Genomic DNA, 50061 nt, shown 5'->3' on the forward strand with positions numbered 1-50061 from the left:
ACGAGGTCGCGTGCCTGCCCGGCGGAGGCCAGCTGCAGGCCCATCAATTGATCGAGGCTTGCCATTTCGCCGAACGCCGGGCCACTCGATCGACCCGACATGCGGCCATTGAGGCCGGAGCGGAAGCGCTGGGCACCGCGCAGACCGATCTGTTGAACATGCGTGTGTTCGACGCCGGACAGGTCATCCAGCGCGGCGCGTGCTTGATCTTCGTCCATCGACAAGATCGCGCTGGTGATGGTGTTGGCGCCCTGATCTTTGACTTGCGTATCCAGGGCAGTGCCGACCGCCCGCTGGTTGGGCGTGCGGGCGACGTCCCCAAGATCGGCCACCTGGGTGAGGGTGAGGAATACCGCGTCCTCGCCGTATTCCAGGGAAGGGGACAGGAAGGCGAAATCGTCGGTCACTTCGGAGAACTCGCCCTGCACCTCCTGTTCCGCGCTCAGGATGTTGTAGGTGGTCTCCGGTGCATAGGTCGATCCGTCATCGGTGCCGCTCTCCGACGTCACGTGGAGGGAAGCATCCTCGGAAATGACAATGTTTCCCTCGACCGTGACGAAGTCGTTGTTCACACCGGCCTCGTCACCACCGTCATTGACCTCTACCCGGTAGACCGATCCCCCGGCAAATTCAAGATCACCGTTGCCCATGGCGAGGCTTCCGATCGAATTACCCGGGGCCAGCATGCCCTCGACCACGGTGTCCCCGCTGACCACACCGTCGCCTCGCAGCACCCCGCCGGTGCCGACACGGATAACGTCATCGCTGGACATGAAGCCATTGACAACCGCTTCTGCAGAAGACCCCTCGTTCCGTGCAATCCAGATTCCGCTGCCGGCCTGGACTTCTGCGTCGTCGCCCACATGCAGCAGGGCATCGCCATTCAAGCCTACGGTCAGTTCGTTCGATACTGACCAACTGCTGTTTCCCCCTGACAGGCGTACCTCGCCTACGCCCCCTTCGTTGAAGCCAATCCAGCCTGAATTACTGTTAACGGCGCCACCATCCTGGATATCCAGCTCGGCCTCGCCCTCGCTTCCGATGCGGATGCTGCTAGCGGCGCTCCATCTGGAGCCAGTTCCGGCCACACTCACTGAGGCCGAGGATCCGGACTGAACGCCGGCAAAGCTTAGGCCATCGCTCTCGACGCTTCCCCCTTCTGTAATTTGGAGTTCGGCTTTGCCGGAGCGGCCGATTCGGAGGGTGTCGGTGTTCCACGACGAGCCTTCTCCGCTGACCGTTACCGAACCTGAGGAGCCATCTTTCCGTGCTACGTGACTTTCTTCCTGCACGGTTACGCTGCCGCCAGACTCGATGACCATCGAGCCTACGCCTTCCTGGCTGACGGCAAGCATATCGGTTTCCATCTCTGAATCATCTCCCGTCACGATGATCGTGCCGGTACCCGTCTCTTGAGTCCCAATGATCGTGGTGGCTTCGCCGTCATCGTCGTTTACTTCTACGGTGGCGCCGTCCTCTATGCGCATTTCTGCGCTGCCAAGCTGTCCTACTGACAGTGCTTCAGTTTCCCAGCGGGCGCCATCTTTAACCGTCACTTCGGCGCTCCCCGCTTGGCCTAAAAATGAGGAGGCGAAAACACTCTCCTCCGCGGTTACCTCGCCGTCACCCTGTACCGTCACGGTGGCTTCGCCTTGCCTCCCGACTGTCAGCTCTCCTGCGTTGGTCCACTCCCCTTCAACAGTGACCTCTGCTTCGGAGCCGTCCTCCAGGGCAAGGATGGCGAAGCCGTCATTCGTGAACGTGGCGCCACTTTCGACCTCCAGGCGCGCCAGTTTTCCTTCGCCGAATCCTGCCCCGAGGCCATCGACGTTTAGCTCGCCTTCGCTTTCAATCGTCACCGTTCCGTAGCCCTGGGTTTCTTCGAACACCGAAGTCCCGATCCGCAAGGCTTGTTCGGTTTCCAGCGTGCCTTCAACCTGGAGAGTCGTGTCCTCGTGGCCGGCAACGCCAACGGTGTCGGCCACCGCATTTTCTCCAGAGTCGGGTATGTGAACCTCGTCGGCATCGGTCAGGAGGTCAACATAGGTCTCGTTGTCCGGAACAGCCTCCGGATCCCAGTTTTCCTCAGTAAACCAATCATCATCGGTTGCTCCGGTCCAGACGGTGGTTTCCTCGTTTGCCCAAACGCCGCCGCTACCGATCACCAGGACCGCTGGTGCAATTACGCCTGCTGCGAACGACTGCCGAGGCAATGGGTTCGACCGCTGCACAGCAGTTTGAATGGCACGATGTACGGGATTACGGCGGAAAGAGGGCATCAGGGTTCTCCTTGCGAAAGCGATGGCTTGGGCAATGGTTCCGGGACCCCTCGCGGGGCGTTGCGCCTCAAGATGCCAATGGCACTGGCAGCATGCCCCCTTCAAATAGACGGGGAACACGAAAGATTCGGTGTGGAGAGCGGGGGCTAGCGGCTGTAGGACGTTGAGTAGCGATCGGTGAAGTCGCAGCGGCCTTCGGGGAGCCAGGCGGGGATAGCGTAGTAGTCGGCCAGGACCTCGCTCAGCACCTGCTCGTGGTAGGCGTCATAGCGAAATCCGCGGCCCTCGGCGATCTCCCAGTCGATCCCGCGGATCGCCTGGCGGCGGACCACGACCTCGTCGAAGAAGGGTTCCAGGTCGTCGGGGTCGACCTCGCCGCGGGTCGCAACGTAGAGCAGGTTGGCGCCGTCGAGGGCGCGGAAGTCGGTCAGCAGGTCGTCCTGGCGGCCGTAGTGCGAGCCGGAGCCGAACACCCCGACGTCGCGTCCGGCGTAGTAGGCGAGTACTGCGGAGCGTGAATAGCTGCGCGTGAACACGTGCCAGTCCGGCTCGTATTCGTTCACGGCCGCGGCCACGGATTCCGGGGCGAGGTAGTAGACCGCATCGGCGTAACGGTCGTGGTTCTCGAGCCATTCCACGGGCATCAGCGCGATCATCAGGAGCACCACCGCATGTACGCCGGCCAGGAGGGCCGAGAGCCAGGCGCTGACGTTGAGCGCGCGGGTGCTCAGGAACAGGGCGGGCAGCAGCAGGAAGGGCACGAACACCGCCAGCCAGTGCAGGCCGATGCTCTTGAACGGCGCCAGCAGGGCGAACACCGCGAGCGGGATCAGCCCGGCGCTCAGGAAGACCCCGAAGCGATGTTCACGGATGCCGGGCCCCAGTACGCGGAACTCGCGGGCGATGAACCACAGCAGCCAGGGGGTGAACACATAGACCAGCATCGCCGCGTAGGCGAGCAGGTTGGTCAGGTCGATCCCGTCGCCGCCATGCCGGTTCACGATGTTGAACATCACGTTGTACCAGCAGTTGTCCCAGTTCCAGTACAGGTTCAGGGCCACCGCCGGCACCACGCCGAGGATGATCAACAGCAGTCCGCGCCAGTGGCGCGGCGCGAACAGCAGGATGTGCAGCCCCAGCGCGATCCCGAGCAGCACCGCGAAGTACTTCGACAGGAAGGCCAGCCCCAGCGCGATCCCGGCCAGCAGGAACCAGCCCGGACGCCCGGTGCGCAGCGCGTGCCAGGTCAGGCCGGTGGCCAGCAGGCCGAACAGGAGCAGCGGCGTGTCCGTGGCGGTCAGCACCGCGATGAACAGCAGCGGCATGAACAGGGCGATCAGCGAGACCAGACGCGCCCGGACCGGGTCCTGCCGGTGCCACAGTGCAAGGATCAGCAGGGCGGGGGCCATGGATACGGCGATCCCCAGTGACCGGATCGCGAGCGGGTGGTCCGAGATCGCGAGCACCAGGCTCAGCCACCAGCCGACCATCGGGGGGTGGTCGTAGTAGCCGAGATCGGGATTCTGCCCCCAGATCAGGAAGTACGCCTCGTCGCCCGTGATCGGCAGGGTCCAGGCGATCAGGATCTTGGCGGCCAGGGCGGTCAGCAGCGCCGCACCGTAGTGGCGCGCGAGCCAGGGCGCGCCGGGAGGCAGCCGATCTGCACTCATGCCGACGACGTGCCCGTCTGGACCGGCTCGAACCGGCCGCCCCGCAGCCGATAACCCGTGGTCACCATCTGCAGCATGGGCTCGTCCCCCGCGGTGTCGCCATAGGCGGCGTAGAGATCCACAGGGGTATCCGGATCGAAGCGCCCCAGCCAGCTGGCGATCGCGGCGGGCTTGGCCGCGCCCTGGCAGTTGGTTCCGTCCAGATGCCCGCTGACGCGGCCGTGCTCGTCGACCGCCAGGCGCGAGCAGATCACGTCGGCCAGGCCATGGCGCTCGGCCCAGGGCTGCAGCCACAGATCCAGCGAGGCCGAGACCAGCACGCAGGTGTCGCCGGCCGCCTGATGGTGTTGCAGGCGTTCCATGCCGGCCGGTCGCAGCAGGCGGTCCAGCACGCGATCCGCGAAGGCATGGCCCCGGGCCTGCAGATCGTCCAGGGATGCGCCGCCGATCATCCGCTGGAGCACGGCCTCCTTGGCGACCTGGTTGGCGATGCGGCCGCGCGCGAAGCCCGCCAGTGTCGGCAGGCAGCCGGGCAGGGCCGCGAGAAAGCGCGGCGTACCCAGCGCGAAGCGCAGGAACGGGAACAGGCTGTCGCGTCGGGTCAGGGTCCCGTCGAAGTCGAACAGCACGATGCGTTGCGGCGCCGTCATTACAGCTTCAGGCGTTTGAACAGGTACTCGGGGATCAGGCGGATCACGGTCATGATGCCCCACCAGATCCAGGGCAGGTAGGCGACATCGCGGCCGCGGCGCATGGCCTTGACGATCCCGCGCGCGACCGTCTCGGGCTCTGCCCACAGCGCGCCGGCGCGGTTGAAGCCCTCGGTCATCGGGGTGCGCACGAAGCCCGGCTTGATCGTGACCACATCCACGCTGCTGAAGAACAGCCGGTTGCGCAGCCCCTGGAGATAGGTGGCCAGCATGCCCTTGGCGGTGCCGTAGACGTAGTTGCTCTGACGCCCGCGGTCGCCGGCGACCGACCCGATGGCGGCGATCACGCCACGGCCGCGCTGTTCGAAGTCGGGCGCTATATGGGCCAGGAAGGCGATGGCGCTGGTGCCGTTCACATGGATTGCCTCCAGCGTGGTCGCGACCGACGCGTTGCACGCGTCCTGATCCGGCAGCGTGCCCCAGGCCAGCAGCACCGCATCGATGTTGTCGCCCAGCGCCTCCTGGGCCTGTGTCCACACGTCCGCGTGGGCGTCGACGTCCGCCAGGTCGGCCGTCGTGCCGAGGATGCGCGTGGCGGAGGCATCGTCGCCGCGTACGCGCAGGTCCTGCAGCAGGGGCTCCAGCCGCTCGCCGTCGCGCGCGACCAGGAACAGTCGGGCGCCGTGTTCGGCGAGTTCGCGCGCGACGGCGGTGGCGATCGCCGAGGTGGCGCCGAGGATCACGACGGATTGCAAACGGTTCATTTGGTTACCCTGCGCCAGAAGCCGGAGGAGAATTCGGGGTCGACAAAGCTAGCGAACTCCTCCCAGCGGGGAAAGCCGCTGCGGAACAGGTCGGGTGACATGCGCGCATCCTTGGCCGGGTACAGCGCGCCGCCGGCCTCCTGCACGATGTGGTCCAGGCGCCGGAACAGGTGCTCGGTCTCGTTGCCGCGTTCGGGGAAGTCCAGCGCCAGGGTCGCCCCAGGACGGGGGAATGACAGCATGCCCGGCCCCGCGCGATCCCCGAAGCGCTTGAGCACGGCGAGGAACGAGCCCTGGCCGCTGGCGGCCACGCCGTCGAGCAACGCCTGCATGCCGTCCTTTTGCGCATGCGGGGGCAACACGCACTGGTACTGGTAAAAGCCCTTGTACCCGTAGATGCGGTTCCAGTGGCGGATCGCGTCCAGCGGAAAAAGCCAGGGCAGGTGATGGACGGCGCGGGCGGTCGGGTGTACGGATTGGCGGTAATAGAGCTGGTTGAACAGCCGCAGGGTCACCCGGTTCACCAGTGAAACCGGCGGGTCCAGCGGTATGGCACGGCGGGGCTCCCGGTATTGGCTGCGCGCCGGTGCGGTGGTGGCGTGGCGCGCCCCGCTGTAGATGCCGCGCCCGACCTCGCCGCGCGGGCCCGGGTTCAGGCAGTCGATCCAGGCGACGGTGTAGGGCCATTCGCGCTCGGCCCGGGCGTCCAGCTCCCAGAACTCGTCCAGGCTGTCGAAGCGCTGCGACCACGCGCGCATCCAGGGCGTGCGTACGGGCACGAGCTGCAGCGTGACCGTCTCGATCAGGCCCGTCAGCCCGAGCCCGCCGACGGTCGCGGCGAACCAGTCCGGGGTGTCGTCGGGGGTCACCTCGAGGCATTCGCCGTTCGAGCGGCGCAGGGTCATGGCGCGGACGTGCTCGCCGAAGCTGCCGGCATGGTGGTGGTTCTTGCCGTGCACGTCGTTGGCCACCGCGCCCCCGAGCGTTACAAAGCGCGTGCCGGGTACCACCGGCACGAACCAGCCGCGCGGGACCGCGAAGCGCAGCAAGTCGTCCAGGGTCAGGCCGGCCTCGGCGGTAATGCGGCCCGTGTCCGGGTCGAAGGCGATGAAGCGGTCGAGGTCGCGGGTATGCAGCAGGCTCCCGCCGGGATTCAGGCAGACGTCGCCGTAGCTGCGGCCGAGGCCGTAGGCCAGCAGTGGGTGTGAAGCCCCGGGCAGGGGCTGGCCGCGCCGGTTCAGCGTGACCTCGGCGGCGTGCGCGACACGCGGGATGCGGTTCCAGCTCGTGGTCATGCCGTGGCCTCCGGTTGTTTGCGGCCGCGAGCCTCGGGGTTGGTGCCCAGGGCCATCAGGCCCAGGATGACCGCGAACCACAGGGTGGTGAAGCGGATCAGCATGGTGGCGGCGACCGCATCGGCCGCGGGCATGTCGTGCAGCAGCAACAGGCCGACCATCACGGCCTCGGTCCCGCCGAGCCCGCCGGGCAGGAAGCTCAGCGCGCCGGCCAGCATCGCCAGCGCAAACACGAATGCGGCGAAGGCAAAGCTGGCCTCGAAGCCCATTGCGTTGAGGATCCACCAGAAGGCGAGCGCCTCCGCGCTCCAGGCGACCACACTCAGAATGGTCGCCCCGGCCAGCAGGGTGGGGCGGTGGCAGCGCCGGGCCTGCAGCAGGATAGTCGCCAGGTGATGAACGGTCCGCCACAGGCGCTGGCCGGGCCGGTCCGTCCACGTCTGCAGTCGTGCGAGTGGTCGGCGCCACGACAGGATGACCAGCGCGAGCGCCACCGCACTGGCCCCGGCGAGGATCAGCCAGCCACCCTGGGCCACCAGGGTGAAGCCCAGCATCGACAGCAGCACGACCGCGATCAGATCGGACAGACGCTCGCTGACGAAGGCCGCGAAGCTGTCGGTATAGGGAACATGGCGTCGCTTCAGCAATACGCCGCGCAGGGCCTCGCCGGCCTTTCCGGGTGTGGTGGTCAGGGCAAAGCCCGCCAGGTAGATGTGGGCGCTCCTGCGCAGGGGCACGTGGTGACCCAGCCGGCGCAGATAGAGCTGCCAGCGTGTGAAACGCAGCGAGTAGTTCACCAATGAGAGCGACAGGGCCAGCAGCAGGCCCCCGATCCCCACCAGCGCGAGGGCATGCCAGACCTCGGCGGCCCCCGCCCACAGCGCAACCCCGAGATACAGCACAACGGCCGCGATGACGGATAGCATCACGGCCCGCATGCGCCAGCCGGACAGCAGGACCGCACTCATGCGAGTACGGCGATGGTGACGCCCAGCCAGACGGCAACCGTTGCGAGCAGGTGCGGGTCGGTGACCAGGTCGCGCGAGGTGTCGTTGCCGCCACCACGGGCGTGCAGCAGGAACAGGTAGCGGAAGATGCCGTAGATCACGAACGGCAGCGTGTAGATCAGTCCATCCGTGCCGTGCAGGTCGATCGTCTGGGCACTGACCGTGTAGAGCCCGTACGACAGGACTGTGCAGGCCGCGCTGATCGCGATGAACTGGTCCACCAGGCCCACGCTGTAGTCATTGAGTACGCGGCGCGGGCCTTCCCGTTCGGGAGAGCGCTCGATTGCGGTATCCGCCAGTTCCGCGCGGCGCTTGGCGAAGCCGAGAAACAGTGTGAGCATCAGGCCGCACAGCAGCAGCCACTGCGAGGGCTCGATCCCGAGCCCGAGCGTGCCGGCCAGGATGCGCAGCATGAAGCCCGCCGAGATGCTGAACACATCCAGGATGACGACATGCTTCAGCCACCAGGAGTAGGCGACGTTCAGCACCAGGTAGGCAAGCACTAGGGCGGTCACGCCGGTGCTGACCATGGCCGCCAGTATGAGGGCGACCACCACCAGTGTGGCGAAGATCGCCCAGGCCGTCCCGACCGGGATTGCCCCGCTGGCGATGGGCCGGTTGCACTTGACCGGGTGTTGGCGGTCGGCCTCGACATCGACGATGTCGTTCAGCACATACACCGCACTCGCAATCGCACAGAAGGCGATAAAGGCGACCCCCGCGGCCAGCAGCATCGCCGGTTCCCACTCGTGGGCGAATACGACGCCCAGCAGGACAAACCCGTTCTTGATGTACTGGTGCGGCCGCAGCAGTTTGATCAGTGGCTGAAGCATCGAGGGGTTCCGGGGCATTTGCTCTGGGAAACACGGACCAACGCGAGTGGGTACATGGGTCGGCGAGTCCGTGAAGTCTACTGGGGCCAGGGATGCGTTACCATCGGCGGCGTTTGCCGCGAACGACCGACCGTTCACGGCGCGCATTGTTTCACAGCCCTGGAGGAACCCCCATGAACCGACTGTCCGCACTCCTGCTCGCCGCGCTAGTGGCGACTTCCACCCTGTTCCTCGCGGCTTGCGATGGCGGTGCCAACGCCTCGGCCGACGAAGTGGCCGAAGGCGAGGCCTTCCCCGAGCGCACGCTGAATGACCAGCACGGCAACCCGCTGCAGATCCCGGGTGATGCGCGCGTGATCCTCAAGACGGTGGAGATGGCCCCGGCCGATATCGCCAACGCCGTGCTCGGCGAGATGACCGAGGAAGAGCGCAACGAGATCGGTGTGATCTACATCGCGGATATCCACCAGATGCCGCCGCACGTGATGGAGAACGTCGTGCTGCCGCGCATGCAGGCACGTGAATACCCGACGGTGGTGACCCAGTCCGAACAGGACGCGGGCTTCATGCCGCACACACCGGAAGAGGTCACCGTGATCCTGCTGGACGGTGACGGCACCGTTACCGGTATTCATAGCGCCGCGAACGAGGACCGGCTGAAGGAGTTGCTCGAACAGGCGGGTGAATAAGCCCCTGAAGCGGCGAGCGCCGGTTTCGCGGCGGCGTCGCTGATGGCCTTTTTCCTCGGACTCCTGACGGCGCTCGGGTTTGGCGCTGGGGATTTCTTTGGTGGCCTGGCCTCGCGCCGAATCCCCGCGCTCGTGGTGGCCTGCTATTCGCAGTTCCTGGCCACCGGCGCGCTGCTGCTGATCGCCGTTCCGCTTGCGGGGCTGCCGGGCCCGCAGGCGTTGATCTGGGGGGGTGCCTCCGGGCTGGCGCTGGCGCTGGGCCTTCTCGCCTATTATCGCGGGCTGGCCGAGGGCTCGATGGGCCTGGTGGCGGCGATTACTGGTGTGATCTCCGCTCTGGTGCCGCTGGGGGTGGGCCTGGCCCTTGGTGAGCGGCCGGGTGTGCTGGCGCTGGTCGGCATTGCCGCCATCGTGGTGGCCATCGGCATGATCTCGGGCGGGGCGCGCAAGGCCAGCCCGCGGCGTCTGGATCAACCCGTTCGTGGCCTGATTGCGCTGGCGCGGGGTGAGCATCCGGTCAAGGGGCTGCTGGACGCCGTGATCGCCGGGGTCTGCTTCGGCCTGGTCTTCGTGTTTCTCGATCAGGCCCAGGCCGGATCACCGTTGTGGCCCGTGGTGGCCACCTCGGCGGTCGGGGCCCTGACGCTTGCCCTTGTCATGCTGGTCTTGCGGCCCGAACGCGGGATGAGCCGCTCCACCTTCGTGCTGCTGGCGCTGGCGGGGCTGTTCCAGGCGGCAGCGACCCTGGCCTTTGTCGTGGCCGTACGCATGGGACTGCTGTCGATCATTGCGGTGGCCGGGGCGCTGTCGCCCGCGCCGACCGCGCTGATGGCCCGCCTGTTTCAGGCCGAGCGTATGTCGCGTGTGCAACTGGCAGGCTTCGTGTTCGCCCTGCTCGGGATCGTGCTGATCGTCTGGGCGGGTCCAGCGTAGGGGGGCTTGCGCCTGTCACTGGGTCAGTAGCAGAAGTGCTAGTCTCGGCGAACAGGCTCGCAATGAGCATGACCATGCCGACAGGAGGTGCAAGGTGAGCGAAGGAACACGACCGGAAGTCGAACCGAGCGATGTGAGCCGCCCCGTGCCGGGTCCGCGCAAGGAGCGCACGATGGTGACTGTGGTGTACGTACTGTATCTGGTCAGCTTTCTGACCGCGCTCACCGCGATCGCCGGTTTGATTATTGCTTACATCAAGCGCAACGACGGGGACGCGGTCAGCGACACGCATTTTACCTACCAGATTCGTACATTCTGGATTGGCTTGCTCGGCGTGATCGTAGGGGCTGTTTTGACCCCGATCGGTATTGGATTCCTGGTCTTGCTGTTCATGATCGTCTGGCTTTTGGTGCGTTGCATCAAGGGTCTGCTGGCGAATAACGAAGACCGGTCGATCGAGCAGCCGGAGACCTGGCTGTGGTGACATTGGTTAGTGATACTCAGGAATTGTCTCGTGTTTGAGACGTAGTGTCCCCGTATCATACGGTCGGGGATTTTAAATGCATCACAAAAAGGGCCGCTCTCGAGCGGCCCTTTTTATTTTCGGGCGAATCTGGCTTCGGGAATATTAATGCCCTTCATTAAAATAAATTGTAAGTCTTTTTGGTGGTTAATTTCGCGCTCCTTGTTTAATGTTGCGATCGTTCTTTTCCCCTATATTCCGGCAGAGACAACGCTGAACTTCCAGCGATGGGTCGGTTGCGTCGAACCGGCAAGTAAAGCTGGATCTGAACAATAGGGACGGGCATGGCCGGATCGCGAAGGTTGAATGGTTCCTTTTTGCGGTCGGTGGATGGCGGGACTTTCCTGCCCCGGGGGGATTCCGACGAATCGCGTTATGCACTGCAGCGCGCCTGTGCGACTGCGATGGTGCGCGAGGTGGCATGGGTAGACGGTGGCGGCGGCGCGGGGGAATCGATGCCGAGCTTCTCCGATGCCTGGACGCTGTGGCGCGTCCCGGGGCCGGGTGGGGTAACGGAGGGGACACTCAGCAAGGTGCGTGTTGGGCTTGTCGACCTGGGCAGCCCCATCCCGAACTGGGTGACCGAGTTTGTACACACTCATCAGCATGTGAAGTGGATCGCGCTCGTTCACCCGGATCTATTACTGCGCGACGACGTTCGCGAGCTGATCCGGGAGTCCTGTTACGACTTTCATACCCTGCCATTCGACCAGGCGCGCCTTGAAATCACGCTGGGACGGGCATGCGGCATGGCGGCGCTGGAAGCCCGGCCCACTCGTCCCAATCAGGATGCCGAGTCCGACCATATTCCCATCGTTGGGCATAGCCCGGCGATGCAGGGACTGGCCCGCCAGATCGAGCGCGTCGCGGGCTCCGAGGCACCGGTGCTCTTTCAGGGCGAGAGCGGCACCGGCAAGGAACTGGCTGCGCTGGCGGTGCACCGACATTCACGAAGGGCGAACGGGCCTTTTGTGGCAGTGAACTGCGGGGCATTGCCGGCGCAGCTGATCCAGTCGGAACTGTTTGGCCACGAGGCAGGCGCCTTTACCGGGGCGGGTCGACGCAAGATCGGGCAGTTCGAGCTGGCGCATGGCGGCACGCTGCTGCTGGACGAGATTGGCGATCTCAGCCTGGAGCTACAGGTCAATCTGCTGCGTTTCCTGCAAGAGGGAACGCTGGTGCGGCTCGGCGGGTTGCAGCCCATCAAGGTGGATGTGCGCGTGCTCGCGGCGACCCATGTCGCGCTGGACGAAGCCGTCGAGCGCGGTCGTTTCCGCGAGGACCTCTACTACCGCCTGAATGTCATCCAGCTGGATGTGCCCCCGTTGCGAGAGCGGGGCACGGATCTGAAAGAACTCGCGCGCTTCTATTTCGAGCAGTTCCGCAGCCAGAACCCTCGGCTGCGCGGCTTTACCCAGGCCGCGTGGCAGGCGATGTATGCCCATGCCTGGCCCGGAAACGTACGCGAGCTGGTGAACCGGGTGCGGCGGGCGGTGACGATGGCGGAGGGACGCCTGATTCGGCCGGAGGATCTGGGACTGGCCGCTTCGGGCAATGCCGAGAAGCCGCAAACGCTGGCCCAGGCGCGCTCGACCGCCGAACGGGAATTGCTGATCAAGGTGCTGGGCCAGTGCGACAACAATGTCTCGCGGGCCGCGCGCCAGTTGGGGGTGGGCCGGATGACGCTCTACCGCCTGCTCGACAAGTACGGGCTGCGTTCCAATGCGCCCTGAATCTTGTGACGGGGAAGAGAGTGGCCCTTGCGTAACAGTTCGGCCCCTGGGGCCATGGAGAACGACGGTGGACAAGCGATGGGTCAGGAGAAGTGGGTTGGGGATCGTACCGTTTTGTATCGGGTTGGCCGGGCCGGCCGTGGGCCAGGAGGCTCGCGAGGCGGTCGGGGACGCCCCGGTGGATTCGGGCCCCGAGGTGACGGTCTTCGAGGAACGTGGTGTGCTCACACCGAAGGGGCAGTGGGTAGTGGAGCCGTCGTTGTCGTACGTGCACAGCAGTTCGCTGGATGTGTCGATCGAGGGGTTCACCATCATCCCGGCCCTGGCGATCGGGCTGATTGATGTCAGCGAGACGGAGCGCGACACGCTGACCGCGGCGGTGAGCTTTCGCTATGGCCTGACCGAGCGGCTGGAGGTCGGGATGAAGATCCCGTATGTCTACCGCGAGCAGCAGGTGCGCCGGCGCGACATCCTCGAGGCGACCGCGCTGGAGCGTGTGACGGGCTCCACCGGGCAGGGACTGGGCGATATCGAGTTCGGCGTGTCTTACCAGTTCAACATGGCGGATCGAGGTCGGCCGTTCTTTATCGGCAACCTCAAGGCGAAGAGCACGACTGGTAAGGGGCCCTTCGATGTCGCCCGCCGCGAGATCCTGGACGATGAGAACAATCGCCTGGGCGAGATCTTCCTCGAGCAGCCCACCGGCTCCGGGTTCTGGAGCATCCAGCCCAGCGTGACGATGATCTATCCGACCGACCCGGCCGTGATCTTTGCGAACGTCAGCTATCTCTGGAACATCGAGCGCGATGTGGGCGATGGCTATGGCAAGGTCAATCCCGGCGACGCGGTCGGCATGAGCCTGGGGATGGCCATCAGCCTGAACGACCGCACCTCGATGAGCTTTGGCTACGACCACAGCACGGTATTCCGCACGCGGGTGGAGAACGAAAGCGGGCTGGAGCCCGTGTTCGGGCGGCGCCAGGTGGGGACCGTACTGTGGGGGATCTCGCACCGGCTGACGGACCGCACCAGTGTGAATTTCTCGCTCGGTGTCGGGGCGACCGAGGCCGCACCGGATGTGCAGGCCACCCTGCGGGTGCCGATCCGTTTTTGAGGGGCGCGTTGCCGTGGCGGAGGGTTCAGAAGCCTCCGCCACGCTCGAGCATGTGCTGTTCCAGTGCCCGGCCCAGGTCCCCGCGCGGCATCTGCAGATTGCCAAGCTCCAGTTGCAGGATGGTCTGGTGGCGGATGTCCTGTCCGTCGAGTTCGTTCTGGATCGCAGTGACCCAGCCCATGCCCGAGGTCCAGCTTTCCGCCGGCATCGCGCCCCCGGTCTGGATGACGACCGAACGCAGGTCGGTGCCGGGCCAGTGGGAGCCGCTGGTGATATCGCTCAGGGGGCGCAGGGTGGAGTGGTTGATCACCTCGCCATTGAGTGACGTGATCTGTTCCAGCCCGATCGAGATCTCCAGACCATCGCGCCCGAAGAAGCCGCCGCGCTGGGCCTCCAGTACCGAATCCGGTACTACGCGCTCGTCGCCGAGGGGGGGCAGGACATCCAGGGCATGAGCCGTTGTAGCCCATGTCGCGCTGGCCAGGATGACGCCCAGGATGCAGCAGGGCAGGCGTTTCATCATGGCGCTCACCAGTCGCTCGCGCGGGGCAGATGCAGGGTGAAGCTCGCCAGGTCGCTGCGCACGACACCCGACTCGATCGGCGCGCGGGTCACGGCGGCCCAGGTTTCGGAGGCATTGAAGCGATGCCGGGCGAGGTCCACGTCCTCGCGAATGATGAACAGGATGTCGTTGACCCAGATCTGCTGGAACTCGTTACGGGTGTAGCTGTTGACCCCGAGAGCCGGATCTCCCACCAGTACCCGTCCGCCTTCTAGCCCCTTGATTACCACGAAGTGGCGATAGCCCCGAGTCTCGATCATCGCGATCGCCGGCACCCCGAGATTGTCGAGGTCATCCAGCCCGATGCGAAAGCCGTCGGCGGGCAGGCCCTGTTCGGCCTCCAGGTAGTGCTTCATGTCGAGCATGGAGAAGCCCTGTTCGCGGATCAGGTCCTGGTCGCCGCGTCGGAACATGCTGTCGAAGGTCTCGACCTCTGTGGTGGGGCGGTCGTAGTGGTACGTGAGCAGCGTAGCCAGGGCGGCGGAGCCGCAGCTGAAGTCGTATCGCTGCGGGACGATGGAGCGAAAGCGCAGGTCTTTCAGGCTCTCCACCGGCACGTTCATGCTGCCGATCATGCCCGGGAACTGGGCCCCGCCGGCCCATGCGGACAGGGCAGGCGAAAGCATCAGCGCGGTGGTGATGACTACGCAGAGGAACCAACGGCGGATGGGCATTGGTGATTCCTCAGGGGTTGATCGTGATGTTCACGATCATCGATTCCTGTATGGCGACGTTGTTGCCGCTGTTCTGAATGACCGTGGAGATCCCGCGGGCATTGTCGAAGGCCCCGGCCGCCACGAAGTTCTTGCCGGTGGTGGAGTTCACGGCGTGGTTGTTCGCGAGGTCAATGCGCGAGTGGATCTGACCGAGCTGAATATTGGTCACGCCCTGGCGTGCCCGTTGCGCGTCCAGTGTGGCCAGATCGACCACCTCATAGGCGTCGGGAGCCGAGCCGAACAGCAGTGCATCGCCGGCCGACGGGACTTCGGCATGGGCGATGGCTGTCACCAGCAGCATGCCGGCGGACAGAAAGGCAGCAGAACCGATGCCGCCCCGGTGGGCTGACGGATTACACATGACCGGACCCTCTTGCATGGCAGGGAGAATGCGGCGGGGATGGCCCCCGCCGCACACCGTTCCGACAGCGCGTGTCGGTTAGTTGCCCAGGTTCAGGTGCGCCTGCACCGAGACCTGCTGCTGGGTCAGGCTGTTTGCGCCGCTGTTCTGCGACACCTGGGTAATCCCCGCCGGGGCTACGAAGGAATCCGAGCCGATGTAGTTGTGGCTCTCCTGGTTGGCACGACCGGCGATGTCGACGTAGTTCCCGGTCACAGTACCCGACAGTTCGTTCTGGCTGACCACGGCGTTCACCTGCAGCGACGTGTTGAAGCTGTCAGTTGCGGTGTAGTTGCCGGAATCCATGATGGCCGAGCTGTTGTCGGAGTTGTCGCTCTGATCACGGGTCACCGAGGCAGTGGAACCGTTGTTGGCGGCTGCACTGTTGTCGTCCGCGTGGGCCATGCTGTTGTCGGAGTTGTCGTTGCCCGAGTCGGAGATGTTCAGGCTGTTGTCGGAGCTGTCATTCCCGGAGTCGGAGACATTCGTGCTGTTATCGGAGCTGTCATTGCCCGAATCCGAGACATTCAGGCTGTTGTCCGAATTGTCGTTCCCCGAATCCGAGACTGTGGTGTTGCCGGAGTCGGAGATCGCGGTGCTGTTGTCGGAGCTGTCGTTGCCCGAGTCGGAGATGCTCGTGCTGTTGTCGGAGTTGTCATTGCCCGAATCCGAAATGCTCGTGCTGTTGTCGGAGCTGTCATTGCCCGAGTCCGAGATCGCGGTGCTGTTGTCCGAGCTGTTCGACAGGTCGGAGTCATTGATTGCGAACGCCTGGGAATACTCGTTCGCCGAGGCGCCGCCGCCATCGGCCGAGGAGGTGGCGGTGGCGGTCTGATCACCGACTTCGCCTTCGGCGGTATTGGTCGGGTTGGCCAGGGCCAGGCCCGAGCTCAGGCCGAAGGCCAGGGCGATAGCGGAAGCAATCAGGGTCTTTTTGAAGTTCATGGCTTTGTCTCCATTGGCTAGCCAGCAATAGACGGTTGTCGTAGCCCCGGTGCACGTGGCCCGTGCTACGCAACAACCCAACTAGCAGGACTTGGGCCAGCGGACGGTTTGTCCGGGAGAACAATGACTTATAGAGTCAAGGGGTATCGCGATCGGACCCAATCTGCGCCATCCGCGATACAGTGCGTGCGCTCGGGCGCGGCCATTCGAGGTTGAACCTATTGAAATCACGAGGGAATCGGGTTTCGCGTGAGTGACTCAACGAGGAGACACCGGGTACCCCAGCTACGGTTGCCGCGGGCTGACTTGCAGGGACGAGGAGGGTGGGTGGTGGTCGGGAAGAAGGCCGTTGCAGCGCATCGGGAGATGCAGAGGGGGGCGCCTGGCCAGGCGGATGCAGCGAGATTGTGGGGCTGCCTGGCAGCCCCATTGATGCGGACTTAGCGTTCCAGATGCTTCAGCTTGCCCTCGACGCCGTCCCACTCCTCGGCGTCTTCCGGCGGATCCTTGCGCGCGGTGATCACCGGCCAGGTGCGCGAGAGCTCGGCGTTCAGCTCGATAAACTGGAGCTGGTCTTCCGGGACATCATCCTCCGGCACAATCGCCTCGGCCGGGCACTCCGGCTCGCAGAGCGTGCAGTCGATGCACTCGTCAGGGTCGATCGCGAGGAAGTTGGGGCCTTCGTGGAAGCAGTCGACCGGGCAGACCTCGACGCAATCGGTGTACTTGCACTTGATGCAGTTCTCGAGAACGATGAACGCCATTGGTTTCTCCCTGAAATCAGTTAATTGCGGTCCCGCCTTCCGGTGGTCTGGCGAGCGCCGCCGCGCGTGCCCCCGGGGCCTGCGCATGGGCTGCAGCGCGCATTGTAACGTCAGGCGAGGGGCGAGACACGTGAATCCCTGCACCCTGCGGGATTACCCTTTGCGGCTGCCATGGGTCACGACGGACTCGATGCGCTGGGCGCGTTCCAGGTCCATGCCATCGACCTCGGCCAGTTGCTCGGCATCCGTGTTCAGCACGTCGCGCACGCTGCCGAACTGGCGCAGCAGGTCGCGGGCCAGATCGGGTTCCACACCGGGCAGGCCGCTGACAATGAACTCCGCCGCTGCACGGCGCTTTTCGGGCTTGGCGGGGCGTGCGATTGGGTCGGGGTCCACCTGGGCGTTCATGCCTAGCAGGTAGATCAGCATGCCGCTGGTGTCTTCGTCATTGGAGGGCAGCACACTGATCCCGAGCGCGATCGTCAGATGCGTCAGGGCGCGGTGGATGTCCAGCGCCTGCTGGTGGAAGCGTGGTTCGTAGAGGTCCCCCTCGACTACGTAGATCACCTTGTCGTGCGTCGCCTTAAGCTTGGCGGCGTTCTCCCACAGGGTCTGGTCCACGACGCTCAGCACCATGTCGGTGGCGGACTTGCGCTCCACGACGACCCCACCGGGGAGTTCATAGTCGCCGACATCGAGATCGACGAACTCCAATTCCACGCCCTCCAGGCGCTCGAGGCGCTGGATGATCTTGCCCTGCTCGCGGCGATCCACGCGGATCGGGAGATGCAACTGACTCATGCGGTGTACTCCATTGCAGTGAATGCGCCGAGTGTAGGGGGCTCGGGGCCGGCGCCCAAAAGGCCCGATCTTCCCCATGTCTCCGCAAACATCGTTCAGGCGTGCGAAAGCGAGCATGTCCCCTATACTCGGATGGGCATGCCGAACGATGCATGCCGGATATAACGAAAACCAAGGAGGGAGTGATGGCGATTCAGATCGCGATTGTTGGGCTGGGCCGTGTGGGGGGCCGTTTTCTGGAACTGCTGCTGGACAGCGATACGCCGGGAATGGAGATTTGCGCGGTATCGGAGCAGGGCGAAACGGAGGGCTGCAAACTGGCGCAGGCGCGCGGGATTCCGCTGGAATCGGTCGAGGACATCCTGGCCCGTGGCGATCAGGTGGATGTGATCTACGACCTCACGGGGCAGGCCGAGGTTCGCCAGCGCCTGCGCGAGGGGATGCAGCACGGGGGCAATCGCCACACCGTGGTGGCGCCCGAGGTCATGGCGCATCTGACCTGGTCGCTGCTAACGCACGAGGCCCCGCCGGATGTCCACGCGAACATGGGCTACTGACCGGGGGTTAACCAGGCGGTCGGGATTCGTTCCCGGCCGCACCGGTCTTTCCCGGTATTCAGCCGGCGACCGACCCGGAACGTCGCTTTTCCGCTACCGGAACAGGGCATGGTTCCAGGGGCTTCGGCACATGGATTCCATCAGGCTCTCGTGCGAGACGCGCTCCGCGACCGTCTTGACCCCGATCACGCGGCCAATGTGGTGGATGCTCTCGACCATCGCGCGGCTGACCCGATCCTCCGCCATGTCGCGCACAAAGCTGCCATCGATCTTCAGTGTCTTTTGAGGTAGCCGGTGGGACACGCTTGCGAGGGGCTGGTTGTAGGCGGACGCCTGGTTCCATCCCGTCAGGTGCTCGGCGACCGGGTTGAGGTAGTTGAGCCGCCCCTCGAGGTCCGTGGTGATCACGCCATCGCCAATGGCATGCGCAGCCAGCAGGGCGAGCCTCAGGCATCCAGTTGAGAGTGGACGGTGGCACGGAATTCTTCCACCGACAGCGCGGGCGAGTAGAACCATCCCTGGTACAGGTCGCAGCCTTCTCGGCGCAGGAAGGCGAGTTGCTCGGCGGTCTCCACGCCTTCGGCCACCAGCTTCAGGTGCAGGCTGTGGCCGAGGCCCATCACCGAGCGCAGGATCATCTCGGCGTCGCGGTCGTGGCCGATCCCCGCGATGAACGAGCGGTCAATCTTGATCTTGTCGATCGGCAGCGACTTCAGATAGGCGAGCGAGGAATACCCAGTACCGAAATCATCCAGCGATACGCGCACACCGAGCGCCTTGAGCCCGGAGAGGTGCTCGCGCGTCAGGGCGACATCGGCCATGGCCACGGTCTCGGTCACCTCGATCTCGAGGCGTTCGGGCGAAGCACCGGCCTCCTTCAGTGCCGCTTCGAGTCGGGAGACGAGATCCGGCTGGCGGAACTGAAGCGCCGAGACGTTGATGCAAATGGACGTGTCGACACCCTGTTGTGCCCAGTCGGCCAGTTGCTGGCAGGCGCGACGGATCACCCAGTCACCGAGTGGCAGGATCAACCCGTTGGCCTCGGCGCTGGGGATAAAGCGCGATGGTGGTACGGCACCCAGTTCCCGATCGTTCCAGCGAAGCAGGGCCTCGGCGGCGGTCACGGCCCCGGTGCGGGCATCGATCAACGGCTGGAAATGAAGTGCCAGCTGGTCATGTTCCAGCGCGTGTTTCAGGCGCTCCTGGAGCTGCTGTTCCGCCCGTACCTGGGCATCCAGGTGTTCGGAATAGAACGCGTAGGTATTGCGCCCGGAGCGCTTGGCCTCGTACATCGCCATGTCGGCATAGCGCACCAGCGTGTTCGCGTCCCGCGCATCCTGCGGGAACAGCGCGATCCCGAGACTGGCACTGGAGCTGAACTGGCGCGTGGGGCCGGTCTGAAACGGCCGGTCAAACTGCGCCAGAATCTCCTGGGCCAGCTCCCCGATCTGCAGCTCATCCGTAATCTCGGGGACCAGGATCATGAACTCGTCGCCGCCAAAACGCCCGATCGTGGCGTCGTTGCCCGCTGCGTCCTTCAGGCGTTGAGCGACTTCGCGCAGCAGTTCGTCACCCTCGTGGTGGCCGAAGGTGTCGTTGATCATCTTGAAGTGGTCGAGATCGAGCAGCATCACCGCGATGCGATGATCGTGACGGCTGGCGTGGGCAATGCTCTGGGCAAGCCGGTCGTGCAGGAGCCAGCGGTTGGGCAGGCCGGTCAGGCTGTCGTGGGTCGCCTGGTGCTGAATGCGGGCCTCGCGGCGCTGGCGGTCGGAAATGTCCCGGATAAAGGCGGTGATGCGCCGCCCGCCCTGGTCCTCGAAGGCATTCAGGCTGATGTCGACCGGAAACTCGGTGCCGTCGAGCCGGCGTCCCCGCAGGTCGGGGGCCTGGCCCATGGTCCGTTCCGAGATGTCGTCGCTCTGCTGCTCGCGGACCGATTGGTGGTGTTCGCGCAGGCGCTCGGGGATCAGGGTCTCCACGGGCTGGCCAATCAGATGCCGTCGCGGGTAACCAAACAGGCGTTCGAGGTTGCGATTGGCCATCAGGATGGTGCCGTCGCCGTCGGTCACCAGTACCCCGTCCGGCGCCGTGTCGATCAGTTGCTCGTAGCGCTGCTGGCGGAGCTCGACATCCCGGTGGGCGGCCCGGAGTTGTGCCATGGGCGCGCGTACGCTTTCGATGAAAACCGCCCAGTAAATCAGCGCATAGGCCGCCACCTTGTAGATGTGGCCGAGCACAAAGAAGCCGTCGGACAGGTTGTCGTACAGGGTAAAAAATACCTCGCTGGCCATCAGGACCATCAGCGCGGCGGCCACCAGCGGCATACCGGGGCGCTGCATGAGCTGAGGGCGCAGCAGCAGGACCAGGAGGGTGGCGGCGTGCAGCACCACCACCACGCCCTCCAGCGCGATCTTGAACGGCGTCAGTCCCTCGCCCGGGACGAACAGTGCCGGAATGCGCTGTTCGTGCCATAGCCCCACCCAGGCAAGCACTGCGACTAGCGCCAAAGCACCCACCAGCATGCCCCTGGGAACGGGTTCCTGGCTTCTTGGCATCAAGGGGAGTGCCACATACAGGAGGAGCGCCGTTGCGGCGACGAGCCGCGCGGCCAGCCAGAAGAAGATGGTCTGTTGCGAGGAATTGGGCGTGATGAAATCCGGCATCTGCGGATAGGTCATCAGGTGCAGGAAATCCAGCAGGCCTACGGCGAGAAACCCAGTGGCGAGGACCAGTGTGGCCATTACCCGACGGCGGTCGCGCACATGATAGGCGACTGCGAACACCCCGATCGCCACGACCACCGCGAACAGTTCGGTCGCGGTGTGGAATGCGGTCATATGCTCCAGCGGCACCAGCGGCGGGACCGGGATGCCGACCATCCAGAGCAGTACAGGCAGCATGAACAGTGCCAGCAGTACCAGCCACATCAGGGGCACATAGCGTGAAGCCGGGGAGCGGGGAAGGGCGTTCATCGGGGCCCCTGAGCGAAATCAGTCATGTGCACGCTCGGGATCGGAAATGGCGACCCATTGCTCGGGCGGCTGCCCCGGACGTACTCATCATCGTGCTCCTCCACAGTCGGCAACGGACGATCGAACTACCAGATGTATGCCGTAACCGTGAGGCACGCGCGTCTGACCCTGGGTGCCACACGGATCCGCATCGCTGGACCTGCGTCACCCGGCCATCCCTGGCGCGTTTATTCTTATAATCCGTGCATTATACGAGCGTTTGTGGAATCGGCCCAGAGTCTTTACCGCGTGAATCAGGTATTAAGCGAAAAAACCGCGGAGAATCACTTGCTTTCACCTTCCGACCCGGTATAGTGGCCTCACCGAACGCCCCGCCCGTCAGCGTCCGTTCACTGATCCGGAACCTTCTCGGTTCCCGTCCCCCCGATTTCGTCATACCCCGATGGGTGCCCCTCGATTGCGAGCGGCGGGTAGCCGTTGGAGTATTGCATGTCTTCTGTTTCTTCCTTTGCCGACCTTGGGTTGGCCGAATCCCTTTTGCGTGCGCTGGACCAGGCCGGCTACAAAACGCCGACCCCGATCCAGACCCAGGCGATCCCCGAAGTCCTGAAAGGCGGTGACCTGCTGGCCGCCGCCCAGACTGGGACGGGCAAGACCGCCGGTTTTACCCTGCCGATCCTGCAGCGACTGACCGATGGCCCGGCGCCCGAGCGCAAGCCGGGGCGTCCGCGGGCGCTGATCCTGACGCCGACCCGCGAGCTGGCCGCTCAGGTCCATGATTCCGTCCGTACCTACGGCCGCCACCTGTCGCTGAAGTCGATGACCATCTTTGGCGGCGTGAACATGAACCCACAGATCAAGGCGCTGCGGGGCCCGATGGATATCGTCGTGGCTACGCCGGGTCGCCTGCTGGACCATGCCAACCAGAAGACGATTGACCTCTCCGGTATCGAGATCCTGGTGCTGGACGAGGCCGATCGCATGCTGGACATGGGCTTCATCCGCGATATTCGCCGCCTGATTGGCCTGATGCCGAAAAAGCGCCAGAACCTGATGTTCTCGGCGACCTTCTCCGGCGAGATCCGCACGCTGGCGTCGAGCCTGCTGAACAAGCCGGCCGAGGTCGACGTGGCCCCGCGCAATACGGCTGCCGAGACCGTGCAGCAGACGGTACACCTGGTGGAAACCAGCCGGAAGCGTGAGCTGCTCAGTCATCTGATTCGTACCAACGACTGGGGGCAGGTGCTGGTATTTACCCGCACCAAGCACGGCGCCAACCGTCTCGCGCAGAAGTTGACGCAGGACGGCGTGCCCTCCGAGGCGATTCACGGCAACAAGAGCCAGGCGGCGCGTACCAAGGCGCTCAAGCAGTTCAAGACCGGGTCCGTGCCGGTGCTCGTTGCGACCGATATTGCGGCTCGAGGCCTGGATATCGACCAGCTGCCGCAGGTCGTCAACTTCGAGCTGCCGAACGTGCCGGAAGACTACGTGCACCGCATTGGTCGAACCGGTCGCGCCGGAGCTGCGGGTGCCGCGCTGTCGCTGGTCGATGGCGAAGAGTTGAAGCTCCTGAAGGGTATCGAGCGCCTGATCCAGCGCCCGATCGAGCGGATCGAGACCGAAGGGTTCGACGCGCCGAAGCCGGCGGCGAACGATGGCAACGGCCATCGCCGTGGCGCCAAGCCGGGCAGTGGTGCGCGTAATGGCAAGCCGCGCCAGGGTCGTGGCGGCAAGCCTGGCGGTAACCGCGGGGCTGGACAGGGTCGTGCGGCCCAGGGCAATCGGGCTGCGCGCAGCCGCTAGATTCCCGGCCGTCCTGACCGCATCCGCCCGCGTCCTCCATTGGGACGCGGGCTTTTTTGTGTCCGCGAACCCGCGTTCGACTTGATCCGGATCACCTGCTCTTGGTGACCCCTGCGCGAAGATGGGCCCGCTATCAAGAAGCGGCCACCCTGGCCGTTATAGCGGGGAAAGGAGGGACCCCATGAACCGGCTTCTGAAGATCGGCGGACTGCGCCTCAAGCTTGTGATCCTTGTGATTCTCGTCAGTACCATCCCCCTCTCGATCATGGGTGGGGTGACCTTCCACACGATGAAGGGTGACCTGGCGGCGAATGTCGACGCGGCGCTGGTCGATCAGTTGTGGTGGCTCCTTTGGGGGCTTTGGGTGGTGGCCTTTCTGGTCGCGCTGGCCATCGGCTGGTTTGCGGCCAACATGCTGGTGCGCCCGCTGGAGCGGCTGGCCTCGGGGCTGGAAGCGATCGCCTCCGGTCAGGCGGACCTTGGCCATCGGGTCGAGGTCACCACTGACGATGAGATTGGCCGCACCAGTAACGCATTCAACGCGGTCATGGACCGTCTCTCGGGCCTGATTGCACAGGTCGCGGACGCGGCCGACGGGATCGCCGCTTCCGCGCGCCAGCTGGAGGGCCGCAGCAACGAGTTGAGTCGCGAGACCGATGACCAGCGCTCGGATGTCGAGCAGGTGGTCACCGCCATGAACCAGATGTCCGCGACCGTGCAGGAGGTCGCCAACAACACCCAGAGCACGGCGGAGAGCGCCGGGCAGGCCACCCGCGCGGCCGAGGGTGGGCGTAATGTGGTCCAGGCGACCCAGGGGTCGATCAACGCCCTGGCCAGCGAGATTCGCAAGGCCAGCACGGTGATCGACGAGCTCAAGGGTGACTCCGACAATATCGGGTCCATCCTCGAGGTGATCGAGGAGATCGCCGAGAAGACCAACCTGCTGGCGCTTAATGCCGCGATCGAGGCCGCCCGGGCGGGCGAGGCGGGGCGCGGCTTTGCCGTGGTCGCCGACGAGGTGCGCCACCTGGCGCAGCGTACCAATGACTCGACCGGCGAGATCCGCGAGATCATCCAGCGCCTGCAGGGTGCGGCCGGCAAGGCCGTGCAGGCAATGGAGGTCAGTCAGCAGCAGGCCGAGTCCTCGGTCAGCAAGGCCGGCGAGGCCGAAGAGACGCTGGAGTACATCCACGACTCCGTGACCACCATCGACGACATGACGCGCCAGGTCGCCTCGGCGACCGAGCAGCAGAGCCAGGTCGCCGAGGAGATCAACCGCAACGTACACCACATCAACGACATCGCGGTACGCAGCGCCGACGGCGCCCGCGAGATGCAGGAGGCCGTCGAGGCCCTGGAAGGCCTGGCCGAACGTCTGCAGGCCGAGGTAGCCGGCTTCCGCCAGCAACCCGCCTGACACCCGGGGCCTGCCCTCTACTAGCGTCCTTGAGGCTGGCCCTGGTTCGGCATCCGGTGTTTACGGTGGCTTCGGCCGGCCGCCTGCCTGCGCTCACTCGCGAGCGCGCCGCGAGGTACTTTCTTGCTTGCCCAAGAAAGTACCCAAAGAAGGGCACCCGGATTCCGCCCGGGGACCTTGCTCCAGGGCCCTCGGGCCGGCGGCGCTGAAACTCGCTACGCCTTTGGCTTCACTCAGACAGTCAGCGCCTCTCTTCCGTCCCGAGGACCCTTCCGCAAGGGGCTTCATACGGGGGGATGGAGGTCAAAACAGAAGGTATCCCCGCGCCTGTTTCCAACTCCAGCGCCGTAGGGTGCGGTTGAGCGAAGCGAAACGCACCGTTCCGACGTCGGGGCAACCCCTGATGCGATTCGCGGCGCTCATCACATCCTACGATGGGGTCTGGCGCCCGCCAGCGGGCGCGGCACGCAGGGCCGAAGGCCGAGCGTGCCCAGGATGTCGGAATACCTAGCCTCCATCCGTGAGCACAATCGTCGGGACAGCTGTTGTCTTGACCTTCTCCCCCGTTGTCGTCGCGCCGAGTGGAGAGGGTTTTCGCGGGACGATTCAAAATAGAAACGGGGGCGCTGACTGTCTGAGCGAAGCCGAAGGCGCAGCGAGTTTCAGCGCCGCCCGCGAAAACCCTCGGAGCGAGGGAAACCCCGGCCCGCCCAGCGGGCCGGGGTCGCGGCAGTCGGGCGTGTTTCTTGGGTACTTCTTTGCACGAGCAAAGAAGTCAGTTGTTGATCAAAAACGGGCGCGGCGCGCTGGCGAGACAGCGCATGGCAGGCGGCCGGCCGAAGGCACCGTAAACTCCAGATGCCGAACGAGGCCCAGCCAAAACGAAACGGGCGAGAGCCACGAGCGCCGGAGCCCGCTAGAAACGGTTAGCCAGCCCCAAGCTCACGCGCGGTCGCCGCAGTCCAGCCAACGTAGACGTCGTCGCCACGCTCGACGACCGGGCGCTTGATCAGCGTCGGATGTTCGAGCATCAGGGCGATTGCACGCTCCTGGTCGATGGCCTCACGCGTATCCTCGGGGAGCTGGCGCCAGGTAGTACCGCGCCGGTTCACCAGGGTCTCCCAGCCAACGGCATCCACCCAGCGGCGCAACTGCGCCTCCTCGAGCCCGTCCTTGCGAAAGTCCACAAAGCGGAAGTCCACGCCGGCCGCATTCAGCGCCCGGCGTGCCTTGCGCACGGTGTCGCAGTTGGCGATCCCGTAGAGGACGAGATCAGACATCGCGCAGCAGGGCGTTCAGCCCGACCTTGGCCTTGGTCTTCTCGTCTACGCGCTTCACGATCACCGCGCAGTACAGCGAGTACTTGCCATCCTTCGAGGGCAGGTTGCCCGGCACCACTACCGCGCCTGCCGGCACGCGGCCGTACAGGATCTCGTCGTTTTCGCGGTCGTAGATGCGGGTCGACTGGCCGAGGTACACGCCCATCGAGATCACGGCACCTTCCTCGACGATCACGCCCTCGACCACCTCGGAGCGCGCACCGATAAAGCAGTTGTCTTCGATGATGGTCGGGGCGGCCTGCAGTGGCTCCAGCACGCCACCGATGCCGACGCCGCCGGACAGATGCACGTTCTTGCCGATCTGCGCGCAGGAGCCGACGGTGGCCCAGGTATCGACCATCGTGCCTTCGTCGACGTAGGCGCCGATGTTCACGTAGGAGGGCATCAGCACCACGTTGGGAGCGATGTAGCTGCCGCGACGGGCGGTGGCCGGCGGCACGACGCGCACGCCGCCCTCGCGGAAGTCGCGGCTGGAGGTGTCGGCGTACTTGGACGGTACCTTGTCGTAGTAGTTGGTGAAGCCGCCCTTGATGAACTCGTTCTCGGCAATGCGGAACGACAGCAGCACGGCCTTCTTCAGCCACTCGTTGACGACCCAGTCGCCACCCTTTTTCTCGGCAACGCGGGCCTGGCCGCTGTCCAGCATCTCCATGGCCTCGTTCACGGCGTCACGCACGTTGGTTTCCACGTTGCGCGGATTGATCTCGGCGCGGCTTTCGAAGGCGGTCTCGATGATGCTCTTGATGTCCGACATGAAACAGTCCTTTTAAGTGTTTAACAATTCGTTATTTGTATAGTTCGGCGATGCGTTCGGCCGCCTCGATGCAGGCCGCCGGTTCGGCGACCAGCGCCATGCGCACGTGTCCGGCCCCGGGATTGTGCCCGGTCTCGGGGTCGCTGCGGGAGAGGTAACGTCCGGCCAGCACCGTGACGCCGGCTTCGGCATACAGGCGACGGGCGAAGGCCTCGTCGTCGCCATCCGGCACGCGTGGCCAGAGATAGAAGCCCGCGGCGGGCGGTTCCACGTCCAGGACCTCCTGCAGGATCGGCACGACCGCGGCGAATTTTTCGGCGTACAGCGCGCGATTATCGGCGACATGGGCCTCGTCCGCCCAGGCCGCCCGACTGACCGCCTGCGTGGGCGGCGGCAGGGTGCAGCCGTGATAGGTGCGGTACAGCGCGAAGCGGTCGAGCAGCTCGGCATCGCCGGCGACGAACCCCGAGCGCAGGCCCGGCAGGTTGGAGCGCTTGGACAGGCTGTGGAACACGATACAGCGCTCGAAGCCGGTACGGCCCATGCGGGCCGCCGCGCCGAGCAGTCCGCCCGGGGGTTCGGCATCCGGGTGGTAGATCTCGGAGTAGCACTCGTCCGCCGCAATCACGAAGTCGTGCCGGTCGGCGAGGCCGATCAGCTCCTGCATTGCCGACTCGGACATGCAGGCCCCGGCCGGATTGCCCGGGTTGCAGATATAGACCAGTTGCACCGCATCCCAGGTCGCGGCATCGACCGCGGAGAAATCGGGCAGATAGCCGTTCTCCGGCGCCAGGTCGTAGAAGGCCGGCTCCGCCCCGGCCAGCAGGGCCGCACCTTCGTAGATCTGATAGAAGGGGTTCGGCATCAGCACGCGCGCCCTGGGCTTCTCTGCGACGACGGCCTGGGCGATCGCGAACAGGGCCTCGCGGGTACCGCTGACGGGTAGTACCTGCCGGTTGGCGTCCACTCCGTCCAGCTGGAACCGCCGTTGCAGCCACGCGGCGATGGTCTCGCGCAGCGCGGGCTCGCCGCGGGTGGTGGGGTAGTGGTTGTAGCCCTGGAGGGTGTCGCGCAGCACCGGTTCGACAAACCCCGGCAGCGCATGACGCGGCTCGCCGATCGACAGGGCGATCGGCTCCCGGTCGGCGGGTTGTTGCAGATCCGCGAACAGCCGGCGCAGGCGTTCAAACGGATAGGGCTGTAGCCGGTCCAGGCGCGGGTTCATGGCGGCTCGGGCGTCGTGTTCGAGGGAAACGAAAGACCGCGCAGTATACCGGAGCCAAACACCAATGGGAGATCCACTCGCTTCCTGTGCGGCCAGTGTGGATGCACTGGTTTTGCTCTCGCGCTGGCCATGCGGCAGGCTTGGCCGTTTCCGATCGGGAGCGATGCATGGCGTGCAGCCACGACCACACGACGCAGGGGAAGCGGGGCCCAAGTGCCTACCGTAAGGGATTGCATGACTTGGGGAACGGCGCCTGGGCCTATCTGCAACCCGATGGCGGCTGGGGCTGGAGCAATGCCGGGTTGATCCGCGATGGCGAAGAGGCGCTGCTGGTCGACACCTTGTTCGACGAGCGCCTGACGGCCGAGATGCTCGCGCAAATGGATGCCGCGACCGGGATCGCCGCGGGGGATATCAATCTCCTGGTCAATACGCATGCCAATGGTGACCACACCTTTGGCAACCGCCTGGTGCACCAGGCCGAGATCATTGCTTCACAGGCCAGTGCCGACGAGATGCCGGAGCTGCCGCCGGCGATGCTGGCCGGCCTGATGGCGCAAAGCGGCGCGATGGGCGAGGTAGGGCAGTACCTGCAGCGCTCGTTCGGTGCGTTCGATTTCGGTGGAGTGGAGTTGACACTCCCGACCCGCACCTTTTCCGGGCGGCTCGATCTGACGGTAGGCGACAAGGCCGTGGAGCTGATCGAGGTGGGTCCCGCTCACACCCAGGGGGATGTGCTGGTGCATGTGCCGGCTGACCGGGTCGTCTACACCGGCGATATCCTGTTCATCGAAGGGACACCCATCATGTGGGCTGGCCCGGTGGGCAACTGGATCGCCGCGATCGACCGGATCCTGGCGATGGATGTCGAGCTGATTGTGCCCGGCCACGGGCCCATCACCGACAAGGCCGGTGCCCGGCGCGTGCGTGACTATCTGGTGTACATCGATGCGCAGGCGCGGGCGCGTTTCGAAGCCGGAATGCCGGCGGAGGAGGCCGCGTTCGACATCGCGCTGGGCGACTACGCCAACTGGGGGGATGCCGAGCGGATCGCGGTCAACGTGGACACGCTGTACCGCGAGTATCGCGGCGATACCGCACCGCCGGACATCATGCGCCTGCTCACGTTAATGGCGCGTCTCGACGCCGCCCGTCGCCAGTAGCGCTCAACGGGCGCTCATCATCCCTTCGGGCGCGTGTACCAGAACCAGGCCAGCCGGCGCGAGCGCAGGCTCCAGGGCAGTAGCAGGGCCTGCAGCACCACCAGGATGTGCTGGGCGGGGCTGAACCAGTCCGCCTTGCGTCCCGAGGTCAACACGGGTGTCTCCAGCATCCGGAACCGCTGCCCGTGGTGGCGGCCCCAGCGCGCCATCGCGCGCGACAGGAACACCTCCTCGCCCGCATAAACCCGCTCGCTGAACCCCCCGACTGCCTCGAAGGCCTCGCGGGTGCAGAAGACGTAGCAGCCGGCGGCGAGTCCCAGCCGCGCCGACAGGGTGTTCCAGGCCGCCGCACCCCAGCGGTAGATGCGATGGGTCAGGTGATCGAACGCGACGCGTGCGCCGCCGCCGCAGACCTTGCCGCTGTCCAGGGCGTCGAGTGTCGTGCGGATCAGATCGGCGTCCGGCCAGGTATCGGCATCAACGAACAGCAGGTAATCGCCGCAGGCGGCCCGGGCACCCGCGTTGCGGGCGCGGCTTATGCGCCGCTCCGGCTCGAACACGACGCGACAGCCGGCTTGCTGTGCGATCTGCGGGGTGGAATCCGTGGAGGCGTTGTCGACTACGATGATCTCGGTTCGTCGATCCACGTCCGCGAGGGCTTGCTGCAGGGCTGCCAGGGTGTGCGGAAGCCACTGTGCCTCGTTCCAGGCCGGGACGATGACCGACAGCGCCGGGAGCCCGCGCACGGGGTATCAGTAGGTCGCCATATGCGGGTCGACGTCACGCGCCCAGGCGTCGATGCCGCCGGACAGATTGATCACCTTGCTGAAGCCGGCCCGCTGAAGAAACCAGCACACCTGCTGGCTGCGAACTCCGTGGTGACAGATCACCACGATCTCGTCGTCCGGGTTCAGCTCCTGGTACGCCGCCGGAATCTCGCCCATCGGGAGCAGCTTCGAGCCGTCGATGCGACAGCGCTGGTATTCCCAGGGCTCGCGTACATCCAGCAGGACCGGCGGCTGGTCCGTCTCGGCAAGGTGATCCTGCAATTCCCGGGGGGACATCTGGCGCATACGATTGACCGTCTAGTGTGTTGCGTGTGACATGAAAAGCCCCGCCCCGGACGATCGGGGCGGTCGGTTCGGGACCCAGACCAGGTCCGGCGGCTCGATCAGATTGTGGCTAGGTCATATTGTAACGATGCATCTTGCGCCAGAGTGTGGTGCGGTCGATCCCCAGGGCGCGAGCGGCCCGGGTGCGGTTTCCGGAATTCGCAACCAGGGCTTCGCGCAGCCGTCGCGCTTCGGGGTGTTCCATCCGGGACGAGGGGGCAGGGGCATAGTCCTGTGCCGCTGCGTTCAGGTTGGAGGTGGCCTCCCGCATTCCGGCCAGGCCGGGGGCCAGAGGGTCGGAGAGCGGGAAGTCATGTATGACCCCATTTTTGGCGCGCAAGCACATGCACTGGAAGACATTTTCCATCTCGCGGAAGTTGCCGGGCCAGGAATAGTTCAGCAGCTTGTTGCGCAACGCGTCGGCCACAACCACCTGGTGCCTCTGCTCGAACTGGGAAATGGCTTCGGCGAGATCGAGCGGGCGTTCCCGTAGTGGCGGCAGGTACACACTGGCCACCGCCAGGCGATAGAACAGGTCGGTGCGGAACTGGTTGTTCGCGGCCATGGCCGTCAGGTCGCGATTGGATGCGGATATGACCCTGACGTTTACCGAACGCGGCTGATTCTCCCCCACACGTTCGAACGTACCGTCCTGCACCGCGCGCAGAAGCTTGGCTTGCAGCTTCGGGCTCATCTCGCCGATTTCGTCGAGAAAAAGCGTGCCCCCGTCTGCGGCTTCGAAACGCCCCACCCGGTCGCTGATGGCGCCGGAGAATGCCCCCCGAATGTGACCGAAGAGCTCGGACTCCAGGAGTTCCTCGGGGATGGCCGCACAGTTCACCTCGATGAACGGTTCGGATGCCCTCGGGCTGTGGGCATGCATCGCCCGCGCGACGTGCGTCTTGCCCGTACCCGATTCGCCCAGCAACACGACCCGCACGTCACTCGACGCCACCTTGCGGGCGAAGTGCAGGGCTTTGCGGCATTCGGGGTCCCGGGAAACCAGCGGATGCACTGGATCCACAACCGCCGACGCAGCCTCCGGGGCCTCCTCTCTGGAGGTCAGGGGTTCGCAGTTCTCGTCGGGGCGCCTGCGCAGTGGCTGAAGGGTCAACAGGCGGAGACGTTCGTCCCGTTGCATGCGGATCGACTGCGTGATCACGCGCACCGGCAGGGTTTCGCCGTGCAGTTCGAGTCGGGTGCTGAAGTCGAGGTGAGGCGGGACTTCGGTGGCGGTCATGGGCGAAGCCGCATGCAATTCGGCAAGCAGGTTGACGGGGCCCAAATGCTCCAGGGAAAGGGGTATGTCTTCGGATAGTCGGAATAGCTGGAAGAAGGCGGGATTTCCGTAAAGGACCTGATTCTGATGGTCGACGATCAGGTGGGGATCGCGGCTGTGCCGTATGCAGATCTTCGCCAACTCCGTACCGGTCATGTCTCCTCCCGCCCCGCTTTGTTTGTGCGAGGTCTTGTCTCGAGCATACGGCCAGTGAAGTAAAGGTGGCAATGGTCCCGGCAGCAAATGCAAGGCCTTTTCTGATTGCAGCAGAACGTTGCGCGTACGTTGCAGGATCGTTGCATTGCTGTTGCAACACCATGTTTAAAAAATAAGAAAATATCGATGAACTTATTGATAAATAAGTAGTTTCGTATATTGGCATAGACTCTGCTTCCTCCGCCCGGCATGAAGCGGGCCTGCTGTCGAACTGGTGCGGTGTCATCTCTCCCTGTCTCTCCAGGCGTCCAGGCCGCCAAAAGGCCCGTTTCTTCGAAATTGGGCTATTTATAAAGAACGTCGAGCTCGCCGGAGCCCCGGGGTCCGGCGTAGGAGGGAGAACGTGACAAGGTCATCGAGGGCTGCTCTTGTGGTCCTGTCCCTGCTCGCCACGATATTGGCGAGTGCCTATGGTACGGCTGCCGCCAGCAGTCAAATGGTCGAGGTCCGGGCGGCGGCTCCTGAATACCGCACGGTCAGTGGCACCGTTATTCCGTTTCGCGAGGTCACCCTGAGCGCCCAGACCGCGGGGCGGGTCGTGGAACTCACCGGTGCCGAAGGCGATCGCTTCGAGCAGGACGAGCTCCTGGCACGTATTTCCGACGACCGTCTGCTGGCCCAGCGGCGCGCGGCCATGTCCGAGATGCGGGTGGCCGAGGCCGCGATCAACGAAGCGCGCATGCAGTACGGGCGCGAGATGATCTCGCCTCAGTCGCGCAGCCTGGGGCAGATGCCCGGCATGGGTATGCCCTCGATGTTCGACCAGATGTTCACCCGGCCCATGGGGCAGTTCATGGGGTTCGGTGATCCTTCGCTGGATCGGCATACCGACCTGTACTCCCGTTACGTCGGCGTCGATCAGGCCCAGGCCCGCTGGGAGCAGGCGCGGGCGCGAGTGGAGGAACTGGATGCGGCCATTCGCGAGACGCGTTCGGAGGCCCCGTTCGACGGATTGCTGATGCGCAAGCATGTGGAACCGGGCGACACCGTTCAGCCCGGGCAGCCGCTGGTCACGTTTGGCTATGTCGATTACCTGCGGATTGAAGCGCAGGTACCGGTGCGCCTGGTTGCCGCCTTTTCCGAGGGCGATGTGGTGCCCGCCCGCCTGGATGCCGGGGGCACGGTCCAGGCACGGGTGTCCCGGATCTTCCCCATGGCTGACCCGCGTCGGCATACCGTGACCGTGCAGTTCGATCTGCCACGAGGCGTCTCCGGAGGCCCGGGTATGCACGTTTCGGTCGGTCTGCCGTCAGCCGACAGCGCACCCGGCCATGCGCTGATCCCTCAGAGCGCGCTGATTCCGGGCGGGGCGCTGCCGCGCGTCGCGGTGGTCGACGGCGAAGGCCAGTCCCGGATCCGGGCCGTCCGGCTCGGTGCGGTGCGGGATGGCGAGGTGGTCGTGACCTCGGGTCTGGAGCCTGGCGAGTACGTCCTGCTGCAGGGCGAGCGTCAGCGGCCTTCTCATGCCCCTGCGACGCCTGGCGCCTCCGGCTACCACCACCCTCCCGCTACTCCGGGCCTCGCGCCCGGGGCGCAGATGTAGGTGAGGAAGGAACCGACACCGACGCATGTCTGAACACACCAACAATCCCTCCGGATCGTCGCCGGAAGACGGTGGTGACAACCACCACCATCAGCCCGGCATCGCCGGTCGCATGGCGGCCGCGTTTATCCATTCGCCGCTGTCGCCATTGCTGCTGCTGGCCAGTATCGCGATCGGGATCCTCGGGCTCATCGTCACGCCGCGACAGGAAGACCCGCAGATCTCGGTGCCGATGGTCGACATCATGGTGACCTATCCCGGCGTGCCGTCGGAGCAGGTAGCCAGCCTGGTCGCCCGGCCGCTGGAGCGCCTGATGAGCGAGCTTTCGGGCGTGGACAACGTGTACTCCGTCTCTCACCGGGGCGAGGCGATGGTCACCGTGCAGTTTGACGTCGGCGAGGATATGGAATCGTCGATCGTCAAGGTGCATGACAAGCTGCTGGCCCATCGCGATCTGACCCCTCCCGGGGCCAGCGAGCCACTGGTTCGGGCCAAGGGTGCGGATGACGTGCCGATCGTGAACCTGACCTTCTGGTCGCACGAGGTGGACGATGCATTGCTGCGGCAGATTGCGCTGGAGGCCAAACAGCAGCTGAATGAGGTCCCCGATACCAGCCAGAGCTTTGTCGTCAGCGGTCGCAAAGAGACGCTTCGGGTAGAGGTGCAGCCCGATCGCCTGACCGGGTTCGGGGTGAGCCTGGATCAGGTCGAGCAAGCGATCCAGGCGGCCAATCTGGAAGACACCGCTGGACGCATCGAGAGCGGCGGCCTCAGCACGCCGGTGTATACGGGGCGCTTTTTCACCGGGGCACAGGACCTGGAAAGACTGCTGGTGGCGGTGGACGACGGGCAGCCGGTCTACCTGCGCGACGTGGCCGAGGTGATCTACGGCCCGGGCGAGGTTGATCAGTTCGTGCGCCACTACTCCGGCGCCGCCGCCGCGGACCCGGATGCAGCGGCGAATGGTGCTGCCGCTGTGACGCTCGCGATTGCGAAGAAGCCAGGCAGTAACGGGGTAACGGTGGCGAACGGCGTACTGGAGCGCCTCGAGCAGCTCAAGGGCGACACCATCCCCGACAATGTCGAGGTCGCCGTCTCGCGCGATTACGGCAAGACCGCCAACGACAAGGTCAACGAGCTGATCTTCAAGCTCTTCATCGCGACGTTTGCGGTGACCATCCTGGTGGGGCTGTTCCTCGGGGTGCGTGCGGCCATCGTGGTGCTGGTGGTCATCCCCGTGGTCATCCTGTTCACGGTCTTCAGTGCATGGGTGCTGGGATACACCATCGACCGCGTAAGCCTGTTTGCCCTGATCTTTGCCATCGGGATCCTGGTCGACGATGCCATCGTGGTGGTGGAAAACATCTATCGCCGCTGGCTGATGAAACGCGGGATCGATGCCGAGACCTCGGTTGATGCGGTCCGCGAGGTGGGCAATCCCACGATTCTGGCCACGTTTACCGTAATCGCGGCACTTCTGCCCATGGGCTTCGTGTCCGGAATGATGGGCCCGTACATGCAGCCGATCCCGGTGCTGGGGTCGGTGGCGATGCTGTTCTCTCTGGTGGCCGCGTTTGTCTTTACCCCCTGGCTGACTCAACGGCTGCGACCCAGCATGGGCTATCTCGCCAAGGCGACGGAGAAGGAGCACCGCCAGGCCGAACGACTGGGTGGGTTCTTTCGCTGGGCGATACCCGGGCTGGCCGATCACCGCTGGCGCGGCTACGCGTTTCTGATCGGGATTGTGTTGGTGTTTTTCCTGGTCGTCAGCCTGTTCTTCACCACTGACGTGCGCGTGAAGATGCTGCCGCTGGACAACAAGCCCGAGTTCCAGGTGATAGTCAACTTCCCGGAGGGGACGGCGCTGACCGAGACCGCCACGCTGAGCGAGGAAATGGCCGGTGTGCTGCGCGGCTTCGACGAAGTCACCGGCGTGCAAAGCTACGTCGGGACTGCTTCGCCGTTCAACTTTAACGGTCTTGTGCGGCACTACTACCTGAGGGACAAGCCCTGGCAGGGCGATCTGCAGGTGCAGCTGGTGGACAAAGGAGATCGCCGCCGCTCCAGCCACGAGATCGCCACGGAGGCGCGCGAGCGGCTCGCACCGCTCGCGGCAGCCGCGGGTGCTCGCATCCAGGTGGTCGAGATGCCGCCGGGCCCCCCGGTGCTCCAGTCGGTGGTCGCCGAGGTCTACGGGCCGGATGCCAGTACGCGGCGGACGGTTGCCCGCGATCTGGAGCAGATGTTCGCCGGTGCCGAGCACATCGACGACGTGGACACCTTCCTGCAGGCGCCGCACAACGTTTGGCACTTCGAAGTCGACCGAGACAAGGCGCTGCGTCGCGGTGTCACGGTGGAGGCGGTCAACCGCACCCTGCAGACCGCGCTCGACGGTCGGATCGTGGGCGACGTGAAAGCCCAGTCCCTGGTCGAGCCACACCTGATCCAGCTGCGGCTGCCACACGAACAGCGGGTAGACGTGCGGCAGATGGAGCTGCTCCCGGTAGCGTCGCGCAATGGTGATCTGATCCCGCTGGTCGAGCTGGGTGGCTTCGTCCAGCGCCCGCAGGACGAGCCGATCTACCACAAGAACCTGCGCCCGGTGGAGTATGTGACGGGCGAGGTCGTGGGGCGCCTGGCTGCGCCGGTGTACGGCATGCTCGAGGTCCAGCAGCAGCTCGCGGACTACACGGCACCGGACGGCAGCGAAGTGCAGCCGCACTGGATCGGGCCCCCAGCCAACGACGGATCGGTGGCATTCGAGTGGGGCGGCGAGTGGACGGTCACCTACGAGACTTTCCGCGATATGGGCATCGCCTTCGCGATCGCGCTGATCCTGATCTACATGCTGGTCGTCTGGGAGTTCGGCAACTTTGTTTTGCCGGGCATCATCATGGCGCCGATCCCGTTGACGCTGATCGGGATCATCCCCGGCCATTGGCTGCTCAACGCTGAGTTCACGGCGACCTCGATGATCGGGTTTATCGCCCTCGCGGGGATCATCGTGCGCAACTCCATACTGCTGGTGGACTTCGGCCGTCAGGCCGTCGATCAGGGCCATGACGTGCGCGAGGCCATGATCATGGCCTGCCAGGCCCGTACGCGCCCGATCATCATCACCGCCTTCGCGCTTCTGGCCGGGTCCAGCGTGATCTTGTTCGATCCCATCTTCCAGGGCATGGCGATCTCGCTGATGTTCGGCACCGTGGTGGCCACGCTGCTGACCCTGCTAGTGATCCCGCTGGGCTGTATATCCGGTCGGCGGGCTTTCTGTCCCTCAACGGTCGATGCCGACGGTGGTAACGCCGCGTATTCCGCCGGCCCTGGGCAGGCGCCCCTGGGTTCGGGTCAGCAGAAGGACCTGTTTGGTCCGCGCGATGGTGGTCCGGTTACTCAGGCGGTCCAGTTGGCCGGCCTGTATCTGAAGAGCCTCGTGCTGGCATTCCTCGAAGGGATGCGGGACCTGGCGCTGGCGATCTTCCGCCTGCTGCGTAACTGGTGGCGCGGGGGCGGTGGGCCGGGGGGGCCGAGTGGCGGCGCGGGTCCGCAACCGGGTGGTTCCGGTTCTGGCCCGCAGGGCTCGGGCCCGGCCCACACATCGGGTGGGTCGACCGTCGAAGCCCCCAATGGGGCCGATTCCTCCGTCGGTCCGGAACACCCCGAGGCCCCCGCGGAACCACCGCCGAAATCCAGTCGCACGAAGTCGAAGAACGAGGACACCTCCCCCGCTGCGAAAGCGCAGTCAGGTTCCGGGCAGGGTTCTTCCCGGCGTACGAGCGCCGCGCCGGCCACAAAGCAGAAAACAGTGCGCAAGACCAGTACGAAACCGACGCAAGCGGGGAAGAGCGGTGGCCGGTCTGCAAAGACCTCTTCCAGGTCCTCGTCCAGCCGGTCCGGTACTACGGCCTCCGGCCAGCCGGCGGGCAAGACCCCATCCAGTTCCGAGTCCAGCAAGAAGAAGGCGACCAGCCAGTCGTCCGCATCAGAAGGAGGCAAGACCTCCAGTACGGCGGGCCGTTCGAGCGGTGCGCGCAAGGGTACAGGGGGCAGCAGTGGCGGATCCGCCAAAGGCCGCGGGCGACGCGGGATCCGTCTGAAATGAACGATCTCGATTCTCTATTCAATCTGGAGGTACGCAATGAAGAAAACATTTGAAAAACCGTTGATCACAGGGCTGACCGGACTCGCCATGGCCACGGCCCTGGCGTTGGGTGCGGCCCAGGCCGACGACTATGCCAATGACCAGGACGGCGCCAGTGGCCAGATGGCCCAGCAGGGCGCACCCATGGGTCCCTATGGCCACGGGCCTCAGGGCGGACACGGCTGGGGTGGTCATCCCGGCGGCGGGATGATGCAGCAGCGGCAGTTCTCCGGCGACATGGGCTTCGGCATGTCCGGTCGCAGTCATGGTCACGGCTATGGCCGCGGCTACGGCCAGGGTCATGGACAGGGTTATGGCCACGGCTACGGCCAGGGCTATCCGGGCTACGGGCCGGGATACGGACACGGCTACGGACACGGCTACGGCCCGCAGCCGCAATACGGCATGCCGGGCCCGATGCACGGGCCGGGATATGGCTCCATGCCCGAGTTCGATCCGGATGACCTGCCCGAGGACATGCCGGAAGAAATGCGCGAGCGCATCAAGAAGCAGCACGCCGAGCGCCAGGAGTACATGGAAGAGATGCAGGCCATGCACGAAGCCCGAATGAAAGCCATGGAAAAGGGCCGCGAGGCGTACATGGAAGAGATGGAACGCCAGCGCGAAAAACGCATGGAGGCCATGCGCGAGCGCCGCGAGGCTATGGAAGAGCAGGGCGGCTACTGAGCGACCGATGGTGAACGCCGTGCACATCGGTTCATGCGCTCGCGGGCTGGCAGCCGGAAGGGGCAAGCCTGTCCTCGGGCTGCTCGTGGCCGTCGTTCTGGCCTGGGGGGTCTCCGGTGCCAGTGTCGAGGCGCGCGAGCGTGTGAACCCCTGGGCCGGCGTGGCGCCGGCGCCGGAGTTCCCAGCCGCGGAGGCGGCGCAGCCCAGGTTGCAGTTCCCGGACCCGGACTACGACCCCACCAGAACTCGGGAGCGTGCCGACGTGCTGGCACCACGGACTCACCCCGGTCAACCCCAATGGGGTTACCACGGACATGGAGGTCCGTATTCCGGGTATCCGGGCCCTTACGGGGCGTACCCCGGACCTTTCGGGCCCGGTGGATGGGGAGGCCCAGCTGGTGGGCCATTCCCCTGGATGATGCCGTGGGGTATGGGCGGGTTTCCGTTCACACCCTGAGGGCATAAGTAAAGCGCCGGTGCGGGACCGCCCTCTTCGTCCCGGCGTCACGAATATCGAGGGCAACACACTCCAAATGGAGGGAACACCATGAAGACTTTCATTAAAGCAGCCGTTCTTGCGGTTTCCATGGGCGGCCTGGCCGTTCCGATGATGGCATCTGCCCAGTGGGGCGGGCCCGGTTATGGCCCGGGTTACGGCTATGGTCCTGGTCCTGGGCATTTCGGCCCGGGGCACTACGGCCCGGGGCACTACGGCCCGGGTTACGGCACGCCGTTCTTCGGCGGCCCGGGCTACGGCCGTGGCTGGGGCATGGGCGACATGATGAGCGACATGATGGGCGACTTTGACTTCTCCGCCCGCGGTCGCGGTCACGGCCATGGCTATGGTCACGGTCACGGCCGCGGTCATGGCTATGGTCACGGGCATGGTTATGGCCCGGGTTACTACGGCCATCCTGGCTACGGCTGGGGCCCGGGCTATGGCGGCCCGATGCAGCAGCAGATGCCGCAGCAAATGCCGCAGCAGCAGATGCCGCAGGGCGAGGGTGACCGCAACTGAGGTTGCCGGTCATCCGTGGGGCCCGTCCACCAGGGGCGGGCCCATTTTTCCCCAGGCAACACGCTGAACCGCGGGAGTATGCATGCGCACCGTCGTAGCCAATCTGAAAGGCGGTACGGGCAAGAGCACCGTTACCTTCAATCTCGCACTCTGGCTGCTCGAGCAGGGGCGCTCGGTATGCACGGTTGATCTGGATCCCCAGGGGACCCTTACCGATGTCCTGGAGGTTCGCGAGGAAGAGGGCTACATACCTGCGCTGGAGCATGCAACGTCGCTCAAGGCGGTTGCGGAACAGGGTCAGCAGGCTTGGCAGGAGATCCTCGTCGATGTGGGTGCATCCGACATGGGGTCCTTGTTCGAGGCTTTGGAGAGTGCGGATCGCTTGTTGATCCCCGTCCCCCCGAGTCAGGCCGATGTCTGGTCCACCCAGCGTTTCGTGCGCCGGGTACAGGAGTCACACCAGACGGACGGACGTCCGCAAATCCTGGTGTTCATTAACCGAGCGGATACGCACCAGGCGGTCCGTGAAACCGACGAGACCTTTGACGCACTGGGGCAGATCCCGGGCGTGAAACGACTCGCTCCCCGATTGAAACAACGCATGGCGTTTCGTCGTTCGTTCAGCGAAGGACTGTCCGTGCGCGAATTGGAACCCCGTGGCAAGGCTTCACGGGAACTGGAGGCCCTGGCGATCGCGTTATTCGGCAAGCCCGGGCGGCGGCGCCGGAAGTAGAGCCGGACGACCAACAGTGCAAGCGAGACCGCGAATACGAACAACAAGACGCGCCGCTCTCACAACAAGCCTGACAAGGCACCAAAGGAGGATAGAGGCATGCGAGTGATCTGGAATGTACTGGCCATTATCGGCCTGCTGGCCGTGATCGCTGTCGGCTATGCGATCTACGTTCTTCAACCCTACGCCGGGGGCGCTCGGGCCCTCGATTCACAGGCCACGACGGTCTACGCGCGCATGGCGCGCACGGTGCTGGAAACCGGCGATATGGCCGAGGCCACGGTATACAAGAGAAAGGTCGAAGAAGGCCTGGACGTTGGCGAGGTGGAAGACACGCTGAGGATGGTCGCCAACGAACTGAATATTGCCAACGTTGGCGAAATGCCGATGAGCGAGGAGGTGCGTAACGTTACTGGTGAAGACTTCCCGTTCCTGAAGATCTACATGTTCTGCGACGCGAGAATCGCCGCGCAGATGGTGCGGCACAGCCAGGCCATGGCGGCCTATCTCCCCTGCCGCATCGTGCTCCAGGAAGACGAAGAGGGCCAGCTCTGGCTGATGACGCTGAACCTCGATCCGATGATCCACGGTGGCCGGCCGTTGCCGGAAGAACTCTACGAACAGGCGCTGTTTGTCCAAGAGTCGCTCGAGACCATCATCGATCGCGCCGCACGGGGTGAGTTCTGATGGCGACTGAGGACCCCTATGCGAGAACGTCCCATGGGCCCGGCGTTGATCCGCCGGAGTACGAACGTATTGCGGAGGAGGCGGATGAGGCCTATCTGAGGGCCCGACGACTGGAGCTTGTCGTGTACTCGGCCCTGACGGCCTTCATCATCCTGGCGATTTACGGGTTCTGGCTGATCACCAGTCTCACCAACGACGTCAGCCGGCTGACCGAGGAGATTAGCAAGATGACGCGTGTGGTCGATCGCGATCTCTCCGTGATCGCGGGGCACATGTCGGATGTAGACGAACGAATGCAGCAGATCGCCGCCAGCATGGAACGGGTGGACAGCCATGTCGGGACCATCAGCGAGGACACCGCGGCGATGCAGCTCAGCATTGCCTCGATGACGCGCGATACCGAGCTGATGGCCGCCTCCACGTCCGGCATGCAGCGGGACATGTGGAACCTGAACCGAAACGTGGGCGGACCGATGGGCACGATGAACATGTTCAACCCGTTTCAGGGTGGCGGGCCCCCGGGGCCCTGGATGCCCCACTGACCGACCGGCTTCAAGGGAGCCGAGGAGAAAACAATGACCGTGATGGCCTGGGTTCTTTTTGTATTGGCGATGGTGATGGTCCCCATATCCATCTGGGGCACGCTGGCGGCCCTCGGGTTGTGCGTGGGCTGCACCATGATCCGCGACTGGAATCGAACGCGCCGCGCGAAAGCGGACGGGGGCAACCGAGGATCCATGTAGGCGAGGGTCTGCTTTTTACGAAATCGAAGGAAGTCTCTTATGAGCGAGCAGAAGAAGCTGGCGATTATCGCCACCAAGGGCAGTCTGGACTGGGGCTATCCCCCGTTCATTCTGGCCTCGACGGCGGCCGCGCTCGGCTATGAAGTGGAGGTGTTCTTTACCTTCTACGGACTGCAGCTGTTGCGCAAGAAGATGGATCTGCAGGTCACTTCGCTGGGCAATCCGGGGATGCCGATGCCCATGCCCATGCCGGTGATGCTCCAGGGGCTGCCGGGCATGCAGCGCATGATGACGACCATGATGAAAAAGAAGATGGCCGCGAAGGGGGTCTCCGATCTCGAGGAACTGCGCGAGATGTGTCTGGAGGCCGACGTGCGCATGATCGCCTGCCAGATGACCGTAGACCTCTTCGACATGGACACCGACGAGTTCATCGACGGACTGGAATACGCGGGTGCGGCGGCTTTTTTTGAGTTCGCCGGGGACTCCGATATCTGCCTGTTCATATGACAATCTCCCGCGGAAACATCGTCTTTACATTCTGAAAAAGTAATGGGTGTATATATTCGAACGTTTGGGAGTGCTGTTGCAAAAGCGTTGCAACAACGATGCGATCTGCAACGACTGTCCGCTTCCACATAACCTGTAACTCACGGATTAAGAGTTTTTTATTAAGCTGGCGTGAAGTTTGCTGTCGGCCCCAAGGACAAGGCCGAGACCCTTGGCCCGCGAATTCATCACCGCGAATGGACCCCCTGCCATTGAAGCGTTGGTGGCACCCTCCCTCCTGGAGAGGGGCGTGCAGCGTTCGTGCGGAAACAAGGGTCAGTGGCCGGCTTGAGTTTTGCGGACAAGCCGGCTGTCGGAAGGAAGCATGTTGTCCGGCCAGGATGCCGGCGGTTCCGCTGCGAACCGGCAACATGATTGTTCTCCGTCGCTTGGGTCGGGTACGCATGCCCGACCCTTTTTTGGCGGGGTGTTCAGGGAATGTCCGGTCCCTGTGAGTGCAGGGACAGAGGCCGGATAAGGAATGTCAGACCATTCAACCCGGGGCCAACACCGGGATCGAGGAGGAAGGCAGCCCCAGAAGGCGGCCGACAAAGTGGCTATTCACATCAAGTGGAGGAGTTTGTTCAATGATGACGCGTACATACATGGCGGGGTTTGCGGCCTCGCTGCTGATGGCCGCCGCGGTGCCCGGCACTGTGCTGGCGGATAACGACGAAGTGACTCGAGGGCAGCTAATGGCGGCGTCGTGCAAGGCATGTCACAACGCCGCGGGTGCCGAAGAAGGCGTACCGGATCTCGCTCGTCTGTCACCGGAGTTGATTGCCAATCAGATGCGGGCATTCCGTGATGGCGATCGTGACGCGACGATCATGGATCGTCACGCCAAGGGTTACACCGACGAAGAAATCGACGCCATGGCGTCGTACTTCGCCCGATTCTGAACAGGGGGTCCATCATGCAACAGTTCAATCGACGCCGCTTCTTGCAGGCGTTCGGCATTACGAGTCTGGCTTCCGTCACAGGGGTCAGTGGCGCGATCGCCGGTGGTTATTCCAATGGCGCACGTATCGTCGTGGTCGGCGGCGGTTCGGGTGGGGCAACGGCCGCCAAGTACCTGAAGACGTTTTCTCCGGGGCTGGACGTGACCCTTATCGAGCCCAATTCGACCTACCACACCTGTTACGGCAGTAACTGGGTGATCGCGGGGTTCGAGGACATGGACAATATCGCCCAGACGTACGACGCCCTGCGTGACCGGCACGGGATCAAGGTCGTCGCGGACTCGGTGACGGCTGTGGATGCGGACAAGCGTCGCGTCCATCTGGCCGGAGGCGACGAGGTCAAGTACGACAAGCTGGTGATGTCGCCGGGTATCGACTTTCGCTATGACGCGGTCGAAGGGATTTCCGAAGACGACGCCGAGGCGATCCCGCACGCCTGGAAGGCCGGGGAGCAGACCCGCATCTTGCGTTCGCAACTGACCGACATGCCGGATGGCGGCGTGTTCGTGATGGTCGCCCCACCAAACCCGTTCCGCTGCCCGCCGGGGCCGTACGAACGTGTCTCGCTGATCGCGCATTACTTCAAGCAGGAAAAGCCCAAATCCAAGATCATCGTGCTCGACGCCAAGGACAACTTCTCCAAGCAGGGCCTGTTCGAGGAAGGCTGGGAAGAGCACTACGGCGACATGATCGAGTGGCGTGGTGCGTCCGACGGTGGCAACGTCCAGGAGATCGACGTTGGCGAGAAGATGGCGATCACCGAAGAGGGCTTCGAGCGGGTGAAGGCCGACGTGATGAACTTCATACCGCATCAGCATGCGGCGAAGATTGCCCACGATGTCGGCCTGACCAATGACGAGGGCTGGGTCCCGGTGGATCAGCGCACCTTCAAGTCGGACATGGACGACAACATCTACGTACTGGGGGATTCGAGCGTGGCCGGTGCCATGCCGAAGTCCGGTCATTCGGCCAACAACCAGGGCAAGATCGTCGCCGCGGCGATCGTGCGCGAACTGATGGATCAGGAGCCCTTCGATCCCTCGTCCGCCAACACCTGCTACAGCTTGATTACGCCCGATCATGGGGTCAGTGTTGCGGCCGTGTATCAATACAAGGATGGAGCTCAGGCGGGTGTGGACGGTTCAGGGGGCGTGAGTCCCTCCGGCGAGAGCGCGGATTTCAGGAAGCGGGAAGCCGAATACACCCGAGGTTGGTACAAGGGCATCACCTACGACATCTGGGGCTAGTCCGCCTCGGCTGTTCGATTGCGCCGGGCATCCCCTTGACGGGGTGTCCGGCTTTTTTGTGCTTGCGGTTTCGGCTACGCGTTCGCCAGGGGATCTTCAGCTCCAGCTCCAGGGGCGTCCGGAGATCGACCCGCCAATTTCGGTGCTTTGAACCGTGCCAGATGGTTCCAGGGGAGCTCGTCACGTGACTGGCTGCTGGCTGGCCTGGCCTGGCCTGGCCTGGCGGGGCGGGAAAGGTGCCCGTGCTGATCAGGTGCGGCGCAGGCGGTCCTCTTCGCGGCTGCGGCGCTCCAGCCAGCGGCTGCCTTCCTCGGGGCCTAACAGTGTGGCCGCCAGGGCGATCAGGGCGAACCCGGTCGCCGGTGCGACGGCCCCGGCCAGACCCAGGATGTAGGCGGCATAGGCGGTGGGTACGGCGACGGCCACCGCCAGTACGACCACGCCCGGATAGGCCATGCGGTAGAGCCAGCGCGGATCGACCGAGAGGGCCAGCACCGCGACTGAGCCCAGCAGGCCGAGCAGGATCCAGCCCGCCGCCGCGGCTTCAAGCTCCGCGGCCAGCAGGGCGATCGCCAGCACCAGGCCCAGGGCGACGTGCCGCAGGCGGGTAGAGGCCTTTGGTGTGATCAGCGCATCCATCCAGCAGGGACGGAGGCCGGGGATGGAGTCGGGAGCGGGGGCAGTGGTCTGGTACATGAGGGGCTGTTTGCTTGGTCGGCCGGGCCGCCGCGTTCATCCGGCGGTTCGGTTTCTTGGGGCTTCCTGCAAATGAAAAAGGGCACCCGGATCTGGATGCCCTCTCTCTGAAATATGGCGCGCCCGGAAGGATAGCGGCGGCGCTGCGCGCCTGGCCCTTTCGGGTGTCGGCCCGTGTCCGACACGTTCCTCGCTGCGCTCGGGATCGAACCAACGAATTTATCGGAGGTTCGAGTCCTTTGAGATCGGACAAATGAAAAAGGGCCACCCGATGTGGGGGCCCTTTCTCGGGAATATGGCGCGCCCGGAAGGATTCGAACCTCCGACCACCTGGTTCGTAGCCAGGTACTCTATCCAGCTGAGCTACGGGCGCATCGACTGAAGGCGCGCATTATCGCGATTGGTCCCGAGGGATGCAAGCGCCATGAGCGATTTGCCTCAGCCGCGCGGGATGGGATGGTAGGGCGTGGAGCGCACCCGGTCGTGTTCGTGCATGCGGTAGTGGACGAATTCGTCCTGGTCGTGGAAGTGCAGAAACGGGTTGCCCTCGTCCTGTTCCGCCAGGGTGGATTCGGCCTTCTCCGCATAGTTGTGGCCCGGGTGGATGCAGGTATGCGCCGGGAGCCCCTCGCGCAGCCCGTTCAGCGTATGGAACATCTGCTCGGGGTCGCCCCCGGACAGGTCGCAGCGGCCGCAGCCGAACACAAACAGCGTGTCACCGGTAATCAGGTCGTCGCCGGCCGGCATGTGGAAGCAGGCGGAGCCGGGGGTGTGGCCGGGCGTGTGCAGGAAGCGGATTTCGGTATCGCCCAGCTTCATCGTGTCGCCGCCGTGGTGGAGTTCAGGGCGCTCCAGCTCCTTGCCCCAGAACTCGGCCTCGGGCTTGAGGATATGCAGTCGGGCATTGGGGTACTGCTCCAGGATCGCCTCGACGCCGTTGATGTGGTCGTGGTGGCTGTGGGTCAGCAGGATGTCGGAGATGGTCACGTCCTGCTCGCGCGCCTGGTTGAGGATCGCGTCCGGCTCCCAGGCCGGGTCCACCACCGCCGCGCGGCGGCTCGCCATGTCCTCGATCAGGTAGACGAAGTTCTCCATCGGCCCGAGTTCCTGGCGGTGGATGCGGTAGGGCAGGTCGTTGCGGTCCATTGCGGCCTCCATTGAGTCGTTTCCAGTTTGGTAGGGTCCGTTCATTACTGGTTCCATCGTCCGCAGGGAAGGAGAGAGATGCAAAATTCCGAAGAGTCGTCGACCGTTAACGCCGCCCTGGATGCGGAGGCCGACTGGGAGTCCCGCTATCAGGAGGGCTCCACGCGCTGGGATCGCGGTGGCCCCAGCCCGTCGCTGGAAGCGTGGCTGGCGATCACCGATCTGGCGAAAGGCGCACGGATCGTGGTGCCGGGCTGCGGTTTCGGACACGAGGTCCCGGCCCTGGCCCGCCACGGATATTACCCGATCGGTCTGGATGTGGCGCCCACGCCAGTGCGGCATCTGCGCGAACAGCTGGAGCGGGAGGGGCTGGAGGCGGAGGTCGTCCAGGCCGACATGCTGGCATGGCAGCCGGAGACGCCGGTGGATGGCGTCTACGAGCAGACCTCCCTGTGCGCGATCCCGCCCGAGCAGTGGCCCGCCTACGAGCAGCAGCTGCATGCCTGGCTGCGTCCGGACGGCGAGCTGTTCGCGTGCTTCATGCAGACCGGGCGCGAGGGCGGGCCGCCGTTTCACTGCGAGATGGCGGACATGCGGGCGTTGTTCCCGGACAGTCGCTGGGAGTGGCGCAACGACGCCGGGCGGACCGAACACACCAATGGCAAGTTCGAGTTGCTTCATCGCCTGATTCGGCGTTGAATCGGGTAAAGGGCACACCCGTGCCCCGAGTCGGGACCCATGGGTCCCGGCCGGATACCGCGTGAAGTGCCGCGGCAAGGGGGATACTCATGCTTAACTCTATGCCGGAGGGAATGGAGCAGGTTCGCGCGCTGTTGCTGGACCTCTCCGGTGTGCTGTACGTGGGCGGCGAGGCCCTCCCGGGCGCCATCGAGGCCGTGCAGCGGGCACAGGCCGCCGGGCTCCCGATCCGTCTGATCACCAACACCACGCGCGAGCCACGCGCGGCCATCATCGACAAGCTGGCCGGCCTCGGCTTCGCGTTCGAGTCTGCGCAGTTGACGACGGCCCCCTCCGCGATCCGCGAGCGGCTCGAGTCCGAGTCCCGCAGCCCGCTGCTGCTGGTGCACCCGGCGCTGGAACCCGAGTTCGAGGGCGTGCCCACGGGCGATCCGGATGTGGTTGTGCTGGGGGATATGGGCGCCGCGTTCGACTACGCCGTGCTCAACCGCGCGTTTCGCGTGTTGATGGAGGGCGCACCGCTGTGGGTGATGGGGACCAACCGCTATTTTCGCGAGGCGGATGGCCTGTCGCTGGATATCGGCCCGTTCGTGCGTGCGCTGGAGTACGCCGCCGATCTGAAGGCCGAGAACTTCGGCAAGCCGGATGCCCGGCTGTTCCATGCGGCGATTGCGGATCTGGATCTGCCACCGGAGCAGGTGCTGATGGTGGGCGACGATGTGTCGGGGGATGTGGACGGCGCACGCGCCGCGGGTCTGACCGCCTGTCTGGTGCGCACCGGCAAGTATCAAGACGGCGACGAACAGCGGGCACAACACCGCGGTGCCGGCCTGGCGGATCGCCTGGCCGACATCGTGGATGCTTTATTGGGTTGAGGTAACCGCGCGCCGGCCGTCAATGACCGGCGCGCGGGTCCTGGCCTTGATCAGGCGGAGCGGCGCTTGACCGACAGGGTGCCGTCACCGCGGCTGGCGTTGGCCTTGCGGCCCGGTGCCTTGCGCGGCTTTCCGGCGGCCGCATAGGCCGGGCGCTTGCCGTTGGCCGGAGCCGGGCCACGCCGCTTGGCGGCCGGCTTGCCCGGGCCGTGGGGCTTGCGCGCAGCCGGGGCGTGGCGCTCGGTCGCACGCGAGTCGCGAGTCGGGACAGAGCGCGCCATTTCCAGGCGACGGTTGGCGATATGGATATTGCCCAGGCGGCGCACCGCGGCCTCGTCCAGCGCGGCCGGCAGGTCCACATGGCTGTGGTCGTCCTGCAGGCCGATCCGGCCGATGTCGCGGCCGTTCAGGCCACCCTCGTTGGCCAGCGCCCCGACAATGGCGCCGGGGGCGATGCCGTGGTTACGCCCGACCGGCATGTAGTAGCGCACCATGTCCGCTTCCGGCCCGCGGTCCTTGCCGCGGCTGGGGCGGGGGGCGCGGTCACGGTTGCGATCCGCACGATGACTGTCGCGTTCGGGGCGGCTGGCGGCCGCCGTCACGGGATCGTGCGCGTTGGGCGTGCCATCCAGCGGCGTGCCCTGGGTCGCCAGGGCGAGCAGGGCGCGGGCGAGATCGCGTTCGCCCATCTGGCCGTTGGCCAGCAGCCGGTCCAGCAGGGCGTCGAGCTGCGGCGACGCTTCGCCGGCCAGCTCGGCCTGCAGACGCTCGGCCAGGCGCTCCTCGCGGCGGGCGATCACGGCGGCGCGATCCGGGACCTTCTGCTCGCGCACGGGCTTGCCGGTCAGGCGTTCGATATCGCGTAGCATGCGCCGCTTGCGCGGCTCCAGGAACAGGATCGCGCGGCCCTTGCGCCCGGCGCGGCCGGTACGGCCGATGCGGTGCACGTACACCTCGGCATCGCCCGGGGCGTCGTAGTTGAAGACATGGGTGATGCGCGGGACGTCGATGCCGCGGGCGGCCACGTCGGTGGCCACGATCACGTCCAGATGACCATCGCGCAGGTCGGCGACCACGCGCTCGCGTTCGCCCTGTTCCATGTCGCCATTGAGCGGGGAGGACTGCACGCCCTGTGCGTTCAGGGCCTCGGCGATCTCGGCGGTGGCGGCCTTGGTACGGGCGAATACGATCGCCGCGTCCAGTTCCGGCTCCACCTCGATCATCCGGCCCAGGGCCTCGGTCTTGTGGCGCTGGTCCACCAGGCAGTAGCTCTGATCGATGTCGGTGCCGGCCTCGTTGCCCGCGCCAATGCGGATCTCCTGCGGCTCGCGCATGTGGCGGTGCGCGATGCGGCGAATCGGCGCCGGCATGGTCGCGGAGAACAGCGTGGTCTGGCGTTCGGCCGGGGTCTGTTCGAGGATCCATTCGATCTCCTCGACAAAGCCCATGCGCAGCATCTCGTCGGCCTCGTCCAGCACCACCATGCGCAGCGCATCCAGTGTCAGCGTGCCGCGCTTGATGTGGTCGACCACGCGGCCGGGCGTTCCGACCACGACCTGCGCACCATCGCGCAGGGCGCGGATCTGCACGCCCATGGGCTGGCCGCCGTAGACCGGCAGGATCTCGAGCCCGTCGATACTGGCCGCGAAGCCCTCCAGGGCGGTGGCGACCTGGCCGGCCAGCTCGCGGGTCGGCGCCAGGATCAGCGCCTGCACGCGACGCTGCGCGGGATCGATCGAGTCGATCAGCGGCAGGCCGAAGGCGCCGGTCTTGCCGGTGCCGGTCTGGGCCTCGCCCAGCACGTCGTCGCCGGCCAGCAGGGCCGGGATACACGCGGCCTGGACCGGGGTCGGGGTGGTAAAGCCCAGTTGCAACAGGGCACGGGCCAACGACTCGGAAAGGCCGAGTTCGGCGAAGGAGGGGGATTCGGACATTTCAGGGGGTACTCGGGCGGGCCGGAACAAGGCCCGGCGAAAATCGGATGAATCTACTCAGCGCGCATCATACACGAATTGCGAAACGAAATACGTCTGCGCATATGCAATAAAACTCTTGCCCGCGAACAAACGCGGGCATTACGAGGGCTTGGGGTCTGCTACTTCCCCAGCCCGGTCAGTCGCGCCGGCTCCAGGATCTCGATCCAGTAGCCGTCCACGTCCTTCACGAAAGCGATGTCCTTCAGCCCGCCTTCGTCCGGGCGCTTCACGAACTCGACATCGTTCTCGTCGAACCAGTGCACGGCCGCGTCCAGGTCGGGTACCGAGAAGCAGATGTGGCCGAAGCCCTGCGGCTCCTCGTTGCCGTCGTGGTAGTGGAAGTCGGCGTCCTTTTCGGTGCCGTAGTTGTAGGTCAGCTCCAGGATGCCGCGCTGGCTGAACATCCAGCGGGTGGCCTCCCCGCCATCCTTGGGCGGGTGCGGCTCGTCCTCGCCGATTTGCGCCAGGAAGTAGAGCGTGAACTCGAACTCCGGGAAGTCCAGCGTCTTGATCAGCTGCATGCCGAACACCCGCTGGTAGAAGTCCAGCGCCTTCTGCGGATCCTTCACGCGCAGCATGGTGTGGTTCAAGCGAAAGCCTGCGGTGGGATTGTCGCTCATGGTGCGTCCTTGTATCGGCTAAAGGGGGGTGTCCCGGAAGACTGGAACACAGGGGCCGAGGTTCCCTCAAGTACCACCATCGCGTCGTCCGCGATCCCCCGTCACTGCGAGGAGGCGCAGCCGACGCGGCAGTCTGTCGGGTCTGCCCCAACGTTGGTGCCTGCGTTGGGAGATCGCTTCGCTCGGCTCGCGATGACGGCTGTGTGGACGCGCCGGGCTT

The 50061-nt window shown here is 65.0% G+C and carries 47 protein-coding genes and 1 tRNA gene; 22 read left to right on the plus strand and 26 right to left on the minus strand.

The window, feature by feature from the left end; all coding sequences use genetic code 11:
• The 7 genes from F467_RS13225 to F467_RS0112770 form a co-directional block, all read right to left on the minus strand.
• The coding region (locus F467_RS13225; RefSeq protein WP_038056050.1) for a hypothetical protein at positions 1-2279 on the minus strand (2279 nt) is incomplete at its 3' end.
• Between the two features lie 146 nt (positions 2280-2425).
• Positions 2426-3949 carry a glycosyltransferase family 39 protein gene (locus F467_RS0112745; protein ID WP_018137680.1) on the minus strand — a complete coding sequence of 508 codons (1524 nt, stop codon included), beginning with the start codon at positions 3947-3949 and terminating at the stop codon, positions 2426-2428.
• On the minus strand, positions 3946-4599 hold the full coding sequence (locus F467_RS0112750) for an HAD family hydrolase (protein ID WP_018137681.1): 654 nt from the start codon (positions 4597-4599) through the stop codon (positions 3946-3948). Before F467_RS0112750 ends, F467_RS0112745 begins: the two co-directional genes overlap by 4 nt.
• Positions 4599-5363 (minus strand): SDR family oxidoreductase, encoded by a 765-nt coding sequence (locus F467_RS0112755; RefSeq protein WP_018137682.1) that lies wholly within the window; start codon positions 5361-5363, stop codon positions 4599-4601. Before F467_RS0112755 ends, F467_RS0112750 begins: the two co-directional genes overlap by 1 nt.
• Positions 5360-6658 (minus strand): FAD-binding oxidoreductase, encoded by a 1299-nt coding sequence (locus F467_RS0112760; protein WP_018137683.1) that lies wholly within the window; start codon positions 6656-6658, stop codon positions 5360-5362. The genes F467_RS0112755 and F467_RS0112760 overlap by 4 nt, the downstream gene beginning before the upstream one ends.
• Positions 6655-7626 (minus strand): lysylphosphatidylglycerol synthase transmembrane domain-containing protein, encoded by a 972-nt coding sequence (locus F467_RS0112765; RefSeq protein ID WP_018137684.1) that lies wholly within the window; start codon positions 7624-7626, stop codon positions 6655-6657. Before F467_RS0112765 ends, F467_RS0112760 begins: the two co-directional genes overlap by 4 nt.
• Entirely contained in the window at positions 7623-8498 is an 876-nt protein-coding gene (locus F467_RS0112770; protein ID WP_018137685.1) for a decaprenyl-phosphate phosphoribosyltransferase, read from the minus strand. The genes F467_RS0112765 and F467_RS0112770 overlap by 4 nt, the downstream gene beginning before the upstream one ends.
• A gap of 173 nt (positions 8499-8671) precedes the next feature.
• Here F467_RS0112770 and F467_RS0112775 point away from each other — a divergent pair, with 173 nt between their 5' ends.
• The 5 genes from F467_RS0112775 (at position 8672) to F467_RS0112795 (ending at position 13490) form a co-directional block, all read left to right on the plus strand.
• Positions 8672-9187, plus strand: coding sequence for a hypothetical protein (locus tag F467_RS0112775; RefSeq protein ID WP_018137686.1), 516 nt, complete (start codon positions 8672-8674; stop codon positions 9185-9187).
• Positions 9188-9229: 42 nt separating this feature from the next.
• Positions 9230-10120 carry a DMT family transporter gene (locus F467_RS0112780; RefSeq protein ID WP_012982424.1) on the plus strand — a complete coding sequence of 297 codons (891 nt, stop codon included), beginning with the start codon at positions 9230-9232 and terminating at the stop codon, positions 10118-10120.
• A gap of 94 nt (positions 10121-10214) precedes the next feature.
• The gene (locus F467_RS0112785; protein WP_018174522.1) at positions 10215-10604 is read left to right on the plus strand and encodes a DUF4870 domain-containing protein; all 390 of its coding nucleotides are present in this window, start codon (positions 10215-10217) and stop codon (positions 10602-10604) included.
• Positions 10605-10945: 341 nt separating this feature from the next.
• A complete protein-coding gene (locus tag F467_RS0112790) occupies positions 10946-12376 on the plus strand; it encodes a sigma-54 dependent transcriptional regulator (RefSeq protein WP_018137688.1) in 1431 nt (476 codons plus the stop codon).
• A 97-nt stretch (positions 12377-12473) separates the two neighbouring features.
• Positions 12474-13490 carry a transporter gene (locus F467_RS0112795; RefSeq protein WP_018875331.1) on the plus strand — a complete coding sequence of 339 codons (1017 nt, stop codon included), beginning with the start codon at positions 12474-12476 and terminating at the stop codon, positions 13488-13490.
• A 25-nt stretch (positions 13491-13515) separates the two neighbouring features.
• Here F467_RS0112795 and F467_RS0112800 read toward each other — a convergent pair whose 3' ends face one another.
• The 6 genes from F467_RS0112800 to F467_RS0112825 all read right to left on the minus strand — a co-directional run bounded on the left by F467_RS0112800 (position 13516) and on the right by F467_RS0112825 (position 17678).
• Complete coding sequence (locus F467_RS0112800; protein ID WP_018137690.1) at positions 13516-14022, minus strand: hypothetical protein; 507 nt, start codon at positions 14020-14022, stop codon at positions 13516-13518.
• Positions 14019-14726, minus strand: a complete 708-nt coding sequence (locus F467_RS0112805) for a C39 family peptidase (protein WP_018137691.1) — start codon at positions 14724-14726, stop codon at positions 14019-14021. Before F467_RS0112805 ends, F467_RS0112800 begins: the two co-directional genes overlap by 4 nt.
• 10 nt (positions 14727-14736) lie before the next feature.
• Positions 14737-15069 (minus strand): hypothetical protein, encoded by a 333-nt coding sequence (locus tag F467_RS0112810; RefSeq protein ID WP_018137692.1) that lies wholly within the window; start codon positions 15067-15069, stop codon positions 14737-14739.
• Between the two features lie 138 nt (positions 15070-15207).
• Entirely contained in the window at positions 15208-16113 is a 906-nt protein-coding gene (locus F467_RS0112815) for a hypothetical protein (RefSeq protein WP_018137693.1), read from the minus strand.
• Between the two features lie 440 nt (positions 16114-16553).
• The gene (fdxA, locus tag F467_RS0112820; RefSeq protein WP_012982432.1) at positions 16554-16877 is read right to left on the minus strand and encodes a ferredoxin FdxA; all 324 of its coding nucleotides are present in this window, start codon (positions 16875-16877) and stop codon (positions 16554-16556) included.
• A gap of 153 nt (positions 16878-17030) precedes the next feature.
• Positions 17031-17678 (minus strand): ERCC4 domain-containing protein, encoded by a 648-nt coding sequence (locus F467_RS0112825; RefSeq protein ID WP_018137694.1) that lies wholly within the window; start codon positions 17676-17678, stop codon positions 17031-17033.
• A 185-nt stretch (positions 17679-17863) separates the two neighbouring features.
• Here F467_RS0112825 and F467_RS0112830 point away from each other — a divergent pair, with 185 nt between their 5' ends.
• Entirely contained in the window at positions 17864-18235 is a 372-nt protein-coding gene (locus tag F467_RS0112830) for a hypothetical protein (protein ID WP_018137695.1), read from the plus strand.
• A gap of 93 nt (positions 18236-18328) precedes the next feature.
• Here the strand turns inward: F467_RS0112830 and F467_RS0112835 are convergent, their stop codons facing one another.
• Positions 18329-18751 (minus strand): EAL domain-containing protein, encoded by a 423-nt coding sequence (locus tag F467_RS0112835; RefSeq protein WP_255325701.1) that lies wholly within the window; start codon positions 18749-18751, stop codon positions 18329-18331.
• On the minus strand, positions 18682-21210 hold the full coding sequence (locus tag F467_RS0112840; RefSeq protein ID WP_018137697.1) for an EAL domain-containing protein: 2529 nt from the start codon (positions 21208-21210) through the stop codon (positions 18682-18684). The genes F467_RS0112835 and F467_RS0112840 overlap by 70 nt, the downstream gene beginning before the upstream one ends.
• A 489-nt stretch (positions 21211-21699) precedes the next feature.
• Between F467_RS0112840 and F467_RS0112850 the strand changes: the two genes are divergently transcribed.
• Positions 21700-23013 (plus strand): DEAD/DEAH box helicase, encoded by a 1314-nt coding sequence (locus F467_RS0112850; protein ID WP_018994348.1) that lies wholly within the window; start codon positions 21700-21702, stop codon positions 23011-23013.
• A 181-nt stretch (positions 23014-23194) separates the two neighbouring features.
• Positions 23195-24430 carry a methyl-accepting chemotaxis protein gene (locus tag F467_RS0112855; protein ID WP_018137700.1) on the plus strand — a complete coding sequence of 412 codons (1236 nt, stop codon included), beginning with the start codon at positions 23195-23197 and terminating at the stop codon, positions 24428-24430.
• 926 nt (positions 24431-25356) lie between these two features.
• Here F467_RS0112855 and F467_RS0112860 read toward each other — a convergent pair.
• From F467_RS0112860 to dapC, 3 genes are read right to left on the minus strand one after another with little or no spacing between them, the layout of a single operon-like run.
• Positions 25357-25710: an ArsC family reductase gene (locus F467_RS0112860; protein ID WP_018137701.1), complete on the minus strand. Its 354-nt coding sequence runs from the start codon at positions 25708-25710 to the stop codon at positions 25357-25359.
• Positions 25703-26524, minus strand: coding sequence for a 2,3,4,5-tetrahydropyridine-2,6-dicarboxylate N-succinyltransferase (dapD, locus tag F467_RS0112865; protein ID WP_017925459.1), 822 nt, complete (start codon positions 26522-26524; stop codon positions 25703-25705). Before dapD ends, F467_RS0112860 begins: the two co-directional genes overlap by 8 nt.
• Before the next feature lie 31 nt (positions 26525-26555).
• Complete coding sequence (gene dapC / locus F467_RS0112870) at positions 26556-27749, minus strand: succinyldiaminopimelate transaminase (RefSeq protein ID WP_018137702.1); 1194 nt, start codon at positions 27747-27749, stop codon at positions 26556-26558.
• Positions 27750-27988: 239 nt separating this feature from the next.
• Here dapC and F467_RS0112875 point away from each other — a divergent pair, with 239 nt between their 5' ends.
• Entirely contained in the window at positions 27989-28912 is a 924-nt protein-coding gene (locus tag F467_RS0112875) for an MBL fold metallo-hydrolase (protein ID WP_018137703.1), read from the plus strand.
• Positions 28913-28929: 17 nt separating this feature from the next.
• Here F467_RS0112875 and F467_RS0112880 read toward each other — a convergent pair whose 3' ends face one another.
• From F467_RS0112880 to F467_RS0112890, 3 genes are all read right to left on the minus strand, one after another.
• Positions 28930-29658: a glycosyltransferase gene (locus F467_RS0112880; RefSeq protein ID WP_018137704.1), complete on the minus strand. Its 729-nt coding sequence runs from the start codon at positions 29656-29658 to the stop codon at positions 28930-28932.
• Positions 29659-29664: 6 nt separating this feature from the next.
• Positions 29665-29985: a rhodanese-like domain-containing protein gene (locus F467_RS0112885; protein WP_018137705.1), complete on the minus strand. Its 321-nt coding sequence runs from the start codon at positions 29983-29985 to the stop codon at positions 29665-29667.
• A 109-nt stretch (positions 29986-30094) separates the two neighbouring features.
• The gene (locus F467_RS0112890) at positions 30095-31459 is read right to left on the minus strand and encodes a sigma-54-dependent Fis family transcriptional regulator (RefSeq protein ID WP_018137706.1); all 1365 of its coding nucleotides are present in this window, start codon (positions 31457-31459) and stop codon (positions 30095-30097) included.
• 496 nt (positions 31460-31955) lie between these two features.
• On the opposite strand from F467_RS0112890, the gene F467_RS0112895 reads away from it, so the two are divergent.
• From F467_RS0112895 to F467_RS0112945, 11 genes are all read left to right on the plus strand, one after another.
• Complete coding sequence (locus tag F467_RS0112895; protein ID WP_018175521.1) at positions 31956-33062, plus strand: efflux RND transporter periplasmic adaptor subunit; 1107 nt, start codon at positions 31956-31958, stop codon at positions 33060-33062.
• Between the two features lie 25 nt (positions 33063-33087).
• Positions 33088-37164, plus strand: coding sequence for an efflux RND transporter permease subunit (locus F467_RS0112900; protein WP_018137708.1), 4077 nt, complete (start codon positions 33088-33090; stop codon positions 37162-37164).
• A gap of 36 nt (positions 37165-37200) precedes the next feature.
• Complete coding sequence (locus F467_RS0112905) at positions 37201-37890, plus strand: hypothetical protein (protein WP_018137709.1); 690 nt, start codon at positions 37201-37203, stop codon at positions 37888-37890.
• A 586-nt stretch (positions 37891-38476) separates the two neighbouring features.
• Positions 38477-38908 carry a sulfur globule family protein gene (locus tag F467_RS0112910; RefSeq protein WP_018137710.1) on the plus strand — a complete coding sequence of 144 codons (432 nt, stop codon included), beginning with the start codon at positions 38477-38479 and terminating at the stop codon, positions 38906-38908.
• An 82-nt stretch (positions 38909-38990) separates the two neighbouring features.
• Positions 38991-39641, plus strand: a complete 651-nt coding sequence (locus F467_RS0112915) for a division plane positioning ATPase MipZ (RefSeq protein ID WP_018137711.1) — start codon at positions 38991-38993, stop codon at positions 39639-39641.
• A gap of 99 nt (positions 39642-39740) precedes the next feature.
• Positions 39741-40328, plus strand: a complete 588-nt coding sequence (locus F467_RS0112920) for a DUF302 domain-containing protein (RefSeq protein ID WP_018137712.1) — start codon at positions 39741-39743, stop codon at positions 40326-40328.
• Positions 40328-40870 (plus strand): methyl-accepting chemotaxis protein, encoded by a 543-nt coding sequence (locus tag F467_RS0112925; protein WP_018137713.1) that lies wholly within the window; start codon positions 40328-40330, stop codon positions 40868-40870. The genes F467_RS0112920 and F467_RS0112925 overlap by 1 nt, the downstream gene beginning before the upstream one ends.
• Positions 40871-40903: 33 nt before the next feature.
• Positions 40904-41071 carry a hypothetical protein gene (locus F467_RS13775; protein WP_018137714.1) on the plus strand — a complete coding sequence of 56 codons (168 nt, stop codon included), beginning with the start codon at positions 40904-40906 and terminating at the stop codon, positions 41069-41071.
• 39 nt (positions 41072-41110) lie between these two features.
• Positions 41111-41581, plus strand: a complete 471-nt coding sequence (locus tag F467_RS0112935) for a DsrE/DsrF/DrsH-like family protein (protein ID WP_018137715.1) — start codon at positions 41111-41113, stop codon at positions 41579-41581.
• Positions 41582-42207: 626 nt separating this feature from the next.
• Positions 42208-42522, plus strand: coding sequence for a c-type cytochrome (locus F467_RS0112940; RefSeq protein ID WP_018137716.1), 315 nt, complete (start codon positions 42208-42210; stop codon positions 42520-42522).
• Positions 42523-42536: 14 nt separating this feature from the next.
• Entirely contained in the window at positions 42537-43829 is a 1293-nt protein-coding gene (locus F467_RS0112945; RefSeq protein ID WP_018137717.1) for an NAD(P)/FAD-dependent oxidoreductase, read from the plus strand.
• A 249-nt stretch (positions 43830-44078) separates the two neighbouring features.
• Here the strand turns inward: F467_RS0112945 and F467_RS0112950 are convergent, their stop codons facing one another.
• From F467_RS0112950 to F467_RS0112960, 3 genes are all read right to left on the minus strand, one after another.
• Positions 44079-44468, minus strand: a complete 390-nt coding sequence (locus F467_RS0112950; RefSeq protein WP_018137718.1) for a hypothetical protein — start codon at positions 44466-44468, stop codon at positions 44079-44081.
• A 353-nt stretch (positions 44469-44821) separates the two neighbouring features.
• Positions 44822-44898: transfer RNA gene (locus F467_RS0112955), tRNA-Arg, on the minus strand.
• 65 nt (positions 44899-44963) lie between these two features.
• Positions 44964-45671: an MBL fold metallo-hydrolase gene (locus tag F467_RS0112960; protein ID WP_018174060.1), complete on the minus strand. Its 708-nt coding sequence runs from the start codon at positions 45669-45671 to the stop codon at positions 44964-44966.
• A 78-nt stretch (positions 45672-45749) separates the two neighbouring features.
• On the opposite strand from F467_RS0112960, the gene F467_RS0112965 reads away from it, so the two are divergent.
• Together F467_RS0112965 and F467_RS0112970 are read left to right on the plus strand one after the other, a co-directional pair.
• Entirely contained in the window at positions 45750-46370 is a 621-nt protein-coding gene (locus tag F467_RS0112965) for a methyltransferase domain-containing protein (RefSeq protein ID WP_018137720.1), read from the plus strand.
• A gap of 113 nt (positions 46371-46483) precedes the next feature.
• On the plus strand, positions 46484-47245 hold the full coding sequence (locus F467_RS0112970) for a TIGR01458 family HAD-type hydrolase (RefSeq protein ID WP_018137721.1): 762 nt from the start codon (positions 46484-46486) through the stop codon (positions 47243-47245).
• Between the two features lie 50 nt (positions 47246-47295).
• On the opposite strand, the gene F467_RS0112975 is transcribed toward F467_RS0112970, so the two are convergent.
• Complete coding sequence (locus F467_RS0112975) at positions 47296-49179, minus strand: DEAD/DEAH box helicase (RefSeq protein WP_018137722.1); 1884 nt, start codon at positions 49177-49179, stop codon at positions 47296-47298.
• Positions 49180-49340: 161 nt separating this feature from the next.
• Positions 49341-49841, minus strand: a complete 501-nt coding sequence (gene gloA / locus F467_RS0112980) for a lactoylglutathione lyase (RefSeq protein ID WP_018137723.1) — start codon at positions 49839-49841, stop codon at positions 49341-49343.
• Positions 49842-50061 lie beyond the last annotated feature (220 nt).

It is taken from the genome of Thioalkalivibrio sp. ALJ12, assembly GCF_000378305.1.
Taxonomy (GTDB): domain Bacteria; phylum Pseudomonadota; class Gammaproteobacteria; order Ectothiorhodospirales; family Ectothiorhodospiraceae; genus Thioalkalivibrio.

Excerpts from the sequence above, each read along its gene's own strand:
- F467_RS0112745 (WP_018137680.1), bottom strand. The coding sequence starts at position 3,949 with ATGAGTGCAGATCGGCTGCCTCCCGGCGCGCCCTGGCTCGCGCGCCAC.
- F467_RS0112750 (WP_018137681.1), bottom strand. The coding sequence starts at position 4,599 with ATGACGGCGCCGCAACGCATCGTGCTGTTCGACTTCGACGGGACCCTG.
- F467_RS0112755 (WP_018137682.1), bottom strand. The coding sequence starts at position 5,363 with ATGAACCGTTTGCAATCCGTCGTGATCCTCGGCGCCACCTCGGCGATC.
- F467_RS0112760 (WP_018137683.1), bottom strand. The coding sequence starts at position 6,658 with ATGACCACGAGCTGGAACCGCATCCCGCGTGTCGCGCACGCCGCCGAG.
- F467_RS0112765 (WP_018137684.1), bottom strand. The coding sequence starts at position 7,626 with ATGAGTGCGGTCCTGCTGTCCGGCTGGCGCATGCGGGCCGTGATGCTA.
- F467_RS0112770 (WP_018137685.1), bottom strand. The coding sequence starts at position 8,498 with ATGCTTCAGCCACTGATCAAACTGCTGCGGCCGCACCAGTACATCAAG.
- F467_RS0112775 (WP_018137686.1), top strand. The coding sequence starts at position 8,672 with ATGAACCGACTGTCCGCACTCCTGCTCGCCGCGCTAGTGGCGACTTCC.
- F467_RS0112780 (WP_012982424.1), top strand. The coding sequence starts at position 9,230 with ATGGCCTTTTTCCTCGGACTCCTGACGGCGCTCGGGTTTGGCGCTGGG.
- F467_RS0112805 (WP_018137691.1), bottom strand. The coding sequence starts at position 14,726 with ATGCCCATCCGCCGTTGGTTCCTCTGCGTAGTCATCACCACCGCGCTG.
- F467_RS0112810 (WP_018137692.1), bottom strand. The coding sequence starts at position 15,069 with ATGCTGCTGGTGACAGCCATCGCCCATGCCGAAGTCCCGTCGGCCGGC.
- F467_RS0112815 (WP_018137693.1), bottom strand. The coding sequence starts at position 16,113 with ATGAACTTCAAAAAGACCCTGATTGCTTCCGCTATCGCCCTGGCCTTC.
- fdxA (WP_012982432.1), bottom strand. The coding sequence starts at position 16,877 with ATGGCGTTCATCGTTCTCGAGAACTGCATCAAGTGCAAGTACACCGAT.
- F467_RS0112825 (WP_018137694.1), bottom strand. The coding sequence starts at position 17,678 with ATGAGTCAGTTGCATCTCCCGATCCGCGTGGATCGCCGCGAGCAGGGC.
- F467_RS0112830 (WP_018137695.1), top strand. The coding sequence starts at position 17,864 with ATGGCGATTCAGATCGCGATTGTTGGGCTGGGCCGTGTGGGGGGCCGT.
- F467_RS0112835 (WP_255325701.1), bottom strand. The coding sequence starts at position 18,751 with ATGGTTCTACTCGCCCGCGCTGTCGGTGGAAGAATTCCGTGCCACCGT.
- F467_RS0112840 (WP_018137697.1), bottom strand. The coding sequence starts at position 21,210 with ATGAACGCCCTTCCCCGCTCCCCGGCTTCACGCTATGTGCCCCTGATG.
- F467_RS0112850 (WP_018994348.1), top strand. The coding sequence starts at position 21,700 with ATGTCTTCTGTTTCTTCCTTTGCCGACCTTGGGTTGGCCGAATCCCTT.
- F467_RS0112855 (WP_018137700.1), top strand. The coding sequence starts at position 23,195 with ATGAACCGGCTTCTGAAGATCGGCGGACTGCGCCTCAAGCTTGTGATC.
- F467_RS0112860 (WP_018137701.1), bottom strand. The coding sequence starts at position 25,710 with ATGTCTGATCTCGTCCTCTACGGGATCGCCAACTGCGACACCGTGCGC.
- dapD (WP_017925459.1), bottom strand. The coding sequence starts at position 26,524 with ATGTCGGACATCAAGAGCATCATCGAGACCGCCTTCGAAAGCCGCGCC.
- dapC (WP_018137702.1), bottom strand. The coding sequence starts at position 27,749 with ATGAACCCGCGCCTGGACCGGCTACAGCCCTATCCGTTTGAACGCCTG.
- F467_RS0112885 (WP_018137705.1), bottom strand. The coding sequence starts at position 29,985 with ATGCGCCAGATGTCCCCCCGGGAATTGCAGGATCACCTTGCCGAGACG.
- F467_RS0112890 (WP_018137706.1), bottom strand. The coding sequence starts at position 31,459 with ATGACCGGTACGGAGTTGGCGAAGATCTGCATACGGCACAGCCGCGAT.
- F467_RS0112895 (WP_018175521.1), top strand. The coding sequence starts at position 31,956 with ATGGTCGAGGTCCGGGCGGCGGCTCCTGAATACCGCACGGTCAGTGGC.
- F467_RS0112900 (WP_018137708.1), top strand. The coding sequence starts at position 33,088 with ATGTCTGAACACACCAACAATCCCTCCGGATCGTCGCCGGAAGACGGT.
- F467_RS0112905 (WP_018137709.1), top strand. The coding sequence starts at position 37,201 with ATGAAGAAAACATTTGAAAAACCGTTGATCACAGGGCTGACCGGACTC.
- F467_RS0112910 (WP_018137710.1), top strand. The coding sequence starts at position 38,477 with ATGGGCGGCCTGGCCGTTCCGATGATGGCATCTGCCCAGTGGGGCGGG.
- F467_RS0112915 (WP_018137711.1), top strand. The coding sequence starts at position 38,991 with ATGCGCACCGTCGTAGCCAATCTGAAAGGCGGTACGGGCAAGAGCACC.
- F467_RS0112920 (WP_018137712.1), top strand. The coding sequence starts at position 39,741 with ATGCGAGTGATCTGGAATGTACTGGCCATTATCGGCCTGCTGGCCGTG.
- F467_RS0112925 (WP_018137713.1), top strand. The coding sequence starts at position 40,328 with ATGGCGACTGAGGACCCCTATGCGAGAACGTCCCATGGGCCCGGCGTT.
- F467_RS13775 (WP_018137714.1), top strand. The coding sequence starts at position 40,904 with ATGACCGTGATGGCCTGGGTTCTTTTTGTATTGGCGATGGTGATGGTC.
- F467_RS0112935 (WP_018137715.1), top strand. The coding sequence starts at position 41,111 with ATGAGCGAGCAGAAGAAGCTGGCGATTATCGCCACCAAGGGCAGTCTG.
- F467_RS0112940 (WP_018137716.1), top strand. The coding sequence starts at position 42,208 with ATGATGACGCGTACATACATGGCGGGGTTTGCGGCCTCGCTGCTGATG.
- F467_RS0112945 (WP_018137717.1), top strand. The coding sequence starts at position 42,537 with ATGCAACAGTTCAATCGACGCCGCTTCTTGCAGGCGTTCGGCATTACG.
- F467_RS0112950 (WP_018137718.1), bottom strand. The coding sequence starts at position 44,468 with ATGGATGCGCTGATCACACCAAAGGCCTCTACCCGCCTGCGGCACGTC.
- F467_RS0112960 (WP_018174060.1), bottom strand. The coding sequence starts at position 45,671 with ATGGACCGCAACGACCTGCCCTACCGCATCCACCGCCAGGAACTCGGG.
- F467_RS0112965 (WP_018137720.1), top strand. The coding sequence starts at position 45,750 with ATGCAAAATTCCGAAGAGTCGTCGACCGTTAACGCCGCCCTGGATGCG.
- F467_RS0112970 (WP_018137721.1), top strand. The coding sequence starts at position 46,484 with ATGGAGCAGGTTCGCGCGCTGTTGCTGGACCTCTCCGGTGTGCTGTAC.
- F467_RS0112975 (WP_018137722.1), bottom strand. The coding sequence starts at position 49,179 with ATGTCCGAATCCCCCTCCTTCGCCGAACTCGGCCTTTCCGAGTCGTTG.
- gloA (WP_018137723.1), bottom strand. The coding sequence starts at position 49,841 with ATGAGCGACAATCCCACCGCAGGCTTTCGCTTGAACCACACCATGCTG.